Origin of the sequence: Dokdonella sp. (genome assembly GCF_041395345.1) — a bacterium.
Classification (GTDB): domain Bacteria; phylum Pseudomonadota; class Gammaproteobacteria; order Xanthomonadales; family Rhodanobacteraceae; genus Dokdonella.
Window position 1 is genome coordinate 56,094 of sequence record NZ_JAWLAR010000002.1, and the last position, 57,671, is coordinate 113,764.

45 protein-coding genes, 4 pseudogenes, 1 riboswitch and 2 other annotated features (2 of these 52 cut by a window edge) are annotated in these 57,671 nt (G+C 62.2%); of the genes and pseudogenes, 28 read left to right on the forward strand and 21 right to left on the reverse strand.

What is annotated here, in order from left to right; translation table 11 throughout:
- The 3 genes from aspS to R3F00_RS02325 all read right to left on the reverse strand — a co-directional run.
- Positions 1-85, reverse strand: the beginning of a protein-coding gene (gene aspS, locus R3F00_RS02315; protein ID WP_371280090.1) for an aspartate--tRNA ligase. The gene continues 1,682 nt to the left of window position 1, outside the view; 85 of the gene's 1,767 nt are visible here — the first part of the coding sequence; the start codon lies at positions 83-85; its stop codon lies off the left edge, out of view.
- 113 nt (positions 86-198) lie between these two features.
- The gene (locus R3F00_RS02320) at positions 199-729 is read right to left on the reverse strand and encodes a DUF3011 domain-containing protein (RefSeq protein ID WP_371280091.1); all 531 of its coding nucleotides are present in this window, start codon (positions 727-729) and stop codon (positions 199-201) included.
- 58 nt (positions 730-787) lie between these two features.
- The gene (locus R3F00_RS02325) at positions 788-1,096 is read right to left on the reverse strand and encodes an FmdB family zinc ribbon protein (protein WP_371280092.1); all 309 of its coding nucleotides are present in this window, start codon (positions 1,094-1,096) and stop codon (positions 788-790) included.
- A gap of 227 nt (positions 1,097-1,323) precedes the next feature.
- Between R3F00_RS02325 and R3F00_RS02330 the strand changes: the two genes are divergently transcribed.
- On the forward strand, positions 1,324-2,772 hold the full coding sequence (locus R3F00_RS02330) for an alanine/glycine:cation symporter family protein (RefSeq protein WP_371280093.1): 1,449 nt from the start codon (positions 1,324-1,326) through the stop codon (positions 2,770-2,772).
- A 496-nt stretch (positions 2,773-3,268) separates the two neighbouring features.
- Here the strand turns inward: R3F00_RS02330 and clpB are convergent, their stop codons facing one another.
- Together clpB and R3F00_RS02340 are read right to left on the reverse strand one after the other, a co-directional pair.
- Positions 3,269-5,851 carry an ATP-dependent chaperone ClpB gene (clpB, locus tag R3F00_RS02335; protein ID WP_371280094.1) on the reverse strand — a complete coding sequence of 861 codons (2,583 nt, stop codon included), beginning with the start codon at positions 5,849-5,851 and terminating at the stop codon, positions 3,269-3,271.
- A 397-nt stretch (positions 5,852-6,248) separates the two neighbouring features.
- Positions 6,249-7,886 carry a PAS domain-containing sensor histidine kinase gene (locus R3F00_RS02340; protein ID WP_371280095.1) on the reverse strand — a complete coding sequence of 546 codons (1,638 nt, stop codon included), beginning with the start codon at positions 7,884-7,886 and terminating at the stop codon, positions 6,249-6,251.
- Between the two features lie 361 nt (positions 7,887-8,247).
- Here R3F00_RS02340 and sucC point away from each other — a divergent pair, with 361 nt between their 5' ends.
- From sucC to R3F00_RS02360, 4 genes are all read left to right on the forward strand, one after another.
- Positions 8,248-9,414, forward strand: a complete 1,167-nt coding sequence (sucC, locus tag R3F00_RS02345) for an ADP-forming succinate--CoA ligase subunit beta (protein WP_371280097.1) — start codon at positions 8,248-8,250, stop codon at positions 9,412-9,414.
- Positions 9,415-9,554: 140 nt separating this feature from the next.
- Positions 9,555-10,427 (forward strand): succinate--CoA ligase subunit alpha, encoded by an 873-nt coding sequence (gene sucD, locus R3F00_RS02350; RefSeq protein WP_371280098.1) that lies wholly within the window; start codon positions 9,555-9,557, stop codon positions 10,425-10,427.
- 202 nt (positions 10,428-10,629) lie between these two features.
- Complete coding sequence (locus tag R3F00_RS02355) at positions 10,630-12,837, forward strand: SUMF1/EgtB/PvdO family nonheme iron enzyme (RefSeq protein WP_371280099.1); 2,208 nt, start codon at positions 10,630-10,632, stop codon at positions 12,835-12,837.
- Positions 12,838-12,971: 134 nt separating this feature from the next.
- On the forward strand, positions 12,972-14,615 hold the full coding sequence (locus R3F00_RS02360; protein WP_371280100.1) for an NAD+ synthase: 1,644 nt from the start codon (positions 12,972-12,974) through the stop codon (positions 14,613-14,615).
- A gap of 28 nt (positions 14,616-14,643) precedes the next feature.
- Here the strand turns inward: R3F00_RS02360 and R3F00_RS02365 are convergent, their stop codons facing one another.
- The gene (locus tag R3F00_RS02365; RefSeq protein ID WP_371280101.1) at positions 14,644-15,513 is read right to left on the reverse strand and encodes an outer membrane protein assembly factor BamD; all 870 of its coding nucleotides are present in this window, start codon (positions 15,511-15,513) and stop codon (positions 14,644-14,646) included.
- 101 nt (positions 15,514-15,614) lie between these two features.
- Between R3F00_RS02365 and rluD the strand changes: the two genes are divergently transcribed.
- From rluD to gcvP, 5 genes are all read left to right on the forward strand, one after another.
- A complete protein-coding gene (rluD, locus tag R3F00_RS02370; protein WP_371280102.1) occupies positions 15,615-16,583 on the forward strand; it encodes a 23S rRNA pseudouridine(1911/1915/1917) synthase RluD in 969 nt (322 codons plus the stop codon).
- Positions 16,580-17,329, forward strand: a complete 750-nt coding sequence (gene pgeF, locus R3F00_RS02375) for a peptidoglycan editing factor PgeF (RefSeq protein WP_371280103.1) — start codon at positions 16,580-16,582, stop codon at positions 17,327-17,329. The genes rluD and pgeF overlap by 4 nt, the downstream gene beginning before the upstream one ends.
- Positions 17,330-17,497: 168 nt before the next feature.
- Positions 17,498-18,523 (forward strand): DUF11 domain-containing protein, encoded by a 1,026-nt coding sequence (locus R3F00_RS02380; protein WP_371280104.1) that lies wholly within the window; start codon positions 17,498-17,500, stop codon positions 18,521-18,523.
- Positions 18,524-18,633: 110 nt separating this feature from the next.
- The gene (locus R3F00_RS02385; RefSeq protein WP_371280105.1) at positions 18,634-20,070 is read left to right on the forward strand and encodes a sigma-54-dependent transcriptional regulator; all 1,437 of its coding nucleotides are present in this window, start codon (positions 18,634-18,636) and stop codon (positions 20,068-20,070) included.
- Between the two features lie 197 nt (positions 20,071-20,267).
- Positions 20,268-20,383, forward strand: a riboswitch (glycine riboswitch).
- A gap of 39 nt (positions 20,384-20,422) precedes the next feature.
- Positions 20,423-23,293, forward strand: coding sequence for an aminomethyl-transferring glycine dehydrogenase (gene gcvP, locus R3F00_RS02390; RefSeq protein WP_371280106.1), 2,871 nt, complete (start codon positions 20,423-20,425; stop codon positions 23,291-23,293).
- Positions 23,294-24,442: 1,149 nt separating this feature from the next.
- Here gcvP and R3F00_RS02395 read toward each other — a convergent pair.
- From R3F00_RS02395 to R3F00_RS02410, 4 genes are all read right to left on the reverse strand, one after another.
- Positions 24,443-25,333 (reverse strand): MipA/OmpV family protein, encoded by an 891-nt coding sequence (locus tag R3F00_RS02395; protein ID WP_371280107.1) that lies wholly within the window; start codon positions 25,331-25,333, stop codon positions 24,443-24,445.
- A gap of 164 nt (positions 25,334-25,497) precedes the next feature.
- Positions 25,498-25,764 (reverse strand): acylphosphatase, encoded by a 267-nt coding sequence (locus tag R3F00_RS02400; RefSeq protein ID WP_371280108.1) that lies wholly within the window; start codon positions 25,762-25,764, stop codon positions 25,498-25,500.
- A 7-nt stretch (positions 25,765-25,771) separates the two neighbouring features.
- Entirely contained in the window at positions 25,772-26,263 is a 492-nt protein-coding gene (locus tag R3F00_RS02405; protein ID WP_371280109.1) for a TlpA family protein disulfide reductase, read from the reverse strand.
- Positions 26,260-27,537 carry a YihY family inner membrane protein gene (locus R3F00_RS02410; protein WP_371280110.1) on the reverse strand — a complete coding sequence of 426 codons (1,278 nt, stop codon included), beginning with the start codon at positions 27,535-27,537 and terminating at the stop codon, positions 26,260-26,262. The genes R3F00_RS02405 and R3F00_RS02410 overlap by 4 nt, the downstream gene beginning before the upstream one ends.
- Before the next feature lie 324 nt (positions 27,538-27,861).
- On the opposite strand from R3F00_RS02410, the gene wrbA reads away from it, so the two are divergent.
- Positions 27,862-28,461 (forward strand): NAD(P)H:quinone oxidoreductase, encoded by a 600-nt coding sequence (gene wrbA, locus R3F00_RS02415; protein ID WP_371280111.1) that lies wholly within the window; start codon positions 27,862-27,864, stop codon positions 28,459-28,461.
- The gene (locus tag R3F00_RS02420; protein ID WP_371280112.1) at positions 28,461-28,796 is read left to right on the forward strand and encodes a DUF2069 domain-containing protein; all 336 of its coding nucleotides are present in this window, start codon (positions 28,461-28,463) and stop codon (positions 28,794-28,796) included. The genes wrbA and R3F00_RS02420 overlap by 1 nt, the downstream gene beginning before the upstream one ends.
- A gap of 10 nt (positions 28,797-28,806) precedes the next feature.
- Here R3F00_RS02420 and R3F00_RS02425 read toward each other — a convergent pair whose 3' ends face one another.
- Entirely contained in the window at positions 28,807-29,727 is a 921-nt protein-coding gene (locus R3F00_RS02425) for a LysR substrate-binding domain-containing protein (RefSeq protein ID WP_371280114.1), read from the reverse strand.
- 111 nt (positions 29,728-29,838) lie between these two features.
- Here R3F00_RS02425 and R3F00_RS02430 point away from each other — a divergent pair, with 111 nt between their 5' ends.
- The 3 genes from R3F00_RS02430 to R3F00_RS02440 are packed head-to-tail and all read left to right on the forward strand — an operon-like array spanning position 29,839 to position 32,653.
- Positions 29,839-30,423, forward strand: a complete 585-nt coding sequence (locus R3F00_RS02430; RefSeq protein ID WP_371280115.1) for an FMN-dependent NADH-azoreductase — start codon at positions 29,839-29,841, stop codon at positions 30,421-30,423.
- Positions 30,424-30,464: 41 nt separating this feature from the next.
- Positions 30,465-32,144: an acyl-CoA dehydrogenase family protein gene (locus R3F00_RS02435; RefSeq protein WP_371280116.1), complete on the forward strand. Its 1,680-nt coding sequence runs from the start codon at positions 30,465-30,467 to the stop codon at positions 32,142-32,144.
- Between the two features lie 23 nt (positions 32,145-32,167).
- Positions 32,168-32,653 (forward strand): asparaginase domain-containing protein, encoded by a 486-nt coding sequence (locus R3F00_RS02440; protein WP_371280117.1) that lies wholly within the window; start codon positions 32,168-32,170, stop codon positions 32,651-32,653.
- 651 nt (positions 32,654-33,304) lie between these two features.
- On the opposite strand, the gene R3F00_RS02445 is transcribed toward R3F00_RS02440, so the two are convergent.
- Both R3F00_RS02445 and R3F00_RS02450 read right to left on the reverse strand, forming a co-directional pair.
- Positions 33,305-35,422 (reverse strand): S8 family serine peptidase, encoded by a 2,118-nt coding sequence (locus R3F00_RS02445; RefSeq protein ID WP_371280305.1) that lies wholly within the window; start codon positions 35,420-35,422, stop codon positions 33,305-33,307.
- A 524-nt stretch (positions 35,423-35,946) separates the two neighbouring features.
- The gene (locus R3F00_RS02450; RefSeq protein ID WP_371280118.1) at positions 35,947-36,363 is read right to left on the reverse strand and encodes a hypothetical protein; all 417 of its coding nucleotides are present in this window, start codon (positions 36,361-36,363) and stop codon (positions 35,947-35,949) included.
- Between the two features lie 503 nt (positions 36,364-36,866).
- On the opposite strand from R3F00_RS02450, the gene R3F00_RS02455 reads away from it, so the two are divergent.
- On the forward strand, positions 36,867-39,377 hold the full coding sequence (locus R3F00_RS02455) for an EAL domain-containing protein (RefSeq protein WP_371280119.1): 2,511 nt from the start codon (positions 36,867-36,869) through the stop codon (positions 39,375-39,377).
- A gap of 208 nt (positions 39,378-39,585) precedes the next feature.
- Here the strand turns inward: R3F00_RS02455 and R3F00_RS02460 are convergent, their stop codons facing one another.
- Positions 39,586-40,482, reverse strand: coding sequence for a 5'-3' exonuclease H3TH domain-containing protein (locus R3F00_RS02460; RefSeq protein ID WP_371280120.1), 897 nt, complete (start codon positions 40,480-40,482; stop codon positions 39,586-39,588).
- Positions 40,479-41,042 (reverse strand): nitroreductase, encoded by a 564-nt coding sequence (locus R3F00_RS02465; RefSeq protein WP_371280121.1) that lies wholly within the window; start codon positions 41,040-41,042, stop codon positions 40,479-40,481. The genes R3F00_RS02460 and R3F00_RS02465 overlap by 4 nt, the downstream gene beginning before the upstream one ends.
- A 660-nt stretch (positions 41,043-41,702) precedes the next feature.
- Between R3F00_RS02465 and R3F00_RS02470 the strand changes: the two genes are divergently transcribed.
- The 5 genes and pseudogenes from R3F00_RS02470 to R3F00_RS02490 form a co-directional block, all read left to right on the forward strand.
- Positions 41,703-42,839 (forward strand): NAD(P) transhydrogenase subunit alpha, encoded by a 1,137-nt coding sequence (locus R3F00_RS02470; protein WP_371280122.1) that lies wholly within the window; start codon positions 41,703-41,705, stop codon positions 42,837-42,839.
- Complete coding sequence (locus R3F00_RS02475; protein WP_371280123.1) at positions 42,836-43,126, forward strand: NAD(P) transhydrogenase subunit alpha; 291 nt, start codon at positions 42,836-42,838, stop codon at positions 43,124-43,126. The genes R3F00_RS02470 and R3F00_RS02475 overlap by 4 nt, the downstream gene beginning before the upstream one ends.
- 120 nt (positions 43,127-43,246) lie before the next feature.
- Entirely contained in the window at positions 43,247-44,656 is a 1,410-nt protein-coding gene (locus R3F00_RS02480; protein WP_371280124.1) for an NAD(P)(+) transhydrogenase (Re/Si-specific) subunit beta, read from the forward strand.
- A gap of 80 nt (positions 44,657-44,736) precedes the next feature.
- Complete coding sequence (locus R3F00_RS02485) at positions 44,737-45,804, forward strand: acyltransferase family protein (RefSeq protein WP_371280125.1); 1,068 nt, start codon at positions 44,737-44,739, stop codon at positions 45,802-45,804.
- Between the two features lie 33 nt (positions 45,805-45,837).
- A pseudogene (locus R3F00_RS02490) lies at positions 45,838-46,101 on the forward strand (NAD(P)(+) transhydrogenase (Re/Si-specific) subunit beta); the annotation flags it as partial.
- Between the two features lie 97 nt (positions 46,102-46,198).
- On the opposite strand, the gene R3F00_RS02495 reads toward R3F00_RS02490, so the two are convergent.
- Positions 46,199-46,813 carry a hypothetical protein gene (locus tag R3F00_RS02495; RefSeq protein ID WP_371280126.1) on the reverse strand — a complete coding sequence of 205 codons (615 nt, stop codon included), beginning with the start codon at positions 46,811-46,813 and terminating at the stop codon, positions 46,199-46,201.
- A 270-nt stretch (positions 46,814-47,083) separates the two neighbouring features.
- Here R3F00_RS02495 and R3F00_RS02500 point away from each other — a divergent pair.
- From R3F00_RS02500 to R3F00_RS02520, 5 genes and pseudogenes are all read left to right on the forward strand, one after another.
- Positions 47,084-48,302, forward strand: a pseudogene (locus R3F00_RS02500) (IS3 family transposase).
- Positions 47,364-47,480, forward strand: a sequence feature (AL1L pseudoknot). Its footprint overlaps the pseudogene before it by 117 nt.
- A gap of 233 nt (positions 48,303-48,535) precedes the next feature.
- A complete protein-coding gene (locus R3F00_RS02505) occupies positions 48,536-49,012 on the forward strand; it encodes a hypothetical protein (RefSeq protein WP_371280127.1) in 477 nt (158 codons plus the stop codon).
- A 120-nt stretch (positions 49,013-49,132) separates the two neighbouring features.
- On the forward strand, positions 49,133-49,336 hold the full coding sequence (locus R3F00_RS02510) for a hypothetical protein (RefSeq protein WP_371280129.1): 204 nt from the start codon (positions 49,133-49,135) through the stop codon (positions 49,334-49,336).
- Positions 49,294-49,402: a sequence feature (AL1L pseudoknot), on the forward strand. It overlaps the preceding gene by 43 nt.
- Before the next feature lie 349 nt (positions 49,403-49,751).
- Positions 49,752-49,877: pseudogene (locus R3F00_RS02515) on the forward strand (hypothetical protein); the annotation flags it as partial.
- 238 nt (positions 49,878-50,115) lie between these two features.
- Complete coding sequence (locus R3F00_RS02520) at positions 50,116-50,868, forward strand: hypothetical protein (RefSeq protein WP_371280130.1); 753 nt, start codon at positions 50,116-50,118, stop codon at positions 50,866-50,868.
- Between the two features lie 175 nt (positions 50,869-51,043).
- Here R3F00_RS02520 and R3F00_RS02525 read toward each other — a convergent pair whose 3' ends face one another.
- The 3 genes and pseudogenes from R3F00_RS02525 to R3F00_RS02535 all read right to left on the reverse strand — a co-directional run bounded on the left by R3F00_RS02525 (position 51,044) and on the right by R3F00_RS02535 (position 53,396).
- Positions 51,044-51,682, reverse strand: coding sequence for a hypothetical protein (locus R3F00_RS02525; RefSeq protein ID WP_371280306.1), 639 nt, complete (start codon positions 51,680-51,682; stop codon positions 51,044-51,046).
- Positions 51,683-51,700: 18 nt separating this feature from the next.
- A pseudogene (locus R3F00_RS02530) lies at positions 51,701-51,799 on the reverse strand (hypothetical protein); the annotation flags it as partial.
- 34 nt (positions 51,800-51,833) lie between these two features.
- Positions 51,834-53,396 (reverse strand): hypothetical protein, encoded by a 1,563-nt coding sequence (locus R3F00_RS02535; protein ID WP_371280131.1) that lies wholly within the window; start codon positions 53,394-53,396, stop codon positions 51,834-51,836.
- A gap of 689 nt (positions 53,397-54,085) precedes the next feature.
- Here R3F00_RS02535 and R3F00_RS02540 point away from each other — a divergent pair.
- Together R3F00_RS02540 and R3F00_RS02545 are read left to right on the forward strand one after the other, a co-directional pair.
- Positions 54,086-54,877, forward strand: coding sequence for a DUF1028 domain-containing protein (locus R3F00_RS02540; protein ID WP_371280132.1), 792 nt, complete (start codon positions 54,086-54,088; stop codon positions 54,875-54,877).
- Positions 54,878-55,329: 452 nt separating this feature from the next.
- Positions 55,330-56,169, forward strand: coding sequence for a lysostaphin resistance A-like protein (locus R3F00_RS02545; protein WP_371280133.1), 840 nt, complete (start codon positions 55,330-55,332; stop codon positions 56,167-56,169).
- Between the two features lie 276 nt (positions 56,170-56,445).
- Here R3F00_RS02545 and R3F00_RS02550 read toward each other — a convergent pair whose 3' ends face one another.
- A complete protein-coding gene (locus R3F00_RS02550) occupies positions 56,446-56,928 on the reverse strand; it encodes a TerB family tellurite resistance protein (RefSeq protein ID WP_371280134.1) in 483 nt (160 codons plus the stop codon).
- Between the two features lie 483 nt (positions 56,929-57,411).
- Positions 57,412-57,671, reverse strand: partial view of a hypothetical protein gene (locus tag R3F00_RS02555; RefSeq protein ID WP_371280135.1) — the end only. It continues 1,903 nt past the right edge of the window; 260 of the gene's 2,163 nt are visible here — the last part of the coding sequence; its start codon lies beyond the right edge, outside the window — the gene reads right to left on this strand; it ends in the stop codon at positions 57,412-57,414.

The following is a 57,671-nucleotide window of genomic DNA, read 5'->3' on the forward strand; positions in this document are numbered from 1 at the left end:
GGCGCACGGTATCCACCCAGCCGCACAGGGTGACGGTCTGGTCGATCAGGGACTCGTCGATGAGGCCGCAAAGATGACTGCGCATGGGAAGCTCCGGTTGCAAGGCGCGGAATGCTATAGGCGATCATGCTGCACCGCAAACAAAAACGCCCGCCGGGGGGCGGGCGTTTCCGGATCGGGCCCAGTGGGCCCGAATGATCAATTCCAGCGTCGATCGACGCGGAATACGGCGGCGCAGCCGCCACTGACCCAGACACCGGCACGGTTGTAGCCCCAGGTACGACCCTGGATGCATGCGGTGTTGGAAAGCTGGCGCTGGATGCGCACGCCGCCACTCCGGCCGATATCGATCTGGCACATGCGGTAGCGGTAGTCCTTGCTCTCGCAGGTCAGGCTGAAGTCACGATCCCAGCCGGGACCCGGACTCCATCCGCCATGGTGACCACCGCCTCCAACCCGCCGAAACACGCCACTGCAGCCACGATCCACCCAGAGGCCGCTGCGATCGATGCCCCAGGTGCGCCCGCGCGAGCAGCTCGAATCGGACAGGCGCTGAACAAGCACGGCATCAGTCCAGTTCACGCCGCAGCGCTTGAACCGGTAGTCATGACTGGAGCATTCAATTTCATTGGCGCCGTAACCCTGCCCGTAACGCTGGGCGTGAGACTCCGGCATCAGGAACATGGACCCAAGCAGCGCAATCCCCACAGCAACTGTTTTTCCCAACACGGCAGCTCTCCTCTCGGTGTGAGGCCACAGTCTAGTCACGGCAATCCTGAATGTCTCCTTACGAGGAGGCGGAGGGCTCAGCCTTGGTTGCGGTCTTGGCAGGTTCGGCCTTGGGCGCGTCAGGCTTGGATGCCTCCGGCTTGGGTGCCTGCTCGGAACTGGCGAGATTTCGCTTCACGTCGCCTTCCTTCTTGAAATCCGTCTCGTACCAGCCGGATCCGGACAAGCGGAATGCGGGCGCCGTGACGCGTCGACGGACCGATTTCATGCCACATTCGGGGCAGGTATCCGGATCGGCGTCGGACAGCTTCTGCAAGCGTTCGAAACGGGTCTGGCAGGCGGAACACTCAAATTCGTAGATCGGCATGGGATTCACTGGAGGCGCAGAAATCTGGCGCTGACATGGTGCCGCAAGCCCGCCTTTCAATACCACAGGATCGTGCGAGCACGACAGCGCCAGCGGCCCGTCCACACGGACCGTCGCTTGCTTGATGGGACGATTCACCCGATCCTGCAAGACCGGATGCTGGCTGCGACGGGTTCGGAAAGCCGTAGTCGCGCTGATTCGGTGCCCTTGACCAATTGGAGACCCCCTTGGATTCCATCATCACCTTGATCAACAACCTGATCTGGAGCAAGGCGCTCATCGCGCTCTGCCTGGGTGCAGGCCTGTACTTCTCGATTCGCACGCGCTTCATGCAGGTGCGTTCGGTCCCCGAGATGATCCGCTCGATCTTCAGCGGCAAGACCTCGCCCTCCGGTGTTTCCTCATTCCAGGCCCTGACCATGTCGCTGTCGGGCCGGGTCGGCACCGGCAATATCGCCGGCGTCGCGACGGCTATCGCATTCGGTGGGCCGGGTGCGGTCTTCTGGATGTGGACCGTCGCCTTTTTCGGCGCATCCACGGCCTTCGTCGAGGCCACGCTCGGACAGATCTACAAGGAAAAGGATGATCGCGGCTTCTATCGCGGCGGCCCCGCCTACTACATCGAGAAAGGCCTCGGCCTGAAATGGTATGCGTGGACATTCGCCTTCGCCACGATCATCGCCACCGGATTCCTGCTGCCTGGCGTGCAGGCCAACAGCATCGGCATTGCCATTGAAAACGCATGGGGCGTCGAGTCCTGGATCACCGCCGCCTTCATCGTCGCCGGCCTCGCTTTCATCATCTTCGGCGGCGTCAAGCGCATCGCCCGGTTTGCCGAATTCGTGGTGCCGTTCATGGCCGTGGCCTACATCCTCATCGCGCTCGGCATCATGGTCATCAATATCGACCAGGTCCCGGTGGTGTTTTCCCTGATCATCAAGAGCGCCTTCGGCCTCGAAGCCGGATTTGGCGCCATGCTGGGCCTGGCCATCGAATGGGGCGTCAAGCGCGGGGTCTATTCCAATGAAGCCGGCCAGGGCACCGCCCCGCATGCCGCCGCCGCCGCCGAAGTCGCGCATCCGGCAAAACAGGGCTACGTGCAGGCGTTTTCGGTTTACGTGGACACCCTGCTGGTGTGCTCGGCAACCGCTTTCCTGATCCTGTCGACCGACATGTACAACGTGATCAGTCCGGCTGGAGAGGCGCTGGTCAGCCATCTGCCCGGCATCGAAGCGGGTCCGGGCTTTGCCCAGGCGGCCGTCGAGTCGGTGATTCCGGGCTTCGGCGAGGGCTTCGTCGCCCTGGCCCTGCTGTTCTTCGCCTTCACCACGATCGTGGCCTACTACTACATGGCCGAAACCAACATCGCCTACATCAATCGCAAGATTCATCGTCCCTGGATCACCCTGGTCCTGCGCTTCGGCATCCTCGGCATGGTCGCGCTCGGAACCATGAAAAGTGCTGGTGCAGCCTGGCAGCTGGGCGATATCGGCGCCGGCCTGATGGCCTGGCTCAACATCATTGCCATCCTGATCCTGCAAAAGCCGGCACTGAGGGCCCTGCGCGACTACGAAGCGCAGCGCAAGGCCGGCAAGGAACCGGTGTTTGATCCCGATGCGCTGGACATCCCGAACGCCGACCTTTGGCGCGAAAAGCTGAAGGAGAGCTCTTCGTAGGAAATGGCTTCAGCCATGATGCTTTTCAGCGGATTGCGACCAGGGCATCGCGGCTGAAGCCTGCTCCTACGAAACGCGCAGGAGAGCTCTTCGTAGGAAACGGCTTCAGCCATGATGCTTTTCAGCGCATTGCGACAACGGCATCGCGGCTGAAGCCTGCTCCTACGAAACGCGCAGGAGAGCTCTTTGTAGGAAATGGCTTCAGCCATGATGCTTTTCAGCAGATTGCGACAACGGCATCGCGGCTGAAGCCTGCTCCTACGAAACGCGCAGGAGAGCTCTTCGTAGGAAATGGCTTCAGCCATGATGCTTTTCAGCGGATTGCGACAACGGCATCGCGGCTGAAGCCTGCTCCTACGAAACGCGCAGGAGAGCTCTTCGTGGGAAATGGCCTCAGCCACGATGCTTTTCAGCGGATTGCGACCAGGGCATCGCGGCTGAAGCCTGCTCCTACGAAACGCGCAATCGATTCTCCACTCGATCAGCGTTGTCTGGGTCAACTCGTCGCGAACACCAGCTGCCCGCCCTCGGCATCGACCTTGACCGAATCACCCGGCTGGAAGCGCCCTTCCAGGATCTGTCGGGCCAGCGGATTCTCCAGCTGCTGCTGAACAGCCCGCTTGAGCGGTCGCGCACCGTAGACCGGATCGAAACCGACATTGCCGAGCAGATCGATCGCCTTGTCCGAAATTTCCAGGTGCAACTGGCGCTCGGCCAGGCGCTTGCCGAGGTATTCGGTCTGGATACGCGCGATCTTGCGGATCTGCGCCTTGTCGAGCGAGCGGAACACGACGATCTCGTCGAGACGGTTGATGAACTCGGGACGGAAGTGCGCCTGCACGACGCCCATCACCGAGGCCTTCATCTGGGTGTACTGCTCCTCGCTGTCGCCGGCCATTTCCTGGATGAACTGCGAGCCGAGGTTGGAGGTCATCACGATCACGGTATTGCGGAAGTCGACCGTGCGGCCCTGGCCGTCGGTCAGGCGTCCATCATCGAGCACCTGCAGCAGCACGTTGAAGACATCCGAATGCGCCTTCTCGACCTCATCGAGCAGGATCACGCAGTAGGGACGACGGCGGACCGCCTCGGTCAGATAACCGCCCTCGTCATAGCCGACGTATCCGGGCGGCGCGCCAATCAGGCGACTGACCGAATGCTTTTCCATGAATTCGCTCATGTCGATGCGCACCATCGCGTCGGTCGAATCGAACAGGAACTCGGCCAGCGCCTTGCACAGTTCGGTCTTGCCGACACCGGTCGGGCCAAGGAACAGGAACGAACCGTTCGGCCGGTTCGGATCGGAAAGGCCGGCGCGCGATCGACGGATCGCATCAGCCACGGCCTTGACCGCTTCATCCTGCCCGACCACGCGCTCATGCAGCGAGTCTTCCATGCGCAGCAACTTGTCGCGCTCGCCTTCGAGCATCTTGGAAACCGGAATGCCGGTCCAGCGCGAGACGACTTCAGCGATCTCCTCTGCGGTGACCTTGTCCTGCAGCAGCTGGAAGCCCTGCTGCTCGGTTTCCTGCGCGGCAGCAAGCTGTTTCTCCAGCTGCGGGATGCGCCCGTACTGGATCTCCGAAACCTTGGCGAAATCCTGCTGGCGCATGGCCGCGTCGATTTCCTGGCGCGCCTGCTCGATCGATTCCTTGATTTTCGTGGTGCCCGTGACGGCCGCCTTTTCAGCCTTCCAGATCTCCTCGAGGTCGGAGAACTCGCGCTCGAGCGCATCGATCTCGCTTTCGAGATCGGCCAGGCGCTGCCTGGACTCCGAATCCTTCTCCTTCTTCAGTGCCTCGCGCTGGATCTTCAACTGGATCAGGCGACGCTCCTTGCGATCGAGCTCTTCCGGCTTGGAATCGATTTCCATGCGGATGCGCGAAGCGGCCTCATCCATCAGGTCGATGGCCTTGTCCGGCAACTGCCGGTCCGGGATGTAGCGATGCGAAAGGGTCGCCGCGGCAACAATGGCCGGATCGGTAATTTCCACCCCGTGGTGGACGGCGTATTTTTCCTTCAGGCCGCGCAGGATCGCGATGGTGTCCTCGACGCTGGGTTCGCCGACGAATACCTTCTGGAAGCGACGTTCCAGAGCCGCGTCCTTTTCGATGTACTTGCGATACTCGTCGAGCGTGGTTGCACCCACGCAATGCAGCTCGCCGCGCGCCAGTGCCGGCTTGAGCATGTTGCCGGCATCCATCGAGCCTTCGGCCTTGCCGGCGCCGACCATGGTGTGCAATTCATCGATGAACAGGATCACCTGTCCTTCCTGCTTGGACAGATCGTTGAGTACGCCCTTGAGGCGCTCCTCGAACTCGCCGCGGAACTTTGCGCCGGCGATCAGGGCACCCATGTCCAGCGAAAGCACGCGCTTGCCGCGCAAGCCCTCGGGCACTTCGTCATGGATGATGCGCTGGGCCAGACCCTCGACAATGGCGGTCTTGCCCACTCCCGGCTCACCGATCAGGACCGGATTGTTCTTGGTGCGCCGCTGCAGAACCTGGATCACGCGGCGGATTTCCTCATCACGCCCGATGACCGGATCGAGCTTGCCGCTGCCGGCCCGAGCGGTCAGGTCGATGCAATACTTTTCCAGAGCCTGGCGGCTTTCTTCGGCGTTCGCATCGTCGACCTTCTCGCCGCCACGCATGCGTTCTATCGCCGATTCGAGCGCGGCCGTGCTGCCACCGGTGGCTTTCAGGGCGGCACCCACTTCGCCCTTGTCCTCGAGCGCGGCCAGCACGAAAAGCTCGCTGGCGATGAACTGGTCTCCTCGCTTCTGGGCCAGCTTGTCGGTCAGGTTGAGCAGGCGATTGAGGTCGTTGCCGACACTGATGTTGCCTTCCTGCCCGGCGACCTTCGGCAGCTTGTCCAGGATCTGCCCGAGTCGCGTGCGCAAGGCGGCGACGTTGACGCCGGCCTGGGCCAGCATCGGCTGGGTCGAGCCACCCTGCTGATCGAGCAGGGCGACCAGGACATGCACCGGTTCGAGCATGTTGTGATCGCGTCCAACCGCCAGACTCTGGGCATCGGCCAGGGCCTGCTGGAAGCGGGAAGTCAGTTTGTCCATGCGCATGCGGGACCACCTTGATTTCATGGGGCGGCCACGCCGCCGATGCACGCGAAATGGTGGCAACCAGGCAAGGAATCAAGCAGCGACGCAGCCCTCTGGCCGCTTGAGCCCCTTCCCCTTCCGGGAAAGGGCTGGGGTGAGGGTACGATGCGCTGACATTTTCGTCATTTGCATCGTTACCGAAGTTTTCCTCAAGTCTCGAGAGAAGGCAGGGGATTGCCGCCCATTGCGCTTCCGGATCTGACAATACCCACCGCATTGGGAGAGCGCGACATCTGGAGACTGCCGCAATTGCGTACCGTCACCCCGACCCTCTGCCGAGAGGAAAGGGGGTCAAGCGCGGGATTCGCGTCCAGGAGTAGCAACCAGGTTGATGCCCTGTACCTGACGGTCGGATCAGCTAGCCCGTCTGTGCCGCACCACGCGGAACCAGCGTCGCCGCAGCGGAGAGCGTGATGCGGAAGCAGGCGCCGCCGCCGGCCACCGGCACGTATTCGAGCGTGGCCTGGCTGGATTCGCACATCTGTCGCGCCAGGTAGAGACCCAGCCCGGTTCCGTATTCACTGGTCGTGTAGAACGGATCAAAGATTTGCGCAGCCACCTTGGCCGGAATGCCCGGGCCGCGATCGACCACTTCGAGCAAGGGCGGACCCTTGTCCGTGGCAAGCCGCGCCACCACGACCACGCGCGCAACCGCGCCGGGTTCGCGTCCGTAGCGAATTGCATTCTGCACGAGATTCCAGACCACCTGCTGCAGGTGCTGCGGATCCACCATGGCCTCGATCTGGCGATTCTGCGTAATCGCACGCAAATGATCCTGGCCGAGGTCGTTGTTCTGCTTGTATTCCTCGACGAAGTTCAGGGCCCAGGCGTTCACGTCGATGCTTTCCGGTCGCGACCGCTCGCGGCGCGATAGCTGGAGGATGTTCTCGATGACTTCGTTGGCCCGCGTGCAATGGTTGTTGACGATTTCGACCAGACGGCGATCTTCCTCTTCCATGCTCTCCGATTCAGCCAGCAGCTGCGCCGAATAGCGGATTGCGGCCAGCGGATTGCGGATTTCGTGCGCAATCGACGCCGACAGTCGGCCGAGCGACGCGAGAGTCATTTCCTCGGCGCGGCGCGACAGCAGCGAAGTGTCGTCGAGAAAGATCAGGATGTGCGTATCGTCATTCGGCGCCATGCGGGAGAAGCGTGGAATCACCTCGGGCACGTCGGCGGCCAGCGCAACCGGGTTCTGGTCGATGCGACCGGAATGGCGCCAGTGGTACAGGCGACGGGAAAGTTCGGCGGCAACCTGGCCGAGGTCACGCTCGCTCGGCGAGGGGTTTCCGATCAGATGCCAGGCCGATTCATTGATGCGCAGGATGTGGTTGGCATCATCGACCAGCAGCACGCCGGTCTTCATGCGCCGGATGATCAGGTCATTGACCTGTTCGAGGTTGAGCAGATCGACTCCGCGCTGTTCGGCCAGCGCTTCGGTCTCGCGCATCTGGCGGCCGAGATGGGCGCAAAGCGCCGCCACGGCGAGGTAGGCAAGCCCGAACAGGGTCGCCTCCAGCACGCTGCGATCAACGGCACTTTCGTTGACGTAGGCATAGATCGGCGGTGCCATGACCCCGACCGCCGCCAGCGTGGCCAGAGCCAGCGACTGGCGGAACGGCAGCAGCAGCGCGCAGACGCCGACGTTGACCATCAGCATCATCGGGATCGAGCTGTGACCCCCGCTGATCGAAAACAGGACCAGCGAGGCGGCCAGCGTATCCAGGGCGATCGCCAGGCCGATGCTTGCGCTGAGGTTCTTGCGCATGCGCTCGGTGGTGATCAGCAGAATCGCGGCTACCGCGCAGTAGACCAGGGCAACGACCCGACCCATCTGCGAATGGCTGATCCTGATCCAGTCGACGGCAAGCGGGCTGAAGACCAGAGCCAGATAGATGACCGACTCGAGCAGTCGATACAAATTGAAGAAATACAGCTCGCGCCGGGTGATGTCACCCGACACGTCGTCCGCCCGGCGGGCTCTGCGTTCAGTCAAGTCGGATTCTCCATGCCCGACAAATTATAGGTACGCGGGTCGCATTGCCATAGGCTTGTACTTTTCGCGTGACCATCGCGCCCCCGAGGCACGATGCTGGAGACGCCAGCTCGATCGAGGACCCGCCGGCAGATCGCGCCAGGTCCGCATGGATCTCAGCGAAACGGGAGCGGATGACCGGAACTCGACCCGATTGCCGCCCGCTTTTGCATTCGCAGCACGAAGTGCCCAGAATACGCGCCCATTCCGCGGGTCGGCCCGGAATCCCGGTGCCGGCGCTTTTCCCTGTCCGCTCAAAGGCTTGCGCCCGTTGCCAGCAGTGCAACGGCGTGAACCGTGACTCTCCCAACCAGGTGCCTGCATGAATTTCCACGAATACCAAGCCAAGGAATTGTTCGCCGAATACGGAATCCCGGTCCCTCCCGGCAAAGTTGCCTCGTCCCCCGAACAAGCCGTCGACGCGGCCAAGGCGCTGGGCGGAACCCAGTGGATGGTCAAGGCACAGATCCATGCCGGCGGCCGCGGCAAGGCGGGCGGTGTGAAATTCTGCAAATCCACCGATGAGGTCAAGGCGGCCGCAGCCGGCATGCTCGGTCGCGACATGGAAACCTACCAGTCCGGCGGACGTGCGTTGCCGGTCAACCTGGTCCTGGTGACCGACGCAACCGATATCGCCAAGGAGCTGTATCTCTCGATCCTGGTCGACCGCGACAGCAAGGCCGTATCCTTCATCGCATCGGCCCAGGGTGGCGTCGACATCGAACAGGTCGCCCGCGAGACACCGGAAGACATTCACACGATCGAGGTCAATTTCGTCGAGGGCCTGCAGCCATACCAGTGCCGCAAGCTCGCCTTCGACATGGGCCTCGATGGCAAGCAGGCCAACCAGCTGACCAGGATCATGCTCGGCCTGTACAAGCTGTTCAACGAGAAAGACCTGGCCCTGGTCGAACTCAACCCGCTGGCCATCCTCGACTCCGGCGTGCTGATGGCGCTGGATGGCAAGGTCAACTCCGACGACAATGCCGAGTTCCGCCATCCGAAGCTGGCCGCCATGCGCGACCTGACCCAGGAAGACGCGGCCGAAGCGGCCGCCGTCCAGCACAACCTCAACTACGTGACCATGGACGGCAACATCGGTTGCATGGTCAATGGCGCCGGTCTGGCCATGGCGACCATGGACGTGATCAAGCTGGCGGGCGGCGAGCCGGCCAACTTCCTCGATGTCGGCGGTGGCGCCACCAAGGAACGCGTTACCGAGGCATTCAAGCTGATCCTGCGTTCGGACAAGGTCCAGGCCATCCTGATCAACATCTTTGGCGGCATCGTGCGCTGCGACCTGATCGCCGAAGGCGTCATTGCGGCGGTCAAGGAAGTCGGCCTGAAGATTCCGGTGATCGTTCGCCTGCAGGGCACGAACGTCGACAAGGGCCGCGAGCTGCTGGCCAACTCGGGCCTCGCGATCACGCCTGCCGATGACCTCAACGATGCCGCCAACAAGGCGGTCGCGTCGGTCAAGGCCGCCTGAGCCCGAATCAAGATAACCACGACAGGCCCCCGTAGGAGCGGCTTCAGCCGCGATGCTCCTGCTCTTGATGTTCAACAGAGTGCAACAGCATCACCCCCACAGGCGCCCAGCAACTGCAAAGAATTTTCGAGGATTGATCCATGAGCGTTTTGGTCAACAAGAACACCAAGGTCATCACCCAGGGCTTCACCGGCCAGCAGGGTACCTTCCATTCCGAACAGGCCGTCGACTACGGCACCAGGCTGGTCGGTGGCGTCACCCCGGGCAAGGGCGGCAGCCAGCACATCGGCTTGCCGGTCTTTAATACCGTGCATGATGCGGTCGAGGAGACCGGTGCAGACGCATCGATGATCTTCGTGCCGCCGCCGTTTGCCGCGGACGCCATCCTCGAAGCCGCGGATGCCGGCATCAAGGTCATCGTCACGATCACCGAAGGTATCCCGGTGCTCGACATGCTGCGCGTGAAGAACGTGCTCAAGCAGTATCCGGATACCGTCCTGATCGGACCGAACTGCCCCGGCATCATCACGCCGGGCGAATGCAAGATCGGCATCATGCCCGGGCACATCCACAAGCCCGGCAAGGTCGGCATCGTTTCGCGCTCGGGCACGCTGACCTACGAAGCGGTATTCCAGACCACCAATGCCGGCCTCGGCCAGTCGACCTGCATCGGCATCGGCGGCGACCCGATCAACGGCCTGAGCTTCATCGACTGCCTGAAACTGTTCCAGGAAGATCCGCAGACCGAAGGCATCATCATGGTCGGCGAGATTGGCGGCAGCGCCGAGGAAGAAGCGGCCGAATTCATCTCGGAGTTCGTGACCAAGCCGGTGGTCGCCTTCATCGCCGGCGCCAGCGCCCCGGCCGGCAAGCGCATGGGCCACGCCGGCGCGATCATCTCCGGCGGCAAGGGCACCGCCGCAGCCAAGTTCGAGGCGCTCGAGAAGGCCGGCGTGACCACGGTCAAGTCTCCTGCGGACCTCGGCACGACCCTCGCGAAGAAGATGCAGTAGGCCGGACTCGCTGGCCTGATCTGAAAAGCCGTCGGAGCGATCCGGCGGCTTTCTTGCATTTGCACGCGCCACGGGAACGCATTCGAGTGCGGTTCAGGGCAAATTGCGCCGATTGCGCTAGTCTGCTCGCTCGGTGCATCCGGGGGGGCAGTACCGGTCCATTGTCCCGCGCACATCGGACAATGACCATGATGTCGATGCAATGACTGAAAACAAGACTTCTGCCGAGATTGTCGAGCTGCCTGTTCCGCTGCCGAGTATTCCGGGCTACCGGATCCAGCGGCGCCTGGGACTCGGCGGCATGGCGACCGTCTATCTGGCCGTCCAGGAGTCGCTTGATCGCGAAGTGGCGATCAAGGTCATGCGCCCTGCGCGCGCGTTCGACGAGGCGCTCTCCATCCGCTTCGAGCACGAGGCACGCATCATCGCCAAGCTCGAACATCCCGGCATCGTGGTCATTCACGAAGTCGGTCGAACCGAATACGGCGATCTCTACTACGTAATGCCCTATCTGGCCAAGGGCGATCTCAGCGTGCGCGACTACCGTGATGACGAGCCAGGACTCATCGCCCTGCTGCGCCAGTTGCTCGATGCACTCGGTTACGCGCACGCGCGCGGCATCGTGCATCGGGACGTAAAGCCCGAGAACGTCCTGTTCGACAACGCGGACCGTCCGCAGCTTGCCGATTTCGGCATAGCCCTGGCACAGCGCGAGTTCAACTCGAGGATTACCGGAGACGGGCTCGTCATCGGCAGCGGGGCCCAGATGAGCCCCGAGCAGGCACGCGCCGATCCGGTGGACGGGCGCTCCGATCTCTACAGTCTCGGCGTTCTGACCTACGAGTTGCTGACCGGCAAGCTGCCGTTCCAGTCCAGTGACGCGCTGGCCCTGGCCCTGATGCATGCGCAGGATCCGGTGCCGAGGCTGCCCGTCGAAAAATCGCACTGGCAGTCGTTCATCGACCAGGCCATGGCCAAGCAGCCCGAGCAGCGCTTTCGCAATGCACAAGCCATGCAGCGCGCGCTCGACCCGATCCAGCGACAACTGCGCCGCGCGGCCGGGCCGATCGGACGCCTGCGCCACGCCACGCACCATCAACCTGCACTGCTCGTAGCGGTGGGCGCCCTGCTGGCCGTCTCCCTGGTGACGCTGGCCTTGCCCTGGATGGCCCGATTGAACGCCCAGCGCGCGGAGCCGGCGGATGCGATCGCGCCGTTGAGCACTGCCGAGGCAGAAGCCAAAGCGGCACACGACCTGAACATGATCAGGTTGCTGTCACTGGCGCAGGAGCAGTTTTCGCAAGCCGCATTTCTCTCTCCCGAGGGCGCCAACGCGGCGCAAACCTACCTCCGCATCCTCGAGGAGGAGCCCGGCAATGCCGATGCGCGGGCCGGCCTGGAAGCCGTGATCGACGCCCTGGTTCCGGTGCTTGTCGAGGCGTGCCGCGCGGAAAAGTTTGATGCCGTGCGCAGCGACTATCGGCAACTCGAACAACTGGCCGATCAGGCGGGTCTGGCCGGATCGGCCGCCTTCGGCGCGCTGCGCAGCAGTCTGTCCGATGCCTTGCTGGCAACAGTCACGGCGCTGGCTGACCGGGCCGAAACGGCAAAGGCCGAAGACGGCCTGGCGCTGGCTCGCGATCTCAAGTTCACTGCCGCCGGTTTCGCGAACCTGGCGGACTCGTTGAACCGCATGCCGGCCATCGGCGTCGAAGTCAGGGATGCAGGCGGCCCTGCACTGCTGCTGGTACCCGCGGACTATGCCGGATCACGCCTGGAGCAGGGCTTCATGATGATGCGCAATGAAGTCAGTCGCGACGACTATGCAGACTTTGCCAATGCTACTCGCCGCGAAGCCTCACGCTGCCGCAATCGCCTGTCGCCGCTGCGCCTGTTCGACCGCCGCGACTGGCGCGATCCGGGTTTCCGCCAATCGGGCACCGAGCCTGTTGTCTGCATCAGCTTTGCCGATGCGCAAGCCTACGCAACCTGGCTCGGACGACGCACCGGTCAACGCTACCGGCTGCCGAGCAGGCAGGAGTGGATGGCGGCCGCACGCTCAATTCCCTCGAGCGGATCCGCCTGCCGGCTCGGGAATGTTCGCGACGCCAGTACCAAAGGCATCGAATTGCGCCATTCCTGCAATGACGCGCAAGCCAACACCGCGCCGGCAGGACGCTACCAGGTCAGCGCCCTAGGCTTGCACGACTTGCGCGGCAATGTGGCGGAGTGGTCATCCGCGTGCGGCAGCGATTGCTCGCGTCGAGAAGTCCTTGGCCTATCCTGGCAGGACGGACCCGACGTGGATGTCCGAAACGTTCGTGCGCTCGAATCGGACCGTGGCTACGATGACGTTGGCTTCCGGCTGGTCCGGGAGGTCCAGCCGACCGGCCTGAAAGCAACGGAATGAACCGGCGTGGCATACTTTGCAGGACAACCCAACTCGTGGCGCGCAAGGCGTGACCGGGGATCCCGCTGCCGGCGCGATCTGCTGACAATCCCGCTGGCGGGTGGCGCCGCCTCACTCATAGCCGACGAAATTCGATGCCTACATTGCGCGTGGCGCTGGCCCAGTTTGATTTTCCGGTTGGCGCGGTCGGTCGGAACGCCGATCGCATCCGCGCCCTGGTTGCCGATGCCCGCGACCGCCATCGCGCTGACCTGATTGTCTTCCCCGAACTGGCCCTGAGCGGCTACCCGCCCGAGGACTTGCTGCTGCGTCCGAGCTTCCTCGCAGCCTGCGAAAGCGAGCTCGACAGTCTGGCTGCCGACATCACCGGAATTGCCGCCCTGGTGGGCTGGCCTCAATCGGCGGGATCGATCGTCTACAACGCCGTCAGCCTGCTTGGCGAAGGCAGGATCATGGGCACCTATCGCAAGCGCGAACTGCCGAATTACGCGGTCTTCGACGAACGCCGATACTTCGAGGTTGATCCGGATGGCGGCCCCATGGCGTTCGACATCAATGGCGTCCGCATCGGCATCGTGATTTGCGAAGACCTGTGGTTCGCCGAGCCGCTGGCCGAGACCGCCGCAAAAGGCGCGGAGCTCGTGGTCGTGCCCAATGCCTCGCCGTTTGATCATGGAAAACTCGCGCGCCGCGATGCGCTGCTTGAAACACGTATCCAGGAAACCGGCGTCGCCCTGGCCTATCTCAACGTGGTCGGCGGCCAGGACTCGGTCGTCTACGATGGCGCGTCGGTGCTCGCCGACGCCGATGGCACCGTGCACACCGCTGCACGCGCGTTCGAGGAACACCTGCTCGTCGCGGATTTCGATTCGGCCACGCGCACGTTCAAGACGCGGAACTGGCCCGAGGAAACGGATGAGAGTCGCGAGAGCCTTGCCTGGCGCGCCATCGTGCGATCCACCCGAGACTATTGCGCGAAAAACCGTTTCAGCAAGGTCTGGATCGGCCTCTCCGGCGGCATCGACTCGGCCCTCGTGCTGGCCGTAGCCGTGGACGCCATGGGCGCGGAAAATGTGACCGCCGTGCGCCTGCCGTCACGCTACACATCCGGGCAAAGCAACGATCTTGCCGTCGACCAGGCCACGGCACTGGGCGTCCGCATCGAAACCATCCCGATTGCCGCACCATTCCAGGGTTTTCTCGATGCGCTGTCGCCGATTTTCGCCGACACTGAACCGGATACCGCCGAGGAAAACCTGCAGTCTCGCTGTCGCGGCGTAATCCTCATGGCCTTGTCGAACAAGTTCGGAGGCTTGCTGCTGACCACCGGCAACAAGAGTGAATATGCGGTCGGCTATGCGACGATCTACGGCGACATGTGCGGTGGCTACGCGCCGATCAAGGACTTGTACAAGACCGAGGTCTACGCGCTGGCGCAATGGCGCAACGAGCAGGAATTGCGCCGGGGTGGATCGCGCGTGATTCCGCAGCAGGTGATCGACAGGCCGCCGTCGGCAGAGCTGCGCGAAAACCAGACCGACCAGGATTCGCTGCCTCCCTACGACATTCTCGACGGCATCCTCGAACGCTACGTCGACCAGGAGCAATCGCGCGAAGAGATCGTCGCCGCGGGCTTCGATGCAGGCACCGTCAAGCATGTGGTGCATCTGGTCAGCATCAGCGAATGGAAGCGCCAGCAGGCGGCACCGGGGCCCAAGGTGTCGCGCCGCGCATTTGGTCGCGAGCGGCGCTATCCGATCACTTCAGGCTGGGACTGAAAACCCGATTCGGCTCGCTTCGGCCGGATTATTCCTCGACGTCCGCAAGCACCGGCTTGGTGCCGCGGTTGGAGAGCGGAATCAGTCTCCACCAGTTCGAACGCCACTGCGGCCAGTCGCCATTCAGCGACGGATGATTCGGGAAATTCAGTTCAAGTACGCGGGTCGTGTCGGCGGCCAGGGATTCCTGCCCCAGGTTGCCGTAGGAAAGCACCAGGATCGCCAGTGCATCCGCGACGTAGCGTGACTGGTCGTAGGTCTCGATGATCGCCTTGGCCCGGTTGGCTGCGCCGACATAGGCGCCCTGGCGCAGGTAGAACAGCGCGATGTTGAGCTCCGATTTCGCCATGCCATCACGCAGATAGATCATGCGCAGCTTGGCGTCCGCCGCATAGGCGCTTTCCGGGTGTCGCTTGATCAGGGCGGCAAAATCGTCGAAGGACTGACGCACGAAGGCCTGGTCACGCTGGGTCATGTCGAGACCCGCATAGCGTTCGAGCATGCCCTCCTCGCGATCGAAGTTGATCAGGCCGCGCAGGTAATAGGCATAGTCGATGTGTTTTTGCGCCGGGTAAGTCTTGATGAAGCGGTTGATGGTCGAATAGGCATCATCCGGCTTGTTCATCTTGTACAGCGCATAGGCCTTGTCCAGCTGGGCCTGCTCGGTGTAGTCGCCGAACGGAAACCGCGCGATCAGGCGGGAGAACACCTTGTCGGCAGCCGTGTAGTCGCCGGCATCCACATAGCCCTTGCCCTTGGCATACAACTGCTCGACCGACAGCGTTTCAAGCGGATCGGCCTTGTCTTTTCCAAACAGGGAGCAGCCTGTGACCAGCAGCAAGGCCAGCAGGAGAACAACGAGCCGGGAAAGGACCCGGATTTGGCGGGAAACTCGCATGCGGAGGGGGGCTCTGCGATGATGGTGGGTGGCGATCATAACCCGAACGCCGTTGGCGTCGGAAACCCGCGTCAATCCTGCAGCCCCTTTGATCGACGCCCATGACATCTGCGCAACCCATCCTGAACGCCAGTATTCCGGTCGAATCCGCCGGCCGCCGCTTCGACGCCGCCCTGGCCGACCTGTTTCCCGACTATTCACGCTCGCGCCTGAGCACCTGGATCAAGTCGGGCGATGTGCTGCTGGATGGCCAGAAGGTTATTCCGCGCCATATCGTGAACGGCGGCGAATCGGTGGAGATCAAGGTGCGCATGCAGCGCGAGGTCAGTGCCAGCCCGGAAGAAATCCCGCTGGATATCCGCTTCGAGGACGCCGATCTCATTGTCGTCAACAAGCCGGCCGGATTGATCGTGCATCCCGGTGCGGGCAATCCCGATGGCACGCTGCAGAATGCCCTGTTGCATCATGATCCGGAACTGGCCGGCATTCCGCGCGCCGGGATCGTCCATCGGCTGGACAAGAACACCTCGGGACTCATGGTTGTTGCTCGCACCCTGCGTGCGCATACCGCGCTGGTCGAGCAACTTTCCGAGCGCAGCGTCCATCGCCAATACGAGGCACTCGTCTACGGACCGATGGTTTCGGGCGGAAAGGTCGACCAGCCGATCGGACGCCACCCGGTAGACCGTCTCAGGCAGGCGGTCCGGGAAGACGGTCGTGAGGCCGTCACCCACTACCGGGTGCGCGAGAAATTCCGCGCCATGACCCTGGTTGAATGTCGGCTCGAGACAGGTCGCACCCACCAGATTCGCGTGCACATGGCGCATGTCCGCCATCCCATTGTTGGCGATCTCGCCTATGGCAACCTGCGCCTGCCCAAGGGGGCGACGGCGGAACTGATCGAGGCTCTGCGCGGTTTCCGGCGCCAGGCGCTGCATGCCGAGCGCCTCGAGCTCCAGCACCCCGGCTCCGGCGAAACCGTGGCGATCGAAGCCGAGCGACCGCCGGACATGACGACCCTGATCGAGGCCGTGCGCGAAGATCACCGGAATTTTTCCGGCAAGTCGTGACGGGCGCCTGGCTGACCCCGGACTGGTCCGCACCGGCATGCGTGCATGCTGTCGTGACGACGCGCCGGATGCCGGGCTATTCCCGGCCTCCGTTTGATTCCTGCAACCTCGGCAGTCGCTGTGGCGACGATGCGCAGGCGGTTGCGGCCAATCGACATGAAATCATCGACACCCTCGGCCTGCCTTCCAGTCCTGCCTGGCTGCATCAGGTCCATGGAATCGGCGTGGTCCGCGTCGGCAGCGCGTCGGCAAATCCTGCCGAATCAGAACCTGAAGCCGACGCCGCAACCACGCGCGACCCGGGCCGGGTTCTGGCCATTCTTACTGCGGACTGCCTGCCTGTCCTGTTCTGTGCGGAGGATGGCAGCGAGGTCTCCGTTGCCCATGCCGGCTGGCGCGGCCTGGCAGCCGGTGTCCTCGAACAGACCGTTGCCGCCATGCAATCCGCGCCGAACCGGATCCTGGCCTGGATCGGTCCAGCCATCGGGCCGGACTCCTACGAGGTCGGCACGGAGGTCCATGCAGCGTTCATGCAGTCCGGGCCAGCCGCCGCAAGCGCATTTCAGGCGACCCGGCCAGGCCACTGGTTGTGCGATCTCCCCGCCCTGGCCCGGATGCGATTGCAGGAGGCGGGCTTGTCCTCGATCGGTGGCGGGGGATTCGACACCCGGACCGACCCACGCTTCTATTCCCATCGACGCGATCGGCGCAGCGGCCGATTTGCCAGCCTGATCTGGATTTCCTGACTGCTCCGCTGGAAGTTCTTCCGAGGGCAGCGAGGGCCGTGCCGCGGATCCAGTCCAGCCCTGAGGCGACGCAGGACACGTGGCATGGCCTTTCTGTGACTCCGTGCCAGTCTTGCCTGCCGCGCAGGCGTAGGCTGGAAACTCGCTTCGGATTGACAGGGGAAGCTCATGGACAGCCGATTCGCATGTCTGTTTCTGAGTCTGGCCGCCGCAACGGCGGGTGCCGCAGAAGTGACCGTCCAGAACGATTCGCTTACGGATTTCTCGACCGGCATTGTGCAGGCCGGTTTCGTTGCCAACGAAAAAGGCGCGAGCTGGCTGACCTCGCCGTGCACGGGGAACATCGTTGCCGCCCAGATCTTCTGGCGCTCCCTCTCCGGAAACACGGGCAAGCTGCTCGGCGGATCGATCGACATCCATCGCGCCGGCACCTATCCCGAACCCGGCGTCCTCGCCGAACAGATTGCCGGGCCCGTGCTCACCGACGGCGTGCTCAACGAGTATCGCTATCTCGACGACAACAGCACGATTCCACTCTCGGTACCGGTCGTGACCAACGAAACCGTTGTTGTGGCCTATCGCTTCGCCGAGGCGCCAACAGCCAGCGGTCCCAGCCTGGTCAATGACACCAATGGCATCCAGGCCGGCCGCAATGCGATATACGCGAATCTTGGTGGCGGCATTTTCGTCTGGGCGTCGTCGGAAACCTTTGGCGTGTCCGGCGACTGGGTCATTCGCGCCGTTGTCGATTGCCAGTCGAGCGGTAGCGAGGCCGACGTTTCGGCCACGATCACGACCACACCCGATCTCTACACGCCGGGTGCAGCACTCAGCCACAGCATGACGATTGCCAACATCGGCCCGGCGGACGCGCCGAGCGTCATCGTTTTCGACGCCTTCCCGGCCACCTACACCGGCGTCACCTGGAGTTGCGCGGCCAGCGCAGGCGCCAATTGCACCTCCGGTGGCAGTGGCAACATTTCCCAATCCGTCAGCCTGCCCGCCGGCTCGCAGGTGGCCTATACGGTGAACGCGACCATCGTGGCCAACGCCATGGGCGTTCTTTCCAATACCGTGACCGCAGTAGTCAATGCGCCGAATACCGATCCAGACTCGTCAAACAACGCCGCGACCGCCAATACGGCGCCGCTGTCGGACAGGATCTTTGCCAGCGGCTTCGAATCGCAGCCTTGAGTGCATGCGAAAGGCCAAGCCTGGCGGGGACACATGACCCGAATACTTTGCCTTAACGGCCTGCGCAGACTAATCTTGTACGTCGCATCCCGCGCCCATCGAACGACGGCATGAGCAAACAATACGCACTGGTAATTGACGATGAGCGGGATATCCGCGAGCTGCTGACCCTGACTTTGGGCCGCATGGGCCTGATCGTGGAAACCGCTGCAACCGTCAGCGAGGCCAAGCAGCGCCTTGCGGAATCCCGCTATGCCCTGTGCTTCACCGACATGCGCCTGCCCGACGGCACCGGCCATGAGGTCATTGAGCTGATCGCGGCCCAGTATCCGGATACGCCCGTCGCCATGATCACGGCCTACGGCAACGTCGATGCAGCCGTGGTCGCACTCAAGGCGGGCGCCTTCGATTTTGTTTCCAAGCCCGTTGATATCAACGTCCTGCGCCGCCTCGTGCAGACCGCCCTGCGCCTGTCCGAGGAAAAAAAGGCCAGCGTGGATGCCTACAGTGCCAAGCTGGTCGGCGATTCGGAGCCGATGAAGGAACTGCGCGCTACGATCGCCAAGGTCGCCCGCAGCCAGGCTCCGGTCTATGTGGCCGGCGAATCCGGTGTCGGCAAGGAGCTGGCCTCGCGCCTGATCCACGAGCTGGGCCCGCGCGCTTCGGCGGCCTTTGTCCCGGTCAACTGCGGCGCGATTCCGTCGGAACTGATGGAAAGCGAATTCTTCGGCCATCGCAAGGGCAGCTTCACCGGCGCGCATGCCGACAAGGAAGGGCTTTTCCAGGCCGCCGATGGAGGCACCCTGTTTCTTGACGAAGTCGCCGAGCTGCCCCTGCACATGCAGGTCAAGCTGCTGCGCGTGATCCAGGAAAAGGCAGTCCGACCGATCGGCGCGCGCGCCGAGGTTGCGGTGGACGTGCGCATCCTCTCGGCCACGCACAAGAATCTGGCCCGACTCGTCGACCTGGGATCATTCCGCCAGGATCTGTTCTACCGGATCAATGTCATCGAATTGCGCGTACCGCCCCTGCGCGAACGCCGCGATGACATTCCGCTGCTCGCCGGACGCATTCTGGAGCGCCTCGGCCGCGAGTCCGATCGCGCACCGGCGCGACTCACACCGGACGCACTCAAGGCACTTTGCGCCTACGAATTCCCCGGCAATGTGCGCGAGCTCGAAAACATCCTCGAGCGTGCCGTCGCGCTCTGCGAAGATGGCTCGATCAGCGCCGATGACATGCGCCTGATTGCGCGCGCACCGGCCGCACAAACCAGCGGCCCCGGCGAAACGGCCATGCCGACACGTCCGGCCGCCGCCGCCCACCACGCACCGGCGCGTCCGCGCGAAGGCGAAGCCCAGCCCGGCATCATGCTGCCCGATTCCGCCTACAGCGGTGATCTCGCCGCCACCGTGGCCGAAACCGAGCGTGCGGTGATCACCAAGGCGCTTGAGGCGACGCGCTGGAACCGCACCGCAGCCGCCAAGCAACTGGGCCTGACCCTGCGCCAGCTTCGCTATCGCCTGGAAAAACTCGGCATCGAATAACCGATCGCCCCCGGGCTTTGCTTCTGCGGCCTGGAGTCCTGCTCGCGTCGTCCGTGCCATGCCCTGGCCATGACAGGCAGGCAGTTGCGCGAAAACAGGGGTATCATGTGCACCGTTACACGCGGTGGGAGAAGTGGGCCAGACCCACTGCCGAAGGCGCAACGCCCGTAATCGCTCAGGCCCCGATACCTCCGCGCGCAGACAACTCTGGAGAGACCGGCAGCCGGCATCGGCACAGTCCGGCGCCGAAGGGGCAAAAAGCGTTGCCGCGGCACGCTTTCAAACTCTCAGGCAAAAGGACAGAGGGGCGCCCACCGTGCGGCTTCGCACGTGACTTTCGGACGCCTTCATCATGACCCAGCCAGCCTCGTCTTCCCTTTTCGATCTCGAACATCACTCGGCCTTTGTCGAGCGCCATATCGGGCCCAACGACACCGAAATCGAGCACATGCTCAAGTTCATCGGGCGCGATTCGCTCGAGGCGATGATGGCCGCCATCGTGCCGGGCAAGATCAAGTCGCCGGCACCACTGGCCTTGCCGGCATCGGTCACCGAGGTCGAGGCACTGGCCAAGATCCGCAAGATCGCAAACAGGAACGAGGTCTTCCGCAGCTTCATCGGACAGGGCTACTACGGCACCCATACGCCGAACGTCATCCTGCGCAACATCCTCGAGAACCCGGCCTGGTACACCGCCTACACGCCGTATCAGGCCGAGATCTCGCAAGGCCGGATGGAGGCGCTGATCAATTTCCAGACCATGGTCGCCGACCTGACCGGCATGGAAATCGCCAACGCCTCGCTGCTCGACGAGGCGACCGCGGCGGCAGAGGCGATGACCCTGGCCAGGCGTTCCTCGAAATCGAAGTCGAACGTTTTCTATGTCTCCAGCGCCGTGCACCCGCAGACGCTCGAAGTCGTGCGCACCCGCGCCGACGGTCTCGACATCGAACTGCACGTTGGCGACGACGCGGATGCCGCACATGTCGACAGCTTCGGCGTGCTGCTGCAGTACCCCAACACGTTTGGCCAGATCAACGACTACGCCGCGCTTGCCGATGCCGTGCACGGTCGCGGCGCGCTCGTCGCAGTCGCCACCGATCTGCTTGCCCTGACCCTGATTCGCGCCCCCGGTGCCTGGGGTGCCGACATCGTCATCGGCAACAGTCAGCGCTTCGGCGTGCCGTTCGGATTCGGCGGCCCGCACGCCGCGTTCATGGCCTGCCGCGATGCCTACAAGCGCTCCATGCCCGGGCGCCTGATCGGCGTCTCGATCGATGCCGAAGGCAAGCCCGCCTATCGCCTCACCCTGCAGACGCGCGAGCAGCATATTCGCCGCGAGAAGGCTACCTCGAACATCTGCACCGCACAGGTGCTGCTCGCCGTCATGGCCAGCATGTATGCGGTTTACCACGGGCCCGACGGCCTCACCCGCATCGCCCGTCGCACGCACCGGCTGGCCGCCATCCTGGCTGGCGTGCTGCGCAAGGCCGGCCTGACCGTGGGACCGGACTTCTTCGACACCCTGCACGTCGTCGGCGTCGACGCCGCGGCCTTGCACGCCAAAGCACGAGCCGCACGGATCAACCTGCGCGCCATCGACGCGAACAGCGTCGGCATCAGCGTGGATGAAACCACCACGCGCGCCGACCTGGAGGCCCTGGCCGCCGTGTTCGGCACCTCGATCGGCGATATCGACGCCGTCGACCGTTCAACCCCAGACGCCCTGCCCGGCGGCCTGCTTCGCGAACAGCCGTTCCTGCAGCATCCGGTGTTCAACACGCATCACAGCGAGCACGAACTGTTGCGCTACATGCGCGCGCTGGCGGACAAGGACCTGGCCATGGACCGAACCATGATCCCGCTCGGTTCGTGCACGATGAAGCTCAACGGCACCGCCGAGATGATTCCGGTCACCTGGCCGGAATTCGCCAACATCCATCCGCTCGCCCCGGCCGACCAGGCCGAGGGCTACAAGCAGCTGATCGACGAGCTCGAAGCGATGCTGGTCGAGATCACCGGCTATGACGCCGTCAGCCTGCAGCCCAACTCGGGCGCCCAGGGCGAGTTTGCCGGTCTGCTCGCCATCCGTGCCTGGCATCGCTCGCGCGGTGAGGGCCATCGCGATGTCTGCCTGATTCCCGAATCGGCGCATGGCACCAACCCGGCTTCGGCGCAGATGTGCGGCATGACCGTCGTGGTCACACGATGCGACAAGGACGGCAATGTCGATGTCGATGACATTCGTGCCCAGGCCGAGAAATATTCCGATCGACTCGCCGCGCTGATGATCACCTATCCCTCGACGCACGGCGTATTCGAGGAAGATGTCGTCGCGATCTGCGAAGCGGTGCACGCACATGGCGGCCAGGTCTACACCGACGGCGCCAACCTCAATGCCCTGGTCGGACTGGCCAAGCCCGGCAAGTGGGGATCGGATGTCTCCCACCTCAATCTGCACAAGACATTCTGCATCCCGCATGGCGGTGGTGGCCCCGGCGTCGGCCCGTGCGCCGTCAAGGCGCATCTGGCCGAGTTCCTTCCGCGCACCCTCGGCAATGAAGGAGCGGTCGGCATGGTCAGCGCAGCCAGTTTCGGCAGCGCCAGCATTCTGCCGATCTCGTGGATGTACATCACCCTGATGGGCACGGCCGGATTGCGCAAGGCGACCCAGGTCGCCCTGCTCAATGCGAACTACATCGCCAGACGTCTGGAGCCGCACTACAAGACGCTCTATACCGGCCGCAACGGCCTCGTCGCCCACGAATGCATCCTCGACCTGCGCCCGATCAAGGATGCCACCGGCATTGGCGCGGAAGATGTCGCCAAGCGTCTGATCGATTTCGGCTTCCACGCACCGACCCTGAGTTTTCCGGTCGCCGGCACGCTCATGGTCGAGCCCACGGAAAGCGAATCGCTGCATGAACTGGATCGGTTCATCGACGCGATGATCGAGATCCGCGAGGAAATCCGCGCCGTCGAGGACGGCAAGCTCGATCGCGAAGACAATCCGCTCAAGCATGCACCGCACACCGCGACGATGGTGACAGGCAGCGAATGGACGCACGGCTACCCACGCGAGCTGGCTGCTTTCCCGTTGCCCGTACTCAAGCAGCAGAAGTACTGGCCGCCGGTCGCCCGCGTCGACAATGTCTACGGCGACAAGAACATCATGTGCGCCTGCATTCCCATCGACGCCTACAAGGATGAAGCGGAGGCCTGATCCGCACCGCGTATTGCGCTGATCGAATCGCATCGCGACCTGGCCCCTCCGGACGATCATGCGGCAACGCCGTTTCCACAGGGGCGAGTCTCAAAGGGTGTTTACAAAACTCTGGCATTTTCAGGGGCCAGATTTCCAACGAGGCCTGCGTTTGGCGCGCCGTGTTTGCCAATTTCAAAGTGCTTTCACACGCCTTCGGCGCGCGAGTCACTTCTCTTTGATTGGCCACTGCGCCGCAGGAGCGGCGCGAACAGCGCAGCTGGCCCGAAGGGCGGAGGGCAGGAGCCCGACGTAAAGAGAAGTAACCAAGAGAAAGGCCACCCCGACGCAGCGGTCTCCGGGCTTCCTGCCCTCCGACTGCGCGGCGCGGCTCCGGAGGTTCACTGACAGCACCTCCCTGTGCTGGCAGCGAACTGGCTCGCATCCATGCGAGCCACCCTGCGGGCTTTCCCTACGCCCCACCGCCGCTACATAGGGGCCCCATTCACTGCGCTTCCTGCGCAGCCAAGACGAAGCAGACTCCCGCGAATTCCGTATTTGCGTTTGGCCTGTGCATTTCCTTCTCCCACGCTGCGGGGGAAGGTGCCGAAGACGGATGGGGGGGCTTTGCTTTTGCTTTGGCGCGCACGATGCGCGCTATATGGGTCCCGTCGCACGTGGCGAGGCTGCGCAGGAATTGTCCGAAGGATGGCCCACAGGACGTGGGCCAGTTTGCTGCCAGTCCATGGATGGACTGTCAGCGAACCCCGGAGCAGGCTCGTGCACCTGAAGCACAGGGACTGTGCGTAAGGCGCGTGCGTGGGGTGGCCTTCTCTTGACTCCGGGCTCCTGCCCTACGCCCTGCGGGCCGGCTGCGCCGTTCGCGCTGCTCCTGCAGCGCAGTGGTTACTTTTCTCTTGGCCACTCAAGAGAAAGTAACTCGCGCGCCGAAGGCGTGTGAAAGCTTTGCTCTATCAACTCAAGGCAGACCCAATAAGTAAACACCCGCTCAGACTCGCCCGCTCTTGCGCTCCTGCGCTCTCGCGCAACAAATCAAACCGATCAACATCAATGCGGGAGAGTCCGAGACCCTCCCCTGCAAGCGGGAAGGCTTAGAGACGCATCTTCAATTCAGGTTCGGCCAGTACCGGCGTGACCTGCTTGCCTGAACTAGTGAATTTTCCCGAACGAATGCGAGAAGCCGAGGAACACACTCGGCAGGCCATTGCGCGCACTCGGATCGACCAGTGGACTGTCGAGGATGTCGTCACTCAGCCACTGGTATTGAAGTCCGCCAAAGAACAGCCAGTTCTTCGGCATCGTGCGCAGAAAGGTCACGCCGAGGTTGGGCACGATGGCGGAACCGGGCTGGTAGCTCGGTACACCGGCGGCCACTTCCTGCGGCAGCGTGCCGTAGTAATAGTCGCTGAGATCGTTCGACCAGTAGCTGACTCCGACACTCGGAATGAGCGCGCCGCCCCACCAGTCGAATGCGGCCTGGTACAGAAGCGCGATCTCGTAACCGTCGCTGGCATTCGAAACATCCGCCTTTGCGGTCAGGCTCAGCTTGCCCCATTCCGACGATGAGTACGACGCTCCGAATCCTGCGTCGAGCTCGTTCTTCCGGTTGACCAGCAGGTCGCGATCGATACCGACTTCGGCAAGCTCGCTGGCACTCAGGTCATCCGCGTCCCAACCGTCGAGCCGGGCCGAGAGCAGTGCATCGAGGGCGAAGCCGTTGTGCTTGACCAGGTGCACGCCGCCGCTGATGCCGGTGATGAATACGCGCTCTCCGACGTAGCCCACGGTAGGTACCACATAGATTCTGGCATCCTCGCCGAGCAGGATGCCCTTGGTGACCAGCATGCCGACACCGAGCGAAATTCCGTCCGGCGTGACCTTCTTCAGGAACTCGGGCTGCCCACCGGCATCGACCTCGGTGGTCGGGTTGTCCACCACTTCGGTCGGCGCGACCGCAGAAACACTCTCCTCCTGCGCGTGCGCGAACAGCGGGTTTGCCAGCAGGCAGGAGGTCGCTAGCAGCACTGTGAATTGTTTCATCAGGGAAACCTGGTTCGAGGTGAAGGGAAAAAGCGACCGCGGCGGGTTGGCAGAATGCGACGAGATGCCGGCCTCTTGCAAGCTCGACGATGGGTGACGCTGCCTCGGCACGCGGGATTCATGCGAATGCCATGCCCGGCCGAATGCATCGACGCGTTGCCGACTCAGCGCGTATAGAAGCCGCTCAGCGATTGCCCCTCGACCTCCTCGCGCTCCACGCCGGTAACGCGGGCGCCATCCGGACCGTGCTGCAACCACTGTTCCAGCGCGCTCAGCGATTCCTCCTCGCCTTCGGCGAGCACCTCGACGCGGCCGTCACGCAGGTTGCGTGCATAGCCACAGATACCCAGGTGCAGTGCCTGGGCACGCGTGCTCGCACGGAAATAGACGCCTTGCACGCGTCCGGAAACATGGAAGCGGGCGCAGGCCATGACGCTATCAGCCTCCGCTGGCCGACTTCGCTGCGGCGATGGCCTGCTCGAGATCCTTGTCCTTGATCGGGCCGAGAAACTGCTTGGCCACGGTGCCATCCGGGGCAATCAGGTAGGTCGTCGGCAAGCCACGCGGTGTCGCGAAATCGGCGGGCGGGTCATCCACGTCGATTTGTGCAATCGGGTAGTCGACCGGCCGCTTTTCGAGGAAGTCGATGATCTCCTGTCGGTCCGTATCCTCGTAGGCCAGACCGATGCCACTGACGTCCTTGCGCGCCGTGATGAAGGCGGAAAGCTCGGGCATTTCGGCAATGCACGGTGCGCACCAGGTTGCCCAGTAGTTGATGACGACCCATTCTCCGCGCTTGCTGGCCAGGTCAAAGGTCTTGCCATCCAGGGTCTCGACTTTCAACGCGGGCCTTTCCGCGGTCTCCGCCAGCGCGCAGGCCGGAGCAGTCAGGATGAACAGGCCGAGCAGGCCCGTCTGCCATGGTTTCATTCGATTTTTCCCTGCTTCTCGGGAGACTCCTCGGTCTCCGTCGGTGGATTCACGGTTACGATGCGGGACAGCGGCACCTTCAGCTTCGCGGACAATGTCCTTGCCAGTTCCTGCATCGGCTTGCCAGACTCGTTTTCGGCGGATTCGCCCGGCAGGCGTTGACTGCCCACCGGTAAACGGTAGTTGCCGGCACGGTAAATATCCAGCAGCGTGATTCCGGCCAGGTCCCGCGCCAGGATCCACTCGTCCATTTCGGTGCGCCGGATGATCGACACTTCGCTCAAGTCTCCAAGATAGCGCTGCAGAAGATCGTCGGTCAGATACGGCTCGAGCTCAAGCAGCTCGGCGCTGTGCAAACCCCGACCCTCGCGGTGGGCGTCGGCCAGTCGGCCGATCACATTCAGAAGGCCCGACAATTCCTGGTCGGGATCGATGCGATCCTCGGCATGGCGATAGTCGAACGAGCTCAGCGAAGCCGTCATCGAGGCGCCGAGCAGCACGATGATCCAGGACAGATACATCCACAGGAAGAAGATCGGCACGATCGAAAGCGCGCCATAGACCTGCTGGTAGGTGGCGATCCCGCCGGCATACCAGGCGAATCCGTGCTTGGCCGCCTCGAACAGGATCGCGGCAATGAGTCCGCCCAGGGCCGCATCGCGAAAGCGCACGCTGCGGTTCGGGATGACCATGTAGCCGGTAATCATGGCGACCCACACGATCAGGAATGGCAGCACGGCGAGCACGCGCGCCTTCAGAGAAAACTGGGTCGCCGCGGCGTCGATGAAGGGCAGCGCGACCAGATACGAGCTGATCGCGACGGCCGCGACCAGCAGCATCGGACCGAGACTCAACGCAGTCCAGTAGATGACGAAGCGCGAGACCGCGCCGCGGTGGGCCTTGACCCGCCAGATCCGGTTGAACGCATCCTCGATGCTCATCATCAGCGAGATCGCGCTGAACACGAGTACGAGCACGCCGATGGCGGTCGCCTTGCTCGCGTTCGCCGCAAATTCGGTCAGGTAGCTCTGTACGACATCGCCCGCTGCCGGGACGAAGTTGTTGAATACCCAGACGGTCAGCTTGATGCGCCACTCCTCGAACACGGGGAACGCGGAGAGCACGCCGAGGATCGCGGCGGTCAGCGGCACCATCGCAAACAGGGTCGTGAAGGCGAGCGCGCCGGCTGTCTGCAGACAGCGGTCTTCGAGGAACCGTTCCCAGGTGAAATCCAGGAAGGCCAGGCTGCGTTCGCGATCCAGTCGTGTGCGCATCATCTAGTCCGGGTTGCTCATGAGGTCGCAGCCAGCCATCGATCCGCGCCGCTTTCCGCGAAAAATGCACTGGCGGGACCTGTCGCCGCAATCGCGAGAAGCAGTGTGGATTCAAGGGACGAGCGCGGGCGGGTGCCATTCATGAACGCTTCGGCAACCCGAGGTCCGTTCCTGTCTGGCATGGCCGTCATCCTGTCACAGGGCACGCGGTTCGGGGAACCTGCGACGAACGTGGCAAACTTCAGTCCTGTCATCCGTCGAGATTAGCTCAATGGCACCCTGCGTCCAATTCGCAGGCCACACTGCCCTGGAATGCCAAGAAACATGACTGAAATCCTGGTTCTCTACTACAGCCGTACCGGCAAGGTCGCCCAGCTCGCGCGTCTGGTGGCGCGCGGAGTCGAGGAAGTGCCCGGCATGAGTGCCCGCCTGCGCAGCGTTCCGCCCGTGGCGGCGGTCACCGAGAGTGCGCAGCCGCCCGTGCCGGAGGACGGCGCACCCTATGTCAGCGCCGAAGATCTGGGCGAGTGTGCCGGCCTCGCGCTGGGCAGCCCGACGCGCTTCGGCAACATGGCTGCCCCGCTCAAGCACTTCATCGACACGCTGGGCGCGGAATGGGCATCGGGCACCCTGGTCGGCAAACCCGCCGGTGTCTTCACCTCGACCAGCACCATGCATGGCGGGCAGGAAAGCACCTTGTTGTCGATGATGCTGCCGCTGCTGCACCACGGCATGCTCATCGTCGGCATTCCCTACACCGAAGCCGCCCTGAATCGCACGACCACCGGTGGCACGCCGTATGGCGCGAGCCATGTGGATGGAGCCAGCGGTGACAGGCCGATCAGTGAAGACGAGAAGATACTTGCCCGCTGCCTCGGCAAGCGCATTGCCGAAACCTGTTCGCGACTGGCTGCCCGCGCATGATGGCCCTGCGCTGCGGTTTCATCGCCTGGGCTGCCCTGGTCGCACTGCAACTGCTCTGGTACACCCGCCTGGCACCGCCGGCGAACGGAGAAATCGGATTCGCCCTTCTGCTGACCCTGCCACCGTTGCTGCTGCCGCTGCTGGCCTTGCGCCGCGGTGCACGACGCGCCCTGCTCTGGGTCGGCATCGTCAGTCTCGGCTATTTCACTCACGGGGTCGTCGTCGCCTGGGCAGAACCGACCATGCGCACTCCGGCCCTGATCGAAGTGGCGCTCTGCGTGATCCTCACCTTCATCCTCGGCTGGATCGCGCGCGGCGGGCGCAAGCAGGCCTGATCGAGCGCGCTCAGGCGACGCGCAGCCGTTCGGCCAGGAAGTCCACCATCGCGCGGACACCGGGCAGCAGTCCACGCCGGGTCGGATAGACAAAGTGGAAAATGCCTTCGGGCATCGACCAGTCGGGCAGCAATTCGATCAGCTCGCCACGGGCAATGGCCGGGGCCGCGCTCAAGTCGGGAACCAGTGCCACGCCGATGCCGCGCACCGCGGCATTGACCAGCACCGGAAAGCTGCCGCAGATCAGACGCGGCTGCATGCGGACCTGTTCGCGCTCGCCGTTCGCGCCGAAGAGTTCGATCTGCTGCGGTCCTTCGTGCTCGCGCATCGACAACAGCGGCAGCGGAGCCAGATCCTGCGGCACGGTCGGCCGCCCATGCTGCTCGAGAAAGACCGGGCTGGCGACCAGGATCACGCGTGCCTGGCCAATCGTGCGCAGGACCAGGGTGGCATCGGTATCGATCGTGTTGCGCACGCGAATGGCAATGTCGAAGGCCTCGCCGATCAGGTCGACGCGGCGGTCGCTGACCAGCAGCCGCACCTGCATTTTCGGATAGCGCGCGAGGAACTCGGGCACGAGCTCGGCCATGACCGCCGGCGCCAGCGAAATCGGGCAACTCAGCTTGACCCAGCCACAAGGCTCGCTGCGCAATTCCTCGACCACATCGCGGGCCGCTTCGGCCTGCTCGATCATGGCCCGGCAGTGGGCAAGGAAGCGCTCGCCGACATCGGTGACGACAAAGCGCCGCGTGGTTCGCTGCAGCAGGCGCACGCCGAGCCGCTCCTCGAGTTTCGCCACCCGATTGCTGAGCCGCGACTTGGGTACGCCGAGGGCCCGCCCGGCCGCCGAAAAACCGCCGTGCTCGACCACCTCGACGAAGAAGCGCAAGTCATTGAGATCACTGAGCGCATCGCCACCCAGTCGCATCATTGTTCTCCTCAATGAACGATGTATCTTATTTTCGCCTACTTATCACTTCATTGTACAGATCATAGTCTGTTTGCAGCCGCTGGACTCGCCAGCATCGAACAGGAGAATTCAATGAAACTGATCCATATCGACTCGAGTGCGCTCGGCGACCAGTCGGTTTCGCGCGAGCTGACCGCTGCCATCGTCACGTCGCTGCGCCGCCAACATGGGGGCCTGCAGGTGAGCTATCACGATCTCGTCGCCGATCCCCTGCCGCACTGGACGCCGGCGGCCGACGCCGAGGATCCCTCTGCCGCACGCGGTGGCGAGCTGCTCGACGAGTTTCTCGCCGCGGATGTCATCGTGATCGGTGCGCCCATGTACAACTTCGGCATTCCAAGCCAGCTCAAGGCCTGGATCGATCGGGTCGCCGTGGCCGGCAAGACCTTTCGCTACGGCGCCAATGGACCGGAAGGACTCGCCGGCGGCAAGAAGCTGGTCATTGCCTCGTCGCGTGGTGGCGTCTACAGCGCCGGTTCGCCCGCCGCCGGCATGGACTTCCAGGAAACCTACCTGCGCGGCGTCTTCGGCTTTCTCGGAATCACCGACATCGAAGTGGTCCGTGCGGAAGGCGTCAACATGAGTGCGGAGCACAAGCGCAAGGTACTCGACGCAGCCCACGAATCGATTGGCCGGGAGGATCGCCTCGCCGCCTGATTCCGAAGCGGGCGGCGGGCCGGGGTCTATAATCCCGGGGCATGAATCATCCCTCGCCGCCCAGGCTCGACAATCAGTACCGCAGCGATCGCGTTCTGCAGACCTGGCTCGGGCAGCGCGTGCCCGAGACGGTTCGATCCTCGATCCATGCCGACCTCGATGCGCTCGGCGCGCATGCCGCCGAGGCCTGGGCAGAGGCGCGCTCGCGCAGCGCGAGCAAACCTGTCCTGACCGAGTGGAATGCCTGGGGCGAGCGCATCGACCGCATCGAGTTGACGCCGACCTGGCAGCATGGCGCTGAAATGGCCGCGCGCTACGGTCTGGTAGCCAGAGGCTACGATCCGACCCATGGCGAATTCGCGCGCTGCGACCAGTTCGCGCGGATCTACCTCTACCACGTGGCCAGCGAATTCTTCACCTGCCCGCTGGCCATGACCGACGGTGCGGCGAGTGCGATCAGGGCATCCAGAAATGCGGAACTGATGGCGCGCGCCTTGCCTCGACTGACTTCCACCGATCCGGAATCGCTGTGGCTATCCGGGCAGTGGATGACCGAACTGGCCGGTGGCTCGGATGTCGGCAACAGCGAGACCGAAGCGCGTCGCGACGCCGATGGCCGCTGGCAACTGTACGGGCGCAAGTGGTTTTCCTCGGCCGTGATCGGCGAAATGGCCCTGACCCTGGCCCGCCCGCAAGGTGCCGGCGACGGCGCCGACGCGCTGGCGATGTTCTACGTCGAAACCCGCGACGCGCAGGGACACTGGAACGGTATCCGCGTCGATCGCCTCAAGCAGAAACTGGGCACGCATGAGTTGCCTACCGCCGAGATTCATCTGGACGGCGCCCTTGCCATTCCGGTCAGCGGCCTCGATCACGGCGTGCGCCGAATCGCCCCGATGCTCAATGTCACGCGCACCTGGAATGCTGTGTGCGCGCTGGCCACCATGCGTCGCTGTCTCTCCCTGGCAACGGCGTATGCGCACCAGCGCCGCGCCTTTGGCCATTGCCTGATCGAACATCCGCTGCATGCCGCCACCCTGGCCGACCTGCAATCGGATTTCGAGGCGGCCTTCCAGCTGGTGTTCGAAGTCGCGCATCTGCTTGGTCGCAGCGAGAGTGGCAGCGCCGATGCCGGTGAACAGACCTTGTTGCGGATACTCACGCCACTGACAAAACTCTGGACCGGCAAGCTGGCCGTGCAGATCGCCTCGGAAACCTGCGAAGCCTTCGGAGGCGCTGGCTACATCGAGGACACCGGCATTCCGCAACTGTTGCGCGATGCCCAGGTTTTCCCGATCTGGGAAGGCACCACCAACGTGCTCGCCCTCGATGCGCTGCGCGCGACGGCCAGCATCGGACTGGATCCGCTGTTCGAGCGCGCTGCCGACTTGCTCGAAAAAACCGGAATCGAAGGCGACTCCCTCGGCCTCGGCCCGGCGAAACAGGCCATCCGGAACGCTCTCGCGGATGCGCAACAATGGCACGCCGCGTATGCGAAGGACCGCCAGGCCCTGCAGGCCGGTGCGCGCAACCTGGCATTCACGCTGGCGCGCAGCATGGCCGCTGCGCTGCTCTATCGGAATGCCGCGCATGCCCTGGCGCACTCGGCCGATCGACGACCGGCGCAAGCCCTGAGCCGATTCGTTGGACGTGGCCTGTCCGAATTGCGCAGCCCCGACCCGGGCGCCGCCGTCGACCTGCTCGATACCCCCAATACCTAGAAACGGAATACCAAGGAACTCCCATGCAGCACTTGTCCATCGTCACCACCGGCGGAACCATCGATAAAGTTTATTTCGACGACAAGTCCACCTACGAGATCGGTGAGCCGCAGATCGGCAAGATCCTCGAGGCACTCGGCGTCGCCTTTACCTTCGACGTGCTGCCGGCCATGCGCAAGGACAGCCTGCATATCGAAGACGCGGATCGCGACCTGCTGCGGCGTCTGATCGAAGCCCAGCCGCACAAGCATGTGCTGGTCACGCATGGCACCGACACCATGGTCGAAACGGCCGCCGTGCTCGGCAGCATCGAGGAAAAAGTCATCATCCTGACCGGCGCCCTGAACCCGGCCCGCTTCCAGGGATCCGACGCGGTGTTCAATATCGGTTGTGCGGTCGGAGCCGTGCAATCACTGCCCGATGGTGTCTACATCGCCATGAACGGCCGCATCTGGAATCCGGCGCACGTGCGCAAGAATCGCGACGCCAACCGCTTCGAACCGGTCTGACCCGATTCAAACCGGGGCAGCTCCAAAAAGCTCGTCATCCCGGCGAGCCACAGATATCGGCGTCCAGTCTGCGCCATTCCTGTCTGACTCCCTCTCCCCCCGGGAGAAGGCTGCGGCGAGGCTAGCATCTGACTCCCTCTCCCCCCGGGAGAGGGTTGGGGTGAGGGTACGCATTCGCACCAGTCTCCATACTTGCGTAGCTTCAGGATAGAAGCGCTAGTACAAGCCGAAAGCATTGATCTGGACGTACTTCAATCGTTCGCTCTACGGCGAACAAGCCACGTGTGTGCGTGTATGCATGGCTGAAAGTACCGGCAGTTCGTACCCTCACCCCAGCCCTCTCCCGAGGGGAGAGGGAGCAAAGCAGGCCTCGGTGGAATTCAAATGCTCTGTGTTCCCCGTGTCCCGGAAGCTTGTGCGTACCCAACAGGGGCACTCCTGAATGTCACCCCCGCCCTCTCCCGAGGGGAGAGGGAGCTAAGCAGGCTTCAGTGGAATTCAAATGCTCAGTGCTTGCCGTGTACCGAAGGCTTGTGCGTACCCAACAGGGTCATTGCTGAATTTCGCGGCATTTCCTGGCACAAAAAAAGCGACCGGCCCAAGACCGGTCGCTCAAGGTCGGCGCGCGCTCCCCACGCGCCGTCAACCCATTCAGGGCGTGTAACTGGTGCTCAGGGTGACTCCCGAGAACGTCGAGTAGGCACGAATCCTGACGTAGTAGGTACCGGGTGTCGGTGCCGTGAACGTGCAGGTTTCGTTGTTGCCGTTCAGATACGGACGGCAGTTGTAGCTGCTCGTCGTCGGGGCCGAACCCAGACGTACGTACATGTCGGCATCACCCGAACCACCGGCGATCTGGAAGCTCAGGTTGCTGGCACCGGCCGGAACAACGAGGGTGTAGGTCGAGGTCCAGTTGTTGCGGGTTGCGGAAAGACCACTGACCGACGAGCCGTTGCAGAGCACCGTTCCCGAAGGCGTACAACTGCTGCCACCGCCTGTCGTGTAGCTGCCGGTCAACGAGACGCCCGAATAGCTCGAGTAGGCACGCAGCATCACGTAGTAGGTGCCGGCCTGTGCCGAACTGATGTCACAGGTCTCATTGTTGCCACTCAGGTACGGACGGCAGTCATAGGTGCTGGTCGTGGGAGCCGAACCGAAGCGGACATACAGATCCGCATCACCGGATCCGCCGGCAATCTGGAACTTGAGGTTGCTGGCACCCGCGGGCACCGACATCGTGTAGAGCACGGTGTCGCCTGTCGAACCGGACAGGCCCGTCACGGCCACGCCGTTCTGCAGGACATTGCTGCCACTGCCACCGCTGCTCACGGTCACCGACGAGGTCTTCGAGTTGGTCGCCCCATCGTTGTCGGTCACGGTCAGCTGCACGCTGTAGGTGCCGGCCGAGGAGTAGGTCTTGCTCGGATTGGTCGAGCTCGACGTGGTGCCATCGCCGAAGTTCCAGGAACGCGACGCGATCGTGCCGTCACTGTCGCTGGAGGTGTCGGTGAAGTTGGCCGTCAGTCCGCTGGTGGTGAAGCTGAAGTTGGCCACCGGCGCGACATTGCCCGGACCTGCAAGGGACTGCAGGGTGGCCAGCGAATTGATGATGCCGGCTCCGCAACCACCGGAACAGGATCCCGGCAATGCACGTGCATTGGCCGTCATCGCATTTCTGACCTGATCCGGAGTCAGGCTGCTATTGACTGCAAGCATCTGCGCCGCGAGACCCGCCACATGCGGCGCCGCCATCGAGGTGCCCTGGTAGTAGGCGTAGCCCTCGGAGCCCTGCGTGGTGGTGCCGTTGTTGAGTGTCGAAAGAATGCCGTTGGACTGCGTTGCCGTCTCGCCACCCGGTGCCGACAGGGTGATGCCGGATCCGTAGTTCGAGTACGAAGCGCGATTGCCCTGGCGGTCCGTTGCGGCCACCGAGATCACGCCCGAGCAGTTCGCCGGCGAGAAGCCCGACACGTTGGCATTGGAGTTGCCGGCCGCCACCACAACGACGGTGCCGTTGTTGCGTGCGGTGTTCACCGCAGCCTGGAACGAGCCGCAGGAACCGCTGCCGCCGAGGCTCATGTTGATCACGCGAGCCGGATTCGGGTTCGACGGTACACCGCTGACCGAACCACCAGACGACCAGACGATCGCGTCGACGATGTCCGAGGTGCTGCCACCGCACTTGCCGAGCACACGCACCGGCACGACTTTCGCGCCGAAGGCGACACCTGCCACGCCCTTGGAGTTGTTGGTTGCCGCAGCGATCGTGCCGGCCACATGGGTGCCATGCCAGCTCGAGTTCGACGAATACGGAACGCCGCACTCGTTGGTTCCGAACCAGTCGCCTTCGTCATTAGGATTCGAGTCACGGCCATTGCCGTCACGCGCTGCGGACGAGGTGCTGATGAAATCGTAGCCGCCAACCGTCTGGCCGCTGAGGTCGCTGTGCGGGGTGATGCCGGTGTCGATCACGGCCACCCTGATGCCGCTGCCGGTCGAGATGTCCCAGGCCGAGGGCTGGTTCATGCCGCCGGTGCTTTCGAACAGGTCCCACTGGGCCGAATAGCTCGTGTCGTTCGGCGAAAAGACCGGGCGCATGATGCGATCCGGTTCGACATAGGCCACTGCCGAGTTTCTTGCGAACGCGACCATTACGGCCTGCGCTCTCGCCTCGTTGCTGTTACCGGAAAGACGCGCGCTGTCCTTGGTTCGGGTGACCGTTACCAGTTCTGCACCGGTGGCAAGCGTGCGCTCGTGCACCACCTTCATGCCCGTCTCGCGGGCCACGCGATCGAAGTCCGCACGCATCGCAACGCCGTTGCGCTCGGGTGCGTTTTCGGCGTAGGTGACGATGAAACGGGTGATTTCCGCACTCGACAGGTCTGCCGAGAAATTGGCGCGGTCTGCATAGGTCTGGATGTCAGCAGAAGTGACGGCGGCGGCATTGGCCAGCGCACTGCAACCGATAAACGCGAACATGGCTGCAGCCAGAGAGGTACGACGTAACGCTGTGATCGAATCCGAATTCACAGTTATCTCCAGTGTTGAAGAATGATCGTATGAGTGCTGCGTTGCAGCACCCCCTTGATGGGGTCTCCGTCCACCTCCCGCGCCGCTGCATCGGATCTTTGTCCGAATCGAATCACACTGTCTTGTCATCCGCGACTGATCGAACAGGCACCCCTACCTGAACGATCCTTTGTTTACTTCCCAAGATTTCGGGTTTGTGGAAACCCGTCGAACCTATAGAGCCCAACGAAACTCATGTGTGATCGCCATCACATTTTTCGGATTCAGCGTTTGCGGATCAGGCTGACCACTTTTGGCTTCGTTGCAAAAAGTGCAAGGAAAACAACAAGCAGGATCGGCGGCGCCCAGTAGAAGGTCCGGATCCAGCCCAGCGCGCTGTTGGCGGAACCGGAAAGGGTCAGGTCCATGGCCAGGTTGGGCTCGCTGAGGATGTGCTCCACGAAGGGCTCGGTCGCATCGGTCATCAGGCTTGTGCCGATGCCATGCAGCGAGCCGAACAGCCCGTCCAGCGGCGTCCCCAGGGCGATGTAGGTCGAGGCCAGGATGGCTTCGGCGTGGGCTGACTTGACCATGTGGGCGCCGATCTCGGGCAAATCCGGCACCGCTCCCCAGATCACCAGATCGCCGAAAAGGGCGAGCAGGAACAGTACAAAGGCGATCTTGTGCAGGTGCTTTCTCATGGCCCGGATCCGTCAGTTCGCGTCGCTTCAGGGTATGCCCAGGCCATGGTCGGCGTAAACTGTGCTGCAGCGCACGGCGACGTTTCCGGGCTTCAGCCACTCTCCGTGCGTAGGTGCGCAGCATGTGCCGGGCTGGAGGACTCTTCGGGCCGTGTTTGCGCCCCGCATCCATGGGCTGAGACGCACATCGAGCTTCAGGACAACGCTTCACGAGCCATCGTACCAGTGGCGTTCACGAGCCGAATGGCTGGTCATCCAGCGCTTGTTTCCATCCATGCAAATCAAGGGCAGTAAAGGATCCCGACCATTGTCGGAATGACGAACAAGGAACCATTCAGCGCCACCCGAACGCAACCCGCGGCGGATCCTTCGATCAAGAGAGCTTCTGGCGACCGTTCAATCCCGTCCAACATGATGTCTACCTCCAACGCTCCTGGCTCCATCCGTCGCACCGGGCGCGAAGCGGCCGGAGAAAAACAAATCGTCAGGTGTCGACTGCATCAATGACTGGCTCCACTCCAATCCAGGGACTGTCCGACTCGACCGCGCGTGAGGCCCTGCGCGAGCGCTGCCTGAGCCTGGTCCGCCGCTGGCAGCCGCTGGCCCGCTCAGGCTGGGACCACCATGCCGCGCGCCTGCTCGGCGAGGAGCTCGACCAGATTGCGCAGACCAGCGAGGCCCTGGGCCTGCAGGGCGTGAACGGCTCGGCACTGGAGCTGGCCGCGTACCTGTGTTCGTTCATCGACGACAAGCTGGTGCCCAACGAGCACGCGCTCGAATGCCTGGCCGGCATGGTCAACGCGCTCGGTGGCGCCCTCAATGAACTCTCGGGATCGGCCACCGCCGATGTGCGCTCGCTGCACGGCGAGGCCAGTCCGGCCGGTGTCGATGATCCGGAACTCGCGTCCCTCCCCGAAACCGGTCCCGATCTGCCGCGTGCTGCCGAAGGACCGACCTGGCTGCCGCGGGCCACCTGCCTGTTCGGCGAAACCGTCCGCGCCGCACCCGGTCTCGTGCCGGCCCTGCGCGAACGTGGCTATCAGGTCAACGATTTCGAAGACATCGAAACCCTGCTCGAATTCCTGAAGGTCGCCCGTCCCGGCGCCCTGCTCCTGGATGCGCGTTCGCTGAGCCACCTGGGCCGCATTCGAGCGCGTCTGGATGAAGGCAGGGAATCCGAACTGGCCGCGCAACCGGTGCTGCTGGTGTTCTCGCGCAACGGCGATCTCGGCGATCGCCTGCTGGCCATGCGCGCCGGAGCCGCCGGCGTGTTCAGCATGCCGCTGGACTCCCTGCGCGTGATCGCCTGCCTGGATGAACTGCTCGTGCACGCCACGCAGACGCCCTGGCGCGTACTGCTGGTGGAAGTGGACAAGGTCGCCGCCAGCGAACGCGCGCGCTGGCTGGCAGAAAAAGGCATGACCGTGCGCCTGGCCAGCAACGGACAGAGTGCGCTGGCCGCCCTGCCCGAGTTTCGTCCCGACGTTCTCGTCGTCGACCAGGAACTCTCCGATGTTCACGGCCTCGAACTGATCCAGCTGGTGCGCGAACAGACCGAGTACGCGGCCCTGCCGATCGTGCTGATGTCGGCCAGCGGCGACATTGGCCAGCGCTTCGATGCGATCGCCGCGGGCAGTGACGAGGTTCTGCTCAAACCGGTCAAGGCGCGCCATCTGACCCACGCACTGCTGTCGCGCCTGAACCGTTCGCGCCGACTGCGCGAGTTGATCGGCGCGGCGGGCGGGCGCGATCCGCGCACCGGCCTGTTCCCGCGCACCGTGCTGATCGAGAAACTGGCCGACGTGGCCGGCGACCGTTCGGCTGCGCTGATGTGCATCGCGCTGGACCGCTCGCAGGCCCTGCGTGAAGGCATCGGCATCAGCGGTCTCGCCGCACTCGATGCGCATATCGGCCAGCTGCTGCGCAGCCAGCTCGATACCACCGACATCGCCGCGCACTACCAGGATTTCCACTATTTCGTGCTCGTGCACCGGCGCTCGCGCGGCGAAGTGACGATGGTCGCCGAGGATATCCGCGCCCAGCTTGCGCAGGAACCGTGGACATTCAACGGCAAGGAATACGTGCTGACCGCGAGTATCGGGCTTGCCCTGCTCGGCGGAGAAATGATCAGCGTCGACACGATGGTGACCAATGCGGAAGCCGCGCAGATCGCCGGCACGCACATGGGCGGCAACCGCGTGCTCTGGTACGAAGCGCGCGAAGCCGCCCTGCTGCCGAGCGATCCGCTGCTGGCGGTGCGCGCCGTCATGGGACGCCCGCTGAAATCCGAACAGGCCACCTTCGACTTCCAGCCGATCGTGCCGCTGGCAGGCAAGCTCAGCGGCCAGTTCGATCTGCGTTTCCGTGTTCTCAGCACGCAGAATCCCGGCAGCTCGATCAGCTACGACGAAATGGCCCCGGCCGCAGCCGAGACCAACCAGCTCGCCGAAATCGATCGTCTGCTGCTGCAGCACACGCTGGAAATGCGCGGCGAGCAGCTCAAGCGAGGCCGCCAGTTGCGCATCTTCGTGCCGCAATCGGTTCCTTCCCTGCTCAGCGCCGATCTGTGCTGGTGGCTGGATCGGGAACTCAAGGCGCACCATCTTTCCGGCACCGGCCTGACCCTCAACCTGCCCTGCTCGCCCCTGATCGATGCCGGCGAACGCGCCCGCGAACGCATCTTCGAACTGCGCAAGCTCGGCATCCGCGTCTGCCTCAACGACTTCGGCCGCGACTGGGCCGCCGTGCACGCATTGCGCCTGCTGCAGGCCGACTTCGTGCGCCTCGATCCCACCCTCGTGCACGAACTCGGCAGCATCCGCTCGGTCGCCGACACCGTGCTCGCCCTGGTCCGCAAGGCCCACGCAGCCGGCGCCTCGGTCATCGCACCGGAAGTCGACAACATCAACCGCGCCCACCTGCTGCTGAGGCTGGGTGTCGACTACGCCGTAGGCCCCGCCTTCTCCCAACCCCTCAAGCAACCGGACTTCGATTTCTCCCGACCGCTGTGGTGAGTGGAGCCGGGATTGGGGATTGGGGATTGGGGATTGGGGATTGGGAGACTCCTTCCGGTCGCGATGCCTCTTCCCGCTTTTGTAGGAGGGGCGTCAGCCGCGATGCTTTTTTCGCATGTTGCGACAAGGGCCTCGCGACCGCAGGGAGTCCCCTTTTCGGGACGGCTAAAGCATGCTCCTACGAAAACCGCGCGGTCTTCGTTCCGCCCTACACCAACGCCCTCACCCGCGCCCGCGTCATCGGCCCGAGCCTGATTCGCTCGAACAACTCCGCGACGACCGCATCATCCGGCGTCTTGCGCGCATAGCCATCGAGATCGAGCGGCACCGGTGCGTCGAGCGCAATGCCGGTCAGGCGTCGCGACAAGGTGGCCAATGCCGCATGTTCGCGTAACCTGGCCGACACGCTGGCCGCACCGCGCATGCGCAGAAAGGCGACTTCATCCGAACGCGACAACAAGGCATCCAGGGTACCGAAGTGCGACAGCAGCACCGCCGCCGTCTTCGCACCGATGCCCGGTATCCCCGGGATGTTGTCGACCGCATCACCCATCAGGGCGAGGAAATCCGCTACCTGTTCCGGATGCACGCCGAGGCGCTGCTTGACACCTTGCGCGTTCCAGCGCTGGTCGCGCGAGAAATCCCACTGCTCCACCGCATCGCCGATCAGCTGGCCAAAATCCTTGTCGGCAGAAACGATCACCGAATGGCAATCGATTTTCCCCAGCACGCTGACCGCGCTGCCGATCAGGTCGTCGGCCTCGAAGGTCGAATCGGTCAGCACGGTCATGCCGAGCGCCGCCGCAACTTCGCGGCAATAGGCGAACTGGCGATGCAATTCTTCCGGCGGCATTTCGCGATTGGCCTTGTAGTCCGGATAGATCGCGTTGCGGAACGAGCTGGTCAGCGATTCGTCGAAACAGATCGCGGCATGGGTCGGCTTCGCGCGTTCGAGCAAGTCCAGCAGGAATCGGGTGAAACCGTGCACCGCATTGACCGGATGTCCGTCGACATCGGTGAAATCCGAAGGAATGGAATGCCAGGCTCGAAACACATAGATGCTGGCATCCACCAGGTAGGCGGACGTGCCCCGCTCAGCGCTCACGGCGTCCACTCGCCCAGCACGTCGGCCAGCTCCGCACGCGGATGCTCGCAGGCCACCTCCAGCGCCGTACCGATGTGGACAAAACCGATGACCCGCTCGCCCTCGTCCAGCCCAAGCAGCTTGCAGACCTCAGGCTCATAGGCGGCCCAACCGGTCAGCCACTGCGCCCCGAACCCGAGCGCCTGCGCGCCGAGCAGGAGGTTGTAGGCCACACAACCTGCCGACAGCACCTGCTCCTGTTCCGGCACCTTGTGCCCGGACTGCACGCGGGCAATGACCACCACGATCACCGGCGCATTCAGATAGCGCTCGCGATCCTTGATCAGGGCAGCCTCGCCCGCCCCCGGATCAACCTGCTCGTGAATCCGCGCCAGCTGCTCGCCAAACGAACGTCGCGCCTCATCACGAACCAGCAGCAATCGCCACGGCGCCAGGCGCCCATGATCCGGCACCCGGATCGCCGCACTCAGCAACGCATCAAGCTGCTGCGCATCCGGACCCGGCGCACCCAACTGACGCGAAGGCACCGACAAACGGTTTTCGAGAAATTCCAGAGACATCGGCAAACCCTGACAAGACTCCCCACAGTCTACCCAATGCCCCAGCCGCACCCCAGCGTATGGCCCCTGAAACACCAACAGGGCCTCTAGCCCTGCTTCCATCTCCAACTGGCGGAAGGCCATATCACTCCACAACGTCTCGATCTGCTTCCTTCTCCCGCTGGCGGGAGAAGGTCCCGGAGGGGGATGAGGGTGGTGCTCTTGATTCGCGAGTTTGTTCTCACGCTCCGTAGGCCCACCCTCACCAGCCTGTCGGCAGCCTCTCCCGCCAGCGGGAGAGGCACATCACCCCATAACGTCACGCTCTGCTTCCTTCTCCCGCTGGCGGGAGACCAAACGGCAGGATTGCCGTTTTGAGCAGCGAATGCTGCCCGTAGGGCGAGCACCAGGGATGGTGCGAGTTCAAGTCCCGGAGGGGGATGACGACTGCATGGATGCAGGAGGTAGAGGTCGCTCCAGCGCCTCCTGCGCCCGCGTCACTCGCACATCCCTGTGCTTCGCTACGCAGGAGCAGTCGCCGAGGGTGGTGCTCCTGATTTTGGCCCAACCCCGCTTCCATCCTCGCCAATCCAGCACAAACAGCCGGCCTGCATCCCTCCCCTCGACCTATTTCAACTTCCGGGCTAGGATGCAGGCCGGACTTCATGTCGAGGGGGAGCCATGCCGGTTGTCGTTGCCGTATTGCGCGAGTCTGCCGAGGGCGAGCGCCGCGTAGCGCTGACTCCTGAAGTCGCGAAGAAACTCAAGGCGCGTGGCGCCCAGATCGTCATGGAGAAATCGGCCGGTACCTCGGCCTATTTCCCGGATACCGCCTTCATCGATTGCGAAGTCGTCGCCGACGGCCCCGCTGCGCTCTCGCGTGCGGATGTCCTTCTTCGCGTGCAGCCGCCGACGGTCGAGGAAATCGGCCACCTGAAAGAAGGTGCAGTCGTCATCGCCCATCTTGCGCCGCACCTGGGCCCGGAACGGGTCAAGGCCATGCGCGATCGCAAGATCACTTCATTCGCCATGGAACTGCTGCCGCGCACCACGCGCGCCCAGGCCATGGACGTGTTGTCCTCCCAGGCAGGCGTCACCGGCTACAAGGCCGTGCTGATCGCCGCCGAACGCGCACCGAAGTTCTTCCCGATGCTGACCACCGCCGCCGGTACGATCCGCCCGAGCAAGGTGCTGATCGTCGGTGCCGGCGTCGCCGGACTGCAGGCCATCGCCACGGCCAAGCGCCTCGGCGCCCAGGTGGAAGGTTTCGACGTGCGCCCGGAAACACGCGAGCAGATCGAATCACTCGGCGCGAAATTCCTCGACCTCGGCGTTTCCGCCGCCGGAGCAGGCGGTTATGCCCGCGAACTGACCGCCGAGGAACGCGAGCAGCAACAGCAAGCCCTGGCCAACCATCTGAAGAATATCGATGTGGTGGTCACCACCGCAGCGGTGCCCGGGCGCAAGGCGCCGCGCATCATCAATGCGGCGATGATCGCCGGCATGAAGCCCGGTGCGGTGATCGTCGATATCGCCGCCGATTCCGGCGGCAATGTCGAATTCAGCGAAGCCAACAAGACCGTCGTCACCGACAACGGCGTCAGCGTGATCGGCACCAGCAACCTGCCGGCCACCACGCCGATCAACGCCAGCGAAATGTACGCACGCAACCTCTACAACTTCCTCGAGCTTTCGCTCGCCGACGGCGTACTGACCCTGGACTGGGATGACGAACTCATCGCCAAGACCTGCCTGACCCACGCCGGCGAGATTAAGCACGAACCGACCAAGCAGGCGATCGAAGGAGCCTCCTCATGATCGACGGATTTCTCGCCCTCTACATCTTCATGCTCGCCGCCTTCACCGGCAAGGAAATCATCGGTCGCGTTCCGGTCATCCTGCACACGCCGCTGATGTCGGGCTCGAACTTCGTCCACGGCATCGTCCTGGTCGGCGCCATGATCGCGCTGGCCCACGCCGATTCGACCCTGGCCAAGACCATCGGCTTCATCGGCGTCGTACTCGGTGCCGGCAATGCGGCAGGCGGCTATGTGGTCACCGAGCGCATGCTCGAGATGTTCAAGTCGAGCAAGGACAAGAAATAGTCAAACGGGCGCTTGCTGCGCTGCAAGCGCTGCGCACTGCACCTCCGCGGCACCGACGGCCAGCCAGAACACTGCGCAAGCCGACCAAGACATTCACCATGTAATTCGGGGAAAAGCGACATGGCCATGCAAGAAATGCTGATCTGGATCGCCAAGGCGAGCTACTTTCTGGCCGCCGTGCTGTTCATCCTCGGCATCAAGCGCATGTCCTCGCCGGTCACCGCGCGCAAGGGCATCATCCAGGCCGGCATCGGCATGGTCATCGCCACCCTGGCGACCTTCGCCATCACCGGCGCCCACAACATCGAACTGATTCTGCTCGGCATCGCCGTCGGCGTGATCCCGACCTGGCTCTGGGGCAAGAAGGTCGCGATGACCGACATGCCGCAGATGGTGGCTCTGTTCAACGGCATGGGCGGCGGATCCGCTGCCGCGATCGGCGCCGGCGAGCTGCTGAAGTTCTCCGATCCAACCTCCGGATCGCATCCGATGGTCACGGTGACACTGGCCGTGCTCGGCGCGCTGATCGGATCGGTATCGATGACCGGCTCGATCATCGCCTGGGCCAAGCTCGATGGCGTGCTCGACAAGCGCTTCAACTTCCCGGGCCAGCAGGTCTTCAACTTCCTGATCTTCGCCGCAGCGCTGGTCGCCGGCATCGCCCTGATCGCCTGGCAGGTGGAGCCCTGGCTGATCGTGGCCTTCTTCGCCCTGGCCCTGCTGTTCGGCATCCTCATGACCCTGCCGATCGGCGGCGCCGACATGCCGGTGGTCATTTCCCTGTTCAACGCGCTGACCGGCCTGGCCGTGGCCTTCGAAGGCTACGTGATGCAGATCGAGGCGCTGATCATCGCCGGTACCGTGGTCGGTGCCGCCGGCACCTACCTGACCCAGCTCATGGCCAAGGCGATGAACCGCCCGATCAGTGGCGTGCTGTTCTCCAATTTCGGCGGCGGCGGCGAAGGCCAAGCGATCGAAGGCGCACAGAAACCGATCGAAGCCAGCGACGCAGCCTCCCTGCTCTACATGGCCGAGAAAGTCATCATCGTGCCGGGTTACGGCATGGCCGTGGCCCAGGCCCAGCACAAGATCTGGGAGCTGACCCAGGCCCTGATCAAGGCCGACAAGGAAGTGCTGTTCGCGATCCACCCGGTCGCCGGCCGCATGCCCGGCCACATGAACGTGCTGCTCGCCGAAGCCGGCGTGCCCTACGACCTGATCGCCGACATGGACGACATCAACCCCGAGTTCAAGACCTGCGACGTCGCCATCGTCATCGGCGCCAACGACGTGGTCAATCCCGCCGCCAAGACCGACAAGTCCTCACCGATCTACGGCATGCCGATCCTCAATGTGGTCGACTCACGCCAGACCATCGTGATCAAGCGCGGCAAGGGCACCGGCTTCGCCGGCATCGAGAATGCCCTGTTCTATGCCGACAACACGCGCATGCTGTATGCGGATGGCAAGGATGCGGCCAATCAGCTGATTGGCGAGTTGAAGGGGATCGAGGGTGGCGGGGGCCACTGATGCCCCGTGGCGCCATCCCCTCGCACTAGCGGCTGACGAACATGACATCGGGCACGGAACGCCTGCAGCACATCGATGCGTTGCGGGCCATCGCCGCGCTGCTCGTGGTTTGGATGCACGTCAGCGAATCGTTCTACACGCTCAGTCCGCAGACCGGCGCCAGTCGATGGTTGTTTGACATCTCGCACCAGTGGGACTTCGGCCGCATCGGCGTGGTCGCCTTCTTTGTCATCAGCGGTTTTGTGATCCCCTTCAGCACGCGGCCCGGTGTGCCTGGAGCGGGCCTCGATTTCGCGATCAAGCGGCTGTTCCGGATCTACCCTGCCTACTGGCTTTCCATTCCCGCCGGGGCGTTCGCCTGCCACTGGCTGTGGGGAAAAGCATTCACGACCACCGATTTCCTCGTCAATCTGACCCTGATGCAGGACCTCGCAGGCGTGCCCCCTGCCATCGGCCTGTACTGGACACTGCTGGTCGAACTGGCGTTCTACGCGATCTGCCTCGTGTTCCTCGTGACAGGGAATATCCGCAACTATTCGCGGATCGCCGCATTCTCCGGAGGTCTCGCACTGATCGTTCTAGTGTGGCTGATCGCCCAAGGCCAGGGTCACACGCTGTTTTTCTACGGCATCACCCTGTGGCTGGTGCATCTTTCGATCATGTCGATGGCTACGCTGTTTCGGGCCTGGTACGACCGTGAACTGAAGGATCCTGCCGCCCGCATCACCTTCTACGCACTCGTCCTCTTCTACCTGGTCGGCTATCCCCTGGTCTCGACCCTGATCGCCGGACTGCCCTGGGGCTACACGGTGCCCTACTCAATCGGCATCGGCATCGTCCTGCTCGGCGCAACGGTGCTTCGCATCCGAAATCCGCTGATGACGTGGCTCGGTCAGATCAGCTACTCGATCTACCTGTTCCACCCCGTGGTCTTCTACACGACGCTGTCGATTCTCTACCGGCTACCGGTGGATTCCTGGTGGAGAACCCGACATCTCAGCGTCTATCTGGGCGTCATCACAATGATCACGATCTGCATCGCCGCGGCCGTTTATGACTTTGTTGAGAAGCCGTGTATCAGGTTGGGGCGGCGGTTGGCGGACAGGGTGACGCGGGATCGCGTGGGGTTGGCGGCGGTTTGTGAGTGAGGGGGTGTTGGTCTGGGCGCCGGGGCCGACTAGTCCTCATTTATCTACGGGATGCCGATCCTCAATGTGGTCGAAGCCCGCCAGACGATTGTGATCAAGTGGGGCAAGTGGATGGGGTTTGCCGGGATTGAGAATGCGTTGTTCTATGCGGATAACACACGGATGTTGGATGTGGATGGTAAGGAGGCGGCCAATCAGCTGATTGGCGAGTTGAAGGCCATTGAGGGGGTGGGCGGCATTGATCGGGCACAGAGATATAGGCCTCTTGCCCACTTAGTTCCTTGGCATTACGTCTAAAGCGGAAGCGGCAAACTAAGCATCACGATAGTGAACCCACTAGCATAAAGAAATAGGCTTGAGATCCCTTAAACCTTATTACTCCTCGATCTTCAGACTATCGAAAGTCCAACGACCTCTGATCGCGCGTATAGAACCTGCCTACTACAAACTTTTCGTTATTCAGCTCATCGGCGATCATTGCCGTGCCGAAGATAATCTGATTTTCCGCCGGGCCATTCTCGCTAGTGGCTAGTATCAATCGCAGGAAATTTTGACTACGCGCAGCCTCCATCCCTTTGTCCTCGATCGTATCAAGCATCACAAACCGCGGGTGTCTGAAGTAAGAATTCTGCATTGCTGATGCATGAAAGCCTAAAAAAAAGGCGCTCCTAAGTACCGCGCGGGAACTCGCCGAAAAATAGGTATGACCATCAACGCTAATTCGATTGTCACCAAAGCTAAAATCAACTTTTTTTGGATTCTCGAACGAGTCTTGCCGATTCAGATCTTGCGCCAGCAACCCTCTCACGCTCTCAGATATTGAAAAATAGGCATCCTTGAGGCGATTCTGCTGACTCAAAACAAGCTGCTCATTTCGAATCTTCAACCGCGTTAGACTGTCATTCAGTGTCGCTTTTTGCTTTGACAGTGAATCTACAACCTCCATCAACTTCGCCTTTTCCGCGAGATCCTCATCTCGGCGGTCAAGGTACCCTATGCGCTTGTACATCTCGCTCACTCTGAACTCTTGCTCATTTGTAGGGCGGCGCTGCAAGTCAGTATTTTCGCGCGGCAACGCCCCACTCCAACTGCGCAGCGTTCAGCGACGCTTCCACCGTAGCTAGGCGAACACCCCGTTCCTCTTGCAATAACTTCGACTGCCTCAGTTGGAGTGTGACTTCATTGATTAGTCCACCGATTCTCTCTAATGGAATACCTGAGTCACAAATTGAATCGCCCCGGCTTTTCCGGAGGCTCCAACCTTTGAGAGGATGGAGTCATGAAGAAATCAGAAAGAGTGTCACCGGAATCCCGCGAGCGGGCAGTTCGAATGGTTCTGGATCATCAGGCGGAGTATTCGTCGCAGTGGGCCGCGATGAGTTCGATCAGTGCAAAAATTGGCTGCACCACAGAAACATTGAGACGCTGGGTGCGTCAGGCCGAGCAGGATCAAGGCTTGCGTGCAGGTCCTACCTCGGAAGAGCAGGAACGCATCAAGGCGCTTGAGCGTGAGGTTCGAGAGCTGCGTCAGGCGAATGAGATTCTGCGCAAGGGACCAGCGCTTATTTTGCCCAGGCGGAGCTCGACCGCCCATTCAAACGATGACAGCGTTCATCAACGATCACCGAGATGTCTACGGAGTCGAGCCGATCTGCAAGGTCCTGCCGATCGCTCCGTCAACTTACTACGAGCAGGCTGCAAGGCGAGCTGATCCCGCCCTTCGTCCTGTGCGTGCAATCCGTGATGAGGCGTTGTGCCCTGAGATTCTGCGCGTATGGCGCGAGAACAAGGAAGTCTACGGCGCACGCAAGGTATGGAAGCAGATGCTTCGGGAAGGTATCCAGATCGCTCGCTGCACGGTAGCCCGGTTGATGAAGAGGCTGGGCCTGAAAGGCGTAAACGAGGCCGGGTTGTGAGGACCACCTACAGCAACAAAGCGGCTGCATGCGAATGACCTTGTAAACCGGCAGTTCCAGGCTGAACGTCCAAATGCGCTCTGGGTATCGGACTTCACCTATGTCTCGACCTGGCAAGGCTTCGTCTATGTCGCATTTGTCATCGACGTGTTCGCCCGTCGGATCGTGGGTTGGAAAGTATCAAGCTCATCGCGAACCGACTTCGTGCTCGATGCGCTTGAGCAGGCGCTGCATGCCCGTCGACCGACCCAGGGCGGTCTGATCCACCACAGTGACCGAGGCGTGCAGTACGTCTCGATCCGTTACACGGAACGTCTGGCTAAAGCCGGGATCGAGCCTTCCGTCGGTAGCGTCGGCGATTCCTACGACAACGCCTTGGCCGAAACCATTAACGGCTTGTACAAGGCCGAGGTCATCCATCGGCAGAGCTGGAAGAATCCGGACGCGGTCGAGTTCGCCACGCTGGACTGGGTGGACTGGTTCAACAACAAGCGCCTACTCGGTCCGATTGGAGACATTCCACCTGCAGAAGCCGAAGCCAACTATTATCAGCAACAGGGTGAGCTCGCCATGGCGGCGTGACTCACACAAACGAGTCTCCGGGATTCCCGGGGCGATTCAAATCGACAATTTCCTACGATGGTGAAATCTTGGGTGTCCCGGATCAGGATCAGGATCTGTCTGTAGGAAATCGTCTACTCGCGACGTAAGATGATATCGAGACTTTGGATGTCCTCGTTCCCAGTTGCTCGTTCCCAGTTGCGGATCACGGGTGTCCCAGCTCACACACACCAAGAAAGGTTTTGGGAGCAACAATGCACAAGGTAATGCGCGCAATACTTGCAGCTTGTGTGATCCAAGGCACTGCGTTGGTTGGAGCGGAGCAAACGACATTGCAAGAACTCGCCGTGGCGGTTGGGGACCGAGTTCTTCCCTTCAGCGAGCTTGAGCCGCGCTACGTCACATTGGTTGATTGCGAGACGACGCCAATTTCAGTTCTTGATGAAAATAGAAGCGGCTATTCTGACCTCCATCACATTCACAAATGGATGTTCACGTGGAACATCGAGCAGACTGATCAGGGAACCTGTGTCACCTTGAGAAGCCCGAGCGGAGGGCTATCGAGAAACGAGGCGCAACTCTTTCTCGGCGGAAGGGATGACGTTTTCGCAGGATTGGATGGTTCCTGCCTGCCCCCCATATCGGAGACGATACCAGCATGTCTTGACGACGGCATGGTGATGGCTGGCCAATTGAATCGCCCCGGCTTTTCCGGAGGCTCCAACCTTTGAGAGGATGGAGTCATGAAGAAATCAGAAAGAGTGTCACCGGAATCCCGCGAGCGGGCAGTTCGAATGGTTCTGGATCATCAGGCGGAGTATTCGTCGCAGTGGGCGCGATGAATTCGATCAGTGCAAATTGGCTGCACCACAGAAACATTGAGACGCTGGGTGCGTCAGGCCGAGCGGATCAAGGCTTGCGTGCAGGTCTACCTCAGGCAGGAACGCATCAAGGCGCTTGAGCGTGAGGTTCGAGAGCTGCGTCAGGCGAATGAGATTCTGCGCAAGGCCAGCGCTTATTTTGCCCGGCGGAGCTCGACCGCATTCAAACGATGACGCGTTCATCAACGATCACCGAGATGTCTACGAGTCGAGCCGATCTGAGTCCTGCCGATCGCTCCGTCAACTTACTACGAGCAGGCTGCAAGGCGGCTGATCCCGCCCTTCGTCCTGTGCGTGCAATCCGTGATGAGGCGTTGTGCCCTGATTCTGCGCGTATGGCGCGAGAACAAGGAAGTCACGGCGCACGCAAGGTATGGAAGCAGATGCTTCGGAAGGTATCCAGATCGCTCGCGCGTGCCCGGTTGATGAAGAGGCTGGGCCTGAAGGCGTAAACGACCGGGTTGTGAGGACCACCTACAGCAACAGCGGCTGCATGCCCGATGTTGTAAACCGCAGTTCAGGCTGAACTCCAAATGCGCTCTGGGTATCGGACTTCACCTATGTCTCGACCTGGCAAGGCTTCGTCTATGTCGCATTTGTCATCGACGTGTTCGCCGTCGGATCGTGGGTTGGAAAGTATCAAGCTCATCGCGAACCGACTTCGTGCTCGTGCCTTGAGCAGGCGCTCATGCCGTCGACCGACAGGGCGGTCTGATCACCACGGCCGAGGCTGCAGTACGTCTCGATCCGTTACGGAACGTCTGGCTAAAGCCGGGATCGAGCCTTCCGTCGGTAGCGTCGGCGTTCCTACGACAACGCCTTGGCGAAACCATTAACGGCTTGTACAAGGCCGAGGTCATCCATCGGCAGAGCTGGAAGAATCGGACGCGGTCGAGCCCGAGCGGAGGGGGCTATCGAGAAACGAGGCGCAACTCTTACTCTCGGCGGAAGGGATGACGTTTTCGCAGGATTGGATGGTTCCTGCCTGCCGCCATCCCATATCGGAGACGATCAGCCAGCATGTCTATGACGACAGGCATGGTGATGGCTACAAGGCCAATATCAGTTACGCCGTGACTGGAAGTGAGCTTGCGCCACTCGATCGGGCACAGCACGATTTTGCGGAGCGGTTGATCGACGCTGCGGCACATACTCGGTACGAACACGGTACTGACATAGATGGTTTCATTTCAATTTCCATCGGCTTCAGACTCTTACGGGCGGGAGACTTCGCCAGCATTGAAGCTAGCGGAAACCGAGTAACAAGCCGCCCCGGTACGCAGTCGTTTCGCACTACACCAATCTACGACTCGTGGTTCATGCACGTTCCGACGGGGCAACTGCTGCGCTTTGACGACTTGATGCAGTACGCCGACGTGGCGGCGGAATCGCTGCTTCACAACGGTCGCACAGTAATTTTGGAGCGCTTCTCGAGAATTTACGTATCTGCCCCAACAGAAGCGGAGCGAGCCGAGAAGACGGACTTTTTTGCTCGAAGGATTTCGCAAGCAACAGGGCTGCCGTCTCATGAATGGCGAATGTCATTGTATTTTGGTGATCCGTGCGCGCCCGCAATATTGCTGACATTCGACACGAAACCAGTTGATGTCAACAACAACGAATACATTTCAATACATTCCTCACTCATGTCGTGGAGAATGTTCATGAAACCTCAATATCGTGACGCTATACCCCTGGTCGACTAATAACAAGAACAACCGGTACACCCACAATTTGTCCTGGCAGCACCTGACGGAACGATCTGGTGATGGCAACGACCGAAAGTTGGCTTGGCGCCCGATTGAAAGGCCGAACCTCGGAATTCTGCTTGTTACCGTCTAAGCCATAACCGGTTCAGCTACAAATTGATTCCGAAGCAAATCACTCTTGTTCAAAACCGCTCTTGAACAGAAGATCGGTTTTGAACAGGCTGACAAGATTGGCTGCTGGTTGTCCCACGATCAGCGTATCCCGAGATGCGTCATAAGCAGACACCAAAGAATTGCCACGGTGCGCTTCCGATCCGCGAACGCTATTTAACGCGGTGATCGGTCCAAAAATGCCAATCGAGCCTCGACCAAAGCTCACAGCACCGGCGCTCTCAATCGCTCCGTTGTTCCACAGTGAACTCACCACAAGATAGTTGCCGTTGCCGACCAAGAACACACCGCCGTCGCCGACGCTGTCACCGGAACGAGTACCGACGAGGGAATTTGCCGCCGTGACTTCACCCACTAAGCCAGTTATGCCATTTGCCCAGGAAACGGCCCCCGCGAACACAATCGAGCCATCGCTCCATTGAGGGCTGTTCACCACATAGCCGCCGTTGCCAAGCGAAGTCACCCCCAGACTGCCAATTCGGTCATTTGCGGTGACCCCCACCAGGGAATTTGCGGACGTAACTTCGCCTGAAGAACCAATATTGCCGTTGGCCCATGTCACTGCACCTGCATCAGCGCTCGCGCCGTTGTCCCAGTCAGGGCTGATTACCACATAGTTGCCGTTACTGAGCGAAGTCACCCCCTGACTGCCAATTCGGTCCTCTGCAGTGCCCCCTACCAAGGAATTGGCCACCGATACTTCGCCCGAAAGACCAATGTTGCCATTGGCCCAAGTCACCGCCCCAATGCCGCCACCCCAATACCTGCTGCCACGACATAGTTGCCGTTACTTAGCGCGGCAACGTCGATGCCGACCATGTCGTCCGTATTCGTTCGGTCAGCGAATTGGCCGTCGAGACCACGCCAATCAAGCCAGTGTTGCCATTGGCCCACGTCGCTGCCCCAACATCCAAGAGCGCACCGTCGTTCCATTCTGGACTCTTCACGACATAGTGACCGTTGCTCAGCGCTGTCACACTGTTGACGCCCACACGGTCATCCTCGGAAGCGCCAACCAGGGAATTGACTACCGAGACTTCACCGGACAGGCCTACGCTACCATTGGCCCAAGTCACCGCCCCGGCATTGATGACTGCGCCGTTGTCCCAACCGGCGCTGGACACGACGTAGTGGCCGTTGCTGAGCATGGTCACGCCGTTTCCGCCGACGAAGTCTCCCGCGGTCGTACCAACCAGGGAATTGACCGCCGAGACCTCCCCCACCAGACCAGCGTTGCCATTTACCCAAGTCACCGCGCCGGCACTCGCAGCAGGACCGTTGCTCCAGAATGGGCTCTTCACCACAAAGTGGCCGCTGCTTAGCGCGGCAACACCGTCATAGCTGTAGCCGATGCGATCGTTCGTCGAACTCCCTACCAAAGAGTTGGCCGCCGAGACCACGCCCGTCAAGGCAAAGTTGCCATTAGCCCAGGTCACAGCCCCGGCATCCGTGTTCGCGCCATTGTCCCAAGCCGTGCTGCTCACCACATAGTGGCCGTTGCTGAGCGCTGTCACGCCGTTTCCCCCGACGAAGTCTTCCGCTGTCGTGCCTACCAGGGAATTGGTCTGGGAAATTTCACCCGATAGGCCCGTGTTACCGTTGGCCCAGGTCACAGCCCCAGCATCCACGATCTCGCCGTTGTCCCAATAATAGCTGGGTACGACATAGTTCCCGTTGGTCAGCGCAGTCACTCCGCGGTAACCAAACGTGTAACCAACACGGTCGTTCGGCTTGCTCCCGACAAGAGAGTTGGCCGCTGACACTGCTCCCGACAAACCACCATTTCCATCAGCCCAAGTCACCGCCCCCGCGTCAGCATTGCTGCCGTTGTCCCACGCGGGGCTGGATACTATAAAATTGCCATTGCTCAGCTCGGTGACACCGATGAAGAAGCCATAGCTATCGCCAACGCGGTCGTTCGCCTTTGTCCCAACCAGGGAGTTGGCCGTAGAAATCACGCCCGACATTCCCGTATTGCCATTGACCCAGGTGACTGCCCCAGCATTTGCGTTTGCACCATTGCTCCAACTCGGGCTGCTCACTACAAAATTGCCGTTTCCCAGAACCGTGATCTTGCTATCAATCAGGTCGTTGGGACTACTGCCGCTGAAGACGCTGATCTGAGTGCCCGTCGGACTGTACAGGTAGACCCGGCCTTCACCTGAGGCTCCGCCAGCCGAATCAATGACCACGATGTTGCCGTTTGGTAGCACCGCAACCGCTGCTCCGAAGCCGTCGGCACCTGCTGGACCAGCAATATCTATCTGCTGCGCACGGGTTGCCGCCGCATTGGCAAGCAGGATCAGGCAGGCAAGCCCACCAACGAGCGTGCCGAAACTTGAATTGCGCAACATCTCCATCTCCCTGTTTTTATGCGTCCCTGGATTTTTTTCGGGCAACCTTGCACACACCAGCCTGTGTGCAAGAATGAATTTCGGCTTGAGTGTCTTATGCCGAAACCTTAGATTTCACACGCAATTCTACACTAGCGGCACTACCGGAAATCGCTGGGAAACAACAACGAGGTTCGGGACACCCACTACCTGATCCCTCGCGCTCGCCTACAATCGGCAATCCGGGACACCCACTATTCCGCATGCCCATCTAGATTGTGCACAACTGGGACACCCGCTATCTGGCCCCCAATGCTTGGCGAAATCATGGGCGTTCCGGACCAACCCGTTGATTGAAAAATCAAACGCAACACAACTGGGACACCCAAACGCAACACAACCGGGACATCCAAAGATTGCGCAGGCGCACCTGGCGGCAATAGCTCGCGTGGTAGCAAGTGAGAATTGACTCATCAACCGGAAATTTGCCCGGAGTACGTGCAATTTCTCAATGCCGGATAGAGTCTAGAGGCGTGAATTGAAGATAAAGGAATTCTGGATGTCCCCGTCTTATCTCCCCCTCTTAATCCGTCGACTTACTTCCCCCGTCTTACTTCCCCCGTCTTACTACTGTTCGTGACGTTCGACACTAGTTTTCTGGAAGAGCTGCCAAAACCGTGCATTGGAATCAGAGCCCTGTGAAACCCGCCATGCCATTCAAGTTCCTACCATCGCAGAAGTGCGTGCTGTTGTTGGCACTCTTCGTCACAGGCAATGCGTCTGCGACGTGGTCGATCATCGTCGACAACCCCACGACCGGCACCATCGCGGTTGCTGGCGCCTCATGCTCTTACCTCGTGTACGGGATCGCCGAGGTGGTGCCCGGCAAGGGTGTCGTCATCGTCCAGGCAGCGAGCAACGCACAGGCGCGCACGGATGCGGTGAAGTGGCTTGCGGAGGATGTGCCGCCCGAGAAGATCCTTGCGCGGATCACCGCTGCGAGCAGCACCTACGCGCCGGCGGAGCAGCAATACGCACTCCTTCTGAGCGACGGCACATCCCCGTTGGCGTTCACGGGAGACGCTGTGGAAGGCTTCAAGGGGAGCCTTGGTGCGCCGCACGTCAGTGTCCAGGCAAACACCATGGCGACCAACCAGGTGGTGCCGAAGACGTTCGCAGCGTTGCACCCCGCCAATTGGAACGACGATACCGCCATGGCTGATGACGTCATGCAGGCACTTGCAGCGGGCGCGGCTGCCGGTGGCGATAAACGCTGCCAGGGAACCGGTAGCGCGAGCGCCTTCGTGAGTCTGTTCCGCAAAACCGACAATCCCAATATGCCGTGGCTGACGTTGGTCATTTTCGGGCTGGAGCCGGGCAGTCAAGACGCCGTTGCCCTCCTGGATCAGCGCTATCGTAGTTGGCGCAAAACCGGAATGGCAGACCCGAGCACGCGCGTTTTTGTGGTGCCGGCGCCGGTTGCCGTCGAACGTGCGGAATAGCCAACAACCGGGACACTCACAATTGACAAGCCGGACAACCCGGACACCCACGATCTGGTCCCCAATGCCTGGCGATAACATGGGGCGAAATCATGGGCATCCCTGATCAACCCGGGTGATCGATACTGGGGCATTGGGTATCCCGGTCTTGCTTTCCTTGTCGGCAAGTCGGGTCAATTCAGTGGCCGGCAATGCAACCATGGGTACTTGGAACGTATCCGCTTGAAAACCGCACGCTCACCCCTGGAATACGCATGTATTCTCGAGGCGCAAGTTCTCGAGAATACATGCTCGTGATTGCCAACCTTGTCGGTTGAGATGCGCCCTTCTCCACTCTCGAACCCAATCGCATGAGCAATGACGCAACGCAGCTTGAACCTCCTGATCCAGGTCCCAGCATTCTGACGGCGCCGTCGCGTACGGCACGACAGCAAATACGCGTAGCCCTACGCATGCTCTGGTCACTGCTGCTCGGCGGAACATTGGTTCTCGGGGCAATCATGGTCTTTCGGCAAGGCCTTCTGCCCCTGATCGATGTGATGTTCCAGCCGAGCCCCGAGACGCTGAGCGCTATTCGGCGCGCGGGCATCCTGTTCACGGCGATCGCGGGCTACTGGGTATACGTGCGCTTGCACGAAAGGCGAAAAGCCGACGAGTTGAGGCTGAAGCCGGTTTCTATACTCATCGGTGGAGCCAGTGGTGCCGTCCTCATCGGCATTCCGATTGCTGTTTTGTTCGCGATCGGCGCGTACGAACTCATCCTCATGCGCGGTGCTTCGACGGCGCTGTTCGGCGTGGCGGCACTGATCGGTATCGCAGCGACTCTGGAAGAACTCGTCTTTCGCTGCGTGTTGTTCCGGATAGTTGAGCGCGCCTGGGGAACGGTCATCGCGATACCGATTCAGGCAGCACTGTTTGCACTGCAGCATCTGGAGAACGTCGCACAAGGCGGAACGATCGACGCAGTGCTCATGATCGTATCGGTGACTGTTCTGGGCGCGTTCTGGGCCGGCGTGTTCGTCTTCACGCGCAACTTGTGGGCGACAGCCGCCAACCACGCCGCCTGGAATTTCACGATTCTGCTCAGCGGGGTGCCGCTCTCCGGCATCGAGGAGTGGCGTACTCTGGCGCCGCTCGAAATTCGCTATGCAGGGCCTGACTGGTTGACTGGTGGCATGTTCGGCCCGGAGAGCTCTGTGCTGGTCATCGCCGTCGCCACGGTCGCTACGATTCTGCTACTGACTGCGGCGCGGCGACGTGGGAAGTTTATCGCGCAGGCGGCCAGAAATTAGCAGGCGACAACTGGGACACGCACAATTTGCGGGAATGCTCAGTACGTGAAAACTGATATCGGCAACTGGAACAGACACCAACCGAAACACCCACCATTTGTACCTCGGTCGATTCCGCAAGCGATACGCCCCGGTCAATAGTGCTGGAGTCGAATTCCAGCAAGACTGATCAGCTCAACCATTTCCCTGCCCCGCCGAACTGTCCCCGAAGGCCGCATTGTGCGGCGCCCGTGCTCGTTACACGCTGGCTCCCAAAGGCACTGTAGCAGCGTTCCTTCAACCCGCTGCCTCAGCACGAATCACCGCGAGCCGGGCATCGATCACGCTGCGCGGCAAGCCGAACGCATCGGTGAGCGTTTCGAGCGCGGCGCGCTCGTGGTTGAAGACGCGGCCGTCGGCGGCGACGAGGCGCAGCAGCGTGTCGTAGAGGCGACTGATCTCGGGGCTGCCTTTGGGATGCTGTGCTAGAAAGCGCGCGACCTCGGCGGCAACATCGATTTTGCGATGCTGGCCACGCAGGAAGGCGGCCTTGGCGATGGCCTTGCCTTTGGTTGGCAGCTTGAGTTCCTCAACGAGGCGGTTGGCAAATTCGGCCTCGTGGCTGGTGACAACGCCATCGGCCTTGGCGAGCCAGCCGATCAGGCCAAACGTCACTTCGAGCGTAACGCGCCGCGTCTCATCCAGTGTGCCCCCCGAGAACAGCCCGCCCATTGCCGAGCGCAGGTCGCGCAGCACACCTCCGAAACCTTCGTCGCCCATGATTCTTCTCCCTGCCCTTGCCCGCGCCCATGATGCGACGAACGGCCGTTCGGCGGAAGAGGGAACAACCCGCACGCGCGGTCCGGGACCGACGTGACCCCGCTTTGAGCAGCAGTTCGAGCGACGCGATCCGGCCTGACGCCAGCCGGGACACCCACTTTCCCTCTGCCTGGTGGAGCAGCAACAGGAACACTCACCATTCCCTTGGAAACCCGTGTCTGAGTGTACTTTTCTCACGCCAAAAGAGCACCAACCGGGACACTCACAGAATCCGCTGGGCGCTCCTTACGGCAATTGCTGCCATTGGTATCCGGTGAGGGTTGGCTCAGCGCAGGGCACATTATCCGGAATCCATCCGCCTCGAAGCGCCCGACCCCCATTCGAAGTACGAGCGGACCATCTTGAGCGGGCGGAAGAACATCCGGGGGCACCCAACATCCGGAGTCCCGGTCGAACCTGGTCCAGGTCTACATCGTTGTGGCTTCAGCCGAAACCGTCGCGAAAGATCAAGTCGTTGTGCAGGCGATAGGCGCGGAACGCACTCTCGCCGCCGACAAAGATATCCATCTGATTGTCGCCATTGGCGTCGATCACTTCGAGTGCACGGGTCTGCCGCACCATGTGTGGCGAAATTGCAAGCAAAGTGCCCGACTGCAGATCAAACACACGAAGCTGCTCATCTACCAGTACCGCTATCCGCACCGCAGTCGTCTGCGATTCGTGGAAGACACGCACTGCAGCCA

What these genes read in the sequence shown, in the direction of transcription:
- R3F00_RS02325 (WP_371280092.1), bottom strand. Translation starts at nt 1,096, where the DNA reads ATGCCGATCTACGAATTTGAGTGTTCCGCCTGCCAGACCCGTTTCGAA.
- clpB (WP_371280094.1), bottom strand. Translation starts at nt 5,851, where the DNA reads ATGCGCATGGACAAACTGACTTCCCGCTTCCAGCAGGCCCTGGCCGAT.
- sucC (WP_371280097.1), top strand. Translation starts at nt 8,248, where the DNA reads ATGAATTTCCACGAATACCAAGCCAAGGAATTGTTCGCCGAATACGGA.
- sucD (WP_371280098.1), top strand. Translation starts at nt 9,555, where the DNA reads ATGAGCGTTTTGGTCAACAAGAACACCAAGGTCATCACCCAGGGCTTC.
- R3F00_RS02355 (WP_371280099.1), top strand. Translation starts at nt 10,630, where the DNA reads ATGACTGAAAACAAGACTTCTGCCGAGATTGTCGAGCTGCCTGTTCCG.
- R3F00_RS02360 (WP_371280100.1), top strand. Translation starts at nt 12,972, where the DNA reads ATGCCTACATTGCGCGTGGCGCTGGCCCAGTTTGATTTTCCGGTTGGC.
- R3F00_RS02365 (WP_371280101.1), bottom strand. Translation starts at nt 15,513, where the DNA reads ATGCGAGTTTCCCGCCAAATCCGGGTCCTTTCCCGGCTCGTTGTTCTC.
- rluD (WP_371280102.1), top strand. Translation starts at nt 15,615, where the DNA reads ATGACATCTGCGCAACCCATCCTGAACGCCAGTATTCCGGTCGAATCC.
- R3F00_RS02380 (WP_371280104.1), top strand. Translation starts at nt 17,498, where the DNA reads ATGGACAGCCGATTCGCATGTCTGTTTCTGAGTCTGGCCGCCGCAACG.
- R3F00_RS02385 (WP_371280105.1), top strand. Translation starts at nt 18,634, where the DNA reads ATGAGCAAACAATACGCACTGGTAATTGACGATGAGCGGGATATCCGC.
- gcvP (WP_371280106.1), top strand. Translation starts at nt 20,423, where the DNA reads ATGACCCAGCCAGCCTCGTCTTCCCTTTTCGATCTCGAACATCACTCG.
- R3F00_RS02395 (WP_371280107.1), bottom strand. Translation starts at nt 25,333, where the DNA reads ATGAAACAATTCACAGTGCTGCTAGCGACCTCCTGCCTGCTGGCAAAC.
- R3F00_RS02400 (WP_371280108.1), bottom strand. Translation starts at nt 25,764, where the DNA reads ATGGCCTGCGCCCGCTTCCATGTTTCCGGACGCGTGCAAGGCGTCTAT.
- R3F00_RS02405 (WP_371280109.1), bottom strand. Translation starts at nt 26,263, where the DNA reads ATGAAACCATGGCAGACGGGCCTGCTCGGCCTGTTCATCCTGACTGCT.
- R3F00_RS02410 (WP_371280110.1), bottom strand. Translation starts at nt 27,537, where the DNA reads ATGCGCACACGACTGGATCGCGAACGCAGCCTGGCCTTCCTGGATTTC.
- wrbA (WP_371280111.1), top strand. Translation starts at nt 27,862, where the DNA reads ATGACTGAAATCCTGGTTCTCTACTACAGCCGTACCGGCAAGGTCGCC.
- R3F00_RS02420 (WP_371280112.1), top strand. Translation starts at nt 28,461, where the DNA reads ATGGCCCTGCGCTGCGGTTTCATCGCCTGGGCTGCCCTGGTCGCACTG.
- R3F00_RS02425 (WP_371280114.1), bottom strand. Translation starts at nt 29,727, where the DNA reads ATGATGCGACTGGGTGGCGATGCGCTCAGTGATCTCAATGACTTGCGC.
- R3F00_RS02430 (WP_371280115.1), top strand. Translation starts at nt 29,839, where the DNA reads ATGAAACTGATCCATATCGACTCGAGTGCGCTCGGCGACCAGTCGGTT.
- R3F00_RS02435 (WP_371280116.1), top strand. Translation starts at nt 30,465, where the DNA reads ATGAATCATCCCTCGCCGCCCAGGCTCGACAATCAGTACCGCAGCGAT.
- R3F00_RS02440 (WP_371280117.1), top strand. Translation starts at nt 32,168, where the DNA reads ATGCAGCACTTGTCCATCGTCACCACCGGCGGAACCATCGATAAAGTT.
- R3F00_RS02445 (WP_371280305.1), bottom strand. Translation starts at nt 35,422, where the DNA reads ATGAAGGTGGTGCACGAGCGCACGCTTGCCACCGGTGCAGAACTGGTA.
- R3F00_RS02450 (WP_371280118.1), bottom strand. Translation starts at nt 36,363, where the DNA reads ATGAGAAAGCACCTGCACAAGATCGCCTTTGTACTGTTCCTGCTCGCC.
- R3F00_RS02455 (WP_371280119.1), top strand. Translation starts at nt 36,867, where the DNA reads ATGACTGGCTCCACTCCAATCCAGGGACTGTCCGACTCGACCGCGCGT.
- R3F00_RS02465 (WP_371280121.1), bottom strand. Translation starts at nt 41,042, where the DNA reads ATGTCTCTGGAATTTCTCGAAAACCGTTTGTCGGTGCCTTCGCGTCAG.
- R3F00_RS02470 (WP_371280122.1), top strand. Translation starts at nt 41,703, where the DNA reads ATGCCGGTTGTCGTTGCCGTATTGCGCGAGTCTGCCGAGGGCGAGCGC.
- R3F00_RS02475 (WP_371280123.1), top strand. Translation starts at nt 42,836, where the DNA reads ATGATCGACGGATTTCTCGCCCTCTACATCTTCATGCTCGCCGCCTTC.
- R3F00_RS02480 (WP_371280124.1), top strand. Translation starts at nt 43,247, where the DNA reads ATGGCCATGCAAGAAATGCTGATCTGGATCGCCAAGGCGAGCTACTTT.
- R3F00_RS02495 (WP_371280126.1), bottom strand. Translation starts at nt 46,813, where the DNA reads ATGTACAAGCGCATAGGGTACCTTGACCGCCGAGATGAGGATCTCGCG.
- R3F00_RS02505 (WP_371280127.1), top strand. Translation starts at nt 48,536, where the DNA reads ATGCACAAGGTAATGCGCGCAATACTTGCAGCTTGTGTGATCCAAGGC.
- R3F00_RS02520 (WP_371280130.1), top strand. Translation starts at nt 50,116, where the DNA reads ATGACGTTTTCGCAGGATTGGATGGTTCCTGCCTGCCGCCATCCCATA.
- R3F00_RS02535 (WP_371280131.1), bottom strand. Translation starts at nt 53,396, where the DNA reads ATGTTGCGCAATTCAAGTTTCGGCACGCTCGTTGGTGGGCTTGCCTGC.
- R3F00_RS02540 (WP_371280132.1), top strand. Translation starts at nt 54,086, where the DNA reads ATGCCATTCAAGTTCCTACCATCGCAGAAGTGCGTGCTGTTGTTGGCA.
- R3F00_RS02545 (WP_371280133.1), top strand. Translation starts at nt 55,330, where the DNA reads ATGCTCTGGTCACTGCTGCTCGGCGGAACATTGGTTCTCGGGGCAATC.
- R3F00_RS02550 (WP_371280134.1), bottom strand. Translation starts at nt 56,928, where the DNA reads ATGGGCGACGAAGGTTTCGGAGGTGTGCTGCGCGACCTGCGCTCGGCA.